The 45,299-nt window shown below is 43.7% G+C and carries 39 protein-coding genes, 4 tRNA genes and 1 rRNA gene (1 of these 44 cut by a window edge); 33 read left to right on the top strand and 11 right to left on the bottom strand.

The features are described from left to right. The 9 genes from JI665_RS16885 to dnaA all read right to left on the bottom strand — a co-directional run. Positions 1-69, bottom strand: a 16S ribosomal RNA gene (locus JI665_RS16885); the annotation flags it as partial. Between the two features lie 340 nt (positions 70-409). After that, positions 410-1,489 (bottom strand): HD-GYP domain-containing protein, encoded by a 1,080-nt coding sequence (locus JI665_RS16880; protein WP_206841051.1) that lies wholly within the window; start codon positions 1,487-1,489, stop codon positions 410-412. A 90-nt stretch (positions 1,490-1,579) separates the two neighbouring features. Next, positions 1,580-4,105, bottom strand: coding sequence for a DNA gyrase subunit A (gene gyrA / locus JI665_RS16875; protein ID WP_206841049.1), 2,526 nt, complete (start codon positions 4,103-4,105; stop codon positions 1,580-1,582). A gap of 231 nt (positions 4,106-4,336) precedes the next feature. Then, positions 4,337-6,259, bottom strand: coding sequence for a DNA topoisomerase (ATP-hydrolyzing) subunit B (gyrB, locus tag JI665_RS16870; RefSeq protein ID WP_206841046.1), 1,923 nt, complete (start codon positions 6,257-6,259; stop codon positions 4,337-4,339). A 137-nt stretch (positions 6,260-6,396) separates the two neighbouring features. Then, positions 6,397-6,645, bottom strand: a complete 249-nt coding sequence (gene remB / locus JI665_RS16865) for an extracellular matrix regulator RemB (protein ID WP_206841044.1) — start codon at positions 6,643-6,645, stop codon at positions 6,397-6,399. A gap of 9 nt (positions 6,646-6,654) precedes the next feature. Continuing rightward, the gene (recF, locus tag JI665_RS16860) at positions 6,655-7,773 is read right to left on the bottom strand and encodes a DNA replication/repair protein RecF (protein ID WP_206841041.1); all 1,119 of its coding nucleotides are present in this window, start codon (positions 7,771-7,773) and stop codon (positions 6,655-6,657) included. A gap of 42 nt (positions 7,774-7,815) precedes the next feature. Next, on the bottom strand, positions 7,816-8,025 hold the full coding sequence (gene yaaA, locus JI665_RS16855; RefSeq protein WP_048010273.1) for a S4 domain-containing protein YaaA: 210 nt from the start codon (positions 8,023-8,025) through the stop codon (positions 7,816-7,818). Between the two features lie 237 nt (positions 8,026-8,262). Continuing rightward, positions 8,263-9,399, bottom strand: a complete 1,137-nt coding sequence (gene dnaN, locus JI665_RS16850) for a DNA polymerase III subunit beta (RefSeq protein ID WP_206841039.1) — start codon at positions 9,397-9,399, stop codon at positions 8,263-8,265. Positions 9,400-9,575: 176 nt separating this feature from the next. Further along, on the bottom strand, positions 9,576-10,922 hold the full coding sequence (gene dnaA / locus JI665_RS16845) for a chromosomal replication initiator protein DnaA (protein WP_206841037.1): 1,347 nt from the start codon (positions 10,920-10,922) through the stop codon (positions 9,576-9,578). 1,077 nt (positions 10,923-11,999) lie between these two features. Between dnaA and rpmH the strand changes: the two genes are divergently transcribed. From rpmH to JI665_RS16790, 11 genes are all read left to right on the top strand, one after another. Further along, positions 12,000-12,134: a 50S ribosomal protein L34 gene (rpmH, locus tag JI665_RS16840; protein WP_019382473.1), complete on the top strand. Its 135-nt coding sequence runs from the start codon at positions 12,000-12,002 to the stop codon at positions 12,132-12,134. An 82-nt stretch (positions 12,135-12,216) separates the two neighbouring features. Beyond that, positions 12,217-12,585, top strand: coding sequence for a ribonuclease P protein component (gene rnpA, locus JI665_RS16835; protein WP_206841035.1), 369 nt, complete (start codon positions 12,217-12,219; stop codon positions 12,583-12,585). 137 nt (positions 12,586-12,722) lie between these two features. Beyond that, positions 12,723-13,508, top strand: coding sequence for a YidC family membrane integrase SpoIIIJ (gene spoIIIJ / locus JI665_RS16830; RefSeq protein WP_206841033.1), 786 nt, complete (start codon positions 12,723-12,725; stop codon positions 13,506-13,508). After that, positions 13,505-14,131 (top strand): RNA-binding cell elongation regulator Jag/EloR, encoded by a 627-nt coding sequence (jag, locus tag JI665_RS16825; RefSeq protein WP_206841032.1) that lies wholly within the window; start codon positions 13,505-13,507, stop codon positions 14,129-14,131. Before spoIIIJ ends, jag begins: the two co-directional genes overlap by 4 nt. Before the next feature lie 555 nt (positions 14,132-14,686). Beyond that, positions 14,687-16,072: a tRNA uridine-5-carboxymethylaminomethyl(34) synthesis GTPase MnmE gene (gene mnmE / locus JI665_RS16820; protein WP_206841030.1), complete on the top strand. Its 1,386-nt coding sequence runs from the start codon at positions 14,687-14,689 to the stop codon at positions 16,070-16,072. A gap of 131 nt (positions 16,073-16,203) precedes the next feature. Next, the gene (gene mnmG / locus JI665_RS16815) at positions 16,204-18,093 is read left to right on the top strand and encodes a tRNA uridine-5-carboxymethylaminomethyl(34) synthesis enzyme MnmG (RefSeq protein ID WP_206841027.1); all 1,890 of its coding nucleotides are present in this window, start codon (positions 16,204-16,206) and stop codon (positions 18,091-18,093) included. A 43-nt stretch (positions 18,094-18,136) separates the two neighbouring features. Then, entirely contained in the window at positions 18,137-18,853 is a 717-nt protein-coding gene (gene rsmG / locus JI665_RS16810) for a 16S rRNA (guanine(527)-N(7))-methyltransferase RsmG (protein ID WP_206841025.1), read from the top strand. Between the two features lie 140 nt (positions 18,854-18,993). Beyond that, positions 18,994-19,875, top strand: coding sequence for a nucleoid occlusion protein (gene noc, locus JI665_RS16805; protein WP_206841023.1), 882 nt, complete (start codon positions 18,994-18,996; stop codon positions 19,873-19,875). Positions 19,876-20,089: 214 nt separating this feature from the next. Beyond that, positions 20,090-20,851, top strand: coding sequence for a ParA family protein (locus JI665_RS16800; RefSeq protein WP_206841021.1), 762 nt, complete (start codon positions 20,090-20,092; stop codon positions 20,849-20,851). Next, on the top strand, positions 20,844-21,689 hold the full coding sequence (locus JI665_RS16795; protein WP_206841020.1) for a ParB/RepB/Spo0J family partition protein: 846 nt from the start codon (positions 20,844-20,846) through the stop codon (positions 21,687-21,689). The genes JI665_RS16800 and JI665_RS16795 overlap by 8 nt, the downstream gene beginning before the upstream one ends. 120 nt (positions 21,690-21,809) lie before the next feature. After that, positions 21,810-22,523, top strand: coding sequence for a DUF554 domain-containing protein (locus JI665_RS16790; protein ID WP_206841018.1), 714 nt, complete (start codon positions 21,810-21,812; stop codon positions 22,521-22,523). 327 nt (positions 22,524-22,850) lie between these two features. Here JI665_RS16790 and yyaC read toward each other — a convergent pair whose 3' ends face one another. Then, entirely contained in the window at positions 22,851-23,480 is a 630-nt protein-coding gene (yyaC, locus tag JI665_RS16785) for a spore protease YyaC (protein ID WP_206841016.1), read from the bottom strand. Positions 23,481-24,049: 569 nt separating this feature from the next. Between yyaC and JI665_RS16780 the strand changes: the two genes are divergently transcribed. The 4 genes from JI665_RS16780 (at position 24,050) to ychF (ending at position 28,432) form a co-directional block, all read left to right on the top strand. Then, entirely contained in the window at positions 24,050-24,940 is an 891-nt protein-coding gene (locus JI665_RS16780) for a mechanosensitive ion channel family protein (RefSeq protein WP_206841014.1), read from the top strand. Positions 24,941-24,942: 2 nt separating this feature from the next. After that, positions 24,943-25,140, top strand: coding sequence for a DUF951 domain-containing protein (locus JI665_RS16775; protein WP_061793278.1), 198 nt, complete (start codon positions 24,943-24,945; stop codon positions 25,138-25,140). 27 nt (positions 25,141-25,167) lie between these two features. After that, positions 25,168-27,171, top strand: coding sequence for a molybdopterin-dependent oxidoreductase (locus JI665_RS16770; RefSeq protein WP_206841012.1), 2,004 nt, complete (start codon positions 25,168-25,170; stop codon positions 27,169-27,171). 160 nt (positions 27,172-27,331) lie between these two features. Continuing rightward, positions 27,332-28,432, top strand: coding sequence for a redox-regulated ATPase YchF (gene ychF, locus JI665_RS16765; protein WP_206841010.1), 1,101 nt, complete (start codon positions 27,332-27,334; stop codon positions 28,430-28,432). Between the two features lie 37 nt (positions 28,433-28,469). On the opposite strand, the gene JI665_RS16760 is transcribed toward ychF, so the two are convergent. After that, the gene (locus tag JI665_RS16760; protein WP_206841009.1) at positions 28,470-28,700 is read right to left on the bottom strand and encodes a hypothetical protein; all 231 of its coding nucleotides are present in this window, start codon (positions 28,698-28,700) and stop codon (positions 28,470-28,472) included. A 125-nt stretch (positions 28,701-28,825) separates the two neighbouring features. Here JI665_RS16760 and rpsF point away from each other — a divergent pair, with 125 nt between their 5' ends. The 18 genes from rpsF to JI665_RS16670 all read left to right on the top strand — a co-directional run. Continuing rightward, positions 28,826-29,113: a 30S ribosomal protein S6 gene (rpsF, locus tag JI665_RS16755; protein WP_009332474.1), complete on the top strand. Its 288-nt coding sequence runs from the start codon at positions 28,826-28,828 to the stop codon at positions 29,111-29,113. Between the two features lie 37 nt (positions 29,114-29,150). Further along, entirely contained in the window at positions 29,151-29,660 is a 510-nt protein-coding gene (ssb, locus tag JI665_RS16750; RefSeq protein ID WP_206841007.1) for a single-stranded DNA-binding protein, read from the top strand. Positions 29,661-29,717: 57 nt separating this feature from the next. Continuing rightward, positions 29,718-29,957 carry a 30S ribosomal protein S18 gene (rpsR, locus tag JI665_RS16745; RefSeq protein ID WP_009332461.1) on the top strand — a complete coding sequence of 80 codons (240 nt, stop codon included), beginning with the start codon at positions 29,718-29,720 and terminating at the stop codon, positions 29,955-29,957. 237 nt (positions 29,958-30,194) lie between these two features. Then, complete coding sequence (locus tag JI665_RS16740; RefSeq protein WP_206841005.1) at positions 30,195-31,130, top strand: YybS family protein; 936 nt, start codon at positions 30,195-30,197, stop codon at positions 31,128-31,130. A 31-nt stretch (positions 31,131-31,161) separates the two neighbouring features. Further along, the gene (locus JI665_RS16735) at positions 31,162-33,135 is read left to right on the top strand and encodes a DHH family phosphoesterase (RefSeq protein WP_206841003.1); all 1,974 of its coding nucleotides are present in this window, start codon (positions 31,162-31,164) and stop codon (positions 33,133-33,135) included. Next, positions 33,132-33,578, top strand: a complete 447-nt coding sequence (gene rplI, locus JI665_RS16730; RefSeq protein WP_206841001.1) for a 50S ribosomal protein L9 — start codon at positions 33,132-33,134, stop codon at positions 33,576-33,578. The genes JI665_RS16735 and rplI overlap by 4 nt, the downstream gene beginning before the upstream one ends. Before the next feature lie 238 nt (positions 33,579-33,816). Then, positions 33,817-35,181, top strand: a complete 1,365-nt coding sequence (gene dnaB, locus JI665_RS16725) for a replicative DNA helicase (RefSeq protein ID WP_206840999.1) — start codon at positions 33,817-33,819, stop codon at positions 35,179-35,181. A gap of 240 nt (positions 35,182-35,421) precedes the next feature. Beyond that, a complete protein-coding gene (locus JI665_RS16720) occupies positions 35,422-36,714 on the top strand; it encodes an adenylosuccinate synthase (protein WP_206840996.1) in 1,293 nt (430 codons plus the stop codon). 759 nt (positions 36,715-37,473) lie between these two features. Continuing rightward, positions 37,474-37,549: transfer RNA gene (locus JI665_RS16715), tRNA-Lys, on the top strand. A 12-nt stretch (positions 37,550-37,561) separates the two neighbouring features. Further along, positions 37,562-37,633, top strand: a tRNA-Glu gene (locus tag JI665_RS16710). A gap of 61 nt (positions 37,634-37,694) precedes the next feature. Next, a tRNA-Asp gene (locus tag JI665_RS16705) sits at positions 37,695-37,771 on the top strand. A 152-nt stretch (positions 37,772-37,923) separates the two neighbouring features. Beyond that, positions 37,924-37,996, top strand: a tRNA-Phe gene (locus JI665_RS16700). 379 nt (positions 37,997-38,375) lie between these two features. Then, positions 38,376-39,854 carry a M23 family metallopeptidase gene (locus JI665_RS16695; protein WP_206840994.1) on the top strand — a complete coding sequence of 493 codons (1,479 nt, stop codon included), beginning with the start codon at positions 38,376-38,378 and terminating at the stop codon, positions 39,852-39,854. Positions 39,855-40,199: 345 nt separating this feature from the next. Beyond that, a complete protein-coding gene (yycF, locus tag JI665_RS16690) occupies positions 40,200-40,910 on the top strand; it encodes a response regulator YycF (RefSeq protein ID WP_206840993.1) in 711 nt (236 codons plus the stop codon). Positions 40,911-40,918: 8 nt separating this feature from the next. After that, positions 40,919-42,742: a cell wall metabolism sensor histidine kinase WalK gene (walK, locus tag JI665_RS16685; RefSeq protein WP_206840991.1), complete on the top strand. Its 1,824-nt coding sequence runs from the start codon at positions 40,919-40,921 to the stop codon at positions 42,740-42,742. After that, complete coding sequence (locus JI665_RS16680) at positions 42,739-44,079, top strand: YycH family regulatory protein (protein WP_206840989.1); 1,341 nt, start codon at positions 42,739-42,741, stop codon at positions 44,077-44,079. The genes walK and JI665_RS16680 overlap by 4 nt, the downstream gene beginning before the upstream one ends. Then, positions 44,066-44,872, top strand: a complete 807-nt coding sequence (locus tag JI665_RS16675) for a two-component system regulatory protein YycI (protein ID WP_206840986.1) — start codon at positions 44,066-44,068, stop codon at positions 44,870-44,872. Before JI665_RS16680 ends, JI665_RS16675 begins: the two co-directional genes overlap by 14 nt. A 7-nt stretch (positions 44,873-44,879) precedes the next feature. Then, positions 44,880-45,299: the 5' portion of an MBL fold metallo-hydrolase gene (locus JI665_RS16670; RefSeq protein ID WP_206840984.1), read on the top strand. The gene runs 375 nt beyond the window's last position; only the first 420 of its 795 coding nucleotides appear in the window; its start codon is at positions 44,880-44,882; the stop codon falls past the right edge of the window.

The raw sequence follows: 45,299 nt of genomic DNA, 5'->3' as shown, positions 1-45,299 counted from the left end.
CCGCTCGACTTGCATGTATTAGGCACGCCGCCAGCGTTCGTCCTGAGCCAGGATCAAACTCTCCATATAAGAGTTGATTAAGCTCATAAGTTGTCTTTTTAAAAAAGACTAAAGAATTAACGTTGACGTTTTTGTTCGTTCAGTTTTCAAAGATCAATCCGCCGCTTGAGGCGACTTAATTAATATATCATTTTTGATAATCAATGTCAACAAGTTTTTTTATCTCGTTAGATGATGATGTGAACCTCTTGCTGACTTGAATAAGTATACCAACCCTTCTCTATTAATTGCAAGCACTTTTTAATAGAAACTAAATCTTTTTTTTATAAAAGGAAGATCTGTTAAATTTGCCTGCTGTAATCAGCAATAAACCTTTAACAGCCTAAATAAAAAAGACCGCAGTATGCAGTCATTTTAACACTTCATCAATATATAACTGGCGGTTTTTCTCTAATGGAATTATTTCTCCGGTTTCTAGAAGTTTCACAAGCGGTCTCGTAGGTGATTTATCTTCTATAAAAAGTATTTCTGCAGTCTGGCCATCAGAGAGCTTTACCAAGCTGCCAATGGAAAAGTTCATGATGCCGGAACCCAGAGCTTGAATGGATGGGATATCATATTTGCCGAAGCTATCCTGAAGCAGCATTTCAAGCACTTTAAATGGAGATTGTTTCCGTCTGTAGAGTCTTTGGGATGTCATGGCATGAAATGCATCCGCTGCCGCAATGATTCTTCCAGCCTGATTGATTTTGCTGCTTTGTTCTCCAAACGGATAGCCGCTGCCGTCCAGCCGCTCATGGTGCTGGATAATTCCGACCTTCGTGCTTTCTCTTAATAAAGATATATTCTGAACCATTTTAAAGCTAAGGGTTGAATGTCTTTTAATTTCTTCAAATTCTTCGGAGTTTAATGAACTGCTTTTATGCAGGATGGATGGGTTTATTTTCGCCATGCCCGCATCTGCCAGGCAGCCTCCAAGGGCAAGCTGCACAATTTCCCCCTTATTCAAACTTAGTTTTTTCCCTATAAAGGCACTGATCATTCCCACAGCTATAGAATGCTGGTATAAATAATCTTCATTCGTAGAAAGATGATGAAGGGAAAAGATTCCTGAAGGGTTTTTCTCCATTTTTTCAATCAGCGGAATCATAATGTTTCTTATTTTTGCAATATCCACGTGAAGGCCTGATTGCCAGGACATAAATTCTTTTTTGAAATTTTGAACGCCTGTTAAGAATGCATTTAAAAAACTTGATTCATTTGATTCTATCAGTTCCTCAGCGTCTTCCAGGCTTCCTTCAGAAGCAAAAGGCTTTCCGTTAACCATGGTGGTTTCAACTTCCGCATCATCAATCAGGAATACTTTCATCATATCCAGCAGTTCCTTCGTCAGCACTGTTTTTTGGCTGATAATAGGGCGATTCGTCAAACTGAAAACATCCTCTGATAAAATACAGCCCTCTCTTAATTCCTGTATAGGTACACGCACCGTTTCCACACTCCAAATGTAATGAGTCTTTTATACCATTTTACATTATTTGGACAAAAAAAAGGAACACAAATCTGTGTTCCTTAAAATTTATTCTTCGCTATTATCTCCATTTACTTCTTCTTCAGGAAGTGAATCGGCATCTTCAAGAGGCTTTGTTAATTCTTCTTCATCTTTTTCCTCTTCTTTTTCAACTTTCGCTACAGTGGATACCGCTTCGTCAGCATCTTCATTTATACGGATGAGTCTGACACCTTGCGTGTTTCTTCCCATAGTGGAAATATCGTTCACTGCCATTCGGATTAGTACTCCGCCTGTTGTAATAAGCATAACGTCTTCTTCTCCCGTGACAGCTTTCATGGAAACGAGGCTTCCGTTCTTGTCTGTGATGTTGCAGGTCTTGATTCCTTTACCGCCTCTGCCTTGAACACGGTATTCTTCGGCAGGAGTGCGTTTTCCATAACCGTTTTTAGTTACGATCAGAATCTGGCTGTCATCCTCAAGGACTTCCATGCCAACAACTTCATCACCGGCACTTAAGTTTATTCCTTTAACACCAGTAGCTGTTCTACCCATAGAACGAACATCTTCTTCCGGGAATCGGATCAGCATGCCATGGTTGGTTCCAATTATGATCTCCTTGCTGCCATCTGTCAGACGCACCGAAATTAATTCATCATCTTCGCGAAGATTCAGGGCAATTAAGCCATTATTGCGGATATTGGCAAATGATGATAATGGTGAACGCTTGGAAATCCCTTGCTTAGTTGTGAAGAACAGGAACCAATCATCGGCAAATTCTTCAACAGGAATAATTGCATTTACCCATTCATCTTTGTCCACTCCAAGAAGGTTAATGATTGGAATCCCTTTCGCAGTACGGCTGAATTCAGGAATTTCATAACCTTTAGCGCGATACACCTTTCCTTTGTTCGTGAAGAAAAGGATGGTATCGTGTGTGGAAGTGGTAATGAGGTGTTCAACAAAGTCATCCTCATTGGTTCCCATTCCCTGAATACCCCGGCCACCGCGTTTTTGGGCACGGTAAGTCGAGACAGGAAGACGCTTGATGTATCCCTTATGAGTTAGCGTAAGAACAATATTTTCGCGCGGGATTAGATCTTCGTCTTCAATTTGTTCGATTCCGCCGGCAACTATTTCTGTACGGCGTTTATCGTTGAATCTCTCTTTTACTTCGGTTAATTCTTCACGGATAATTTCCAATACTTTTTCTTCATCAGCCAAAATAGCTTTTAATTCAGCAATTAATGCTACAAGGCTTGAATATTCGTCTTCAATCTTTTCGCGCTCTAAGCCAGTCAAACGCTGCAGACGCATGTCAAGGATCGCCTGGGCCTGTTTTTCAGAAAGATTGAACTTGGTCATTAAGCCTTCACGTGCGATATCGGTTGTCTGGGAACTGCGGATAAGGTTGATTACTTCATCCAGGTGATCAAGGGCAATCCTTAAACCTTCCAAAATGTGTGCACGGGCTTCTGCCTTTTTCAATTCGAATTCTGTTCTGCGGCGGATTACGACCTTTTGGTGATCCAGATAATGCTGCAGACATTGTTTGAGATTTAGAACTTTAGGCTGGCCATCTACAAGCGCAAGCAGGTTTATGCCAAAACTTGTCTGAAGAGCCGTCTGCTTATAAAGGTTGTTCAGCAGAACATTGGCATTCGCATCTTTACGGACCTCGATCACAATGCGCATACCGTTTCGATCTGATTCATCACGCAGGTCAGTAATGCCATCAATTCGTTTATCCCGAACCAGTTCGGCAATTTTTTCAATCAGCTTTGCTTTATTCACCTGGTAAGGAATTTCATTTACAATGATAACTTCTTTTCCATTGGACTTCTGCTCGATTTCCACTTTGGCCCTTAGTGTAATGGAACCGCGGCCTGTTTCGTAAGCTTTGCGGATGCCGCTTCGTCCAAGAATAAGACCGGCAGTCGGGAAGTCTGGACCTGGAATGATTTCCATGAGCTCCTGAACAGTGAGATCCGGCTCCTGGCTGATGGCAAGCACTCCATCAATTACTTCACCAAGCTGATGGGGCGGAATATTGGTCGCCATACCAACGGCAATTCCGGAAGTTCCGTTTACGAGAAGATTTGGAAAACGCGCAGGCATAACGACAGGTTCTTTCTCAGCACCATCATAGTTATCCTGGTAATCAATCGTGTCTTTATTAATATCGCGCAAAAGCTCCATAGAGATTTTGGACATGCGGGCCTCGGTATAACGCATCGCAGCTGCAGCGTCACCATCGACAGAACCAAAGTTTCCGTGTCCTTCAACAAGCATATAGCGATAGTTGAAATCCTGAGCCATACGAACCATCGTGTCATATACTGCGGAGTCACCGTGCGGGTGGTATTTACCAATTACTTCCCCAACAATACGGGCCGATTTTTTAAATGGTTTATCAGAATGCATCCCTAAATCATGCATTGCATATAAGATTCTTCGGTGAACCGGCTTTAAACCATCCCGTACATCCGGAAGGGCACGTGAAACAATTACACTCATGGCGTAGTCCAGGAATGATGAACGCATTTCCTGGCTAATATTAATTTCTTTTACTTGAGAATTCGGTGTATCGGCCATTTAAAGGAACCTCCTTTAAAGAGACGCAGGATGAACTGTCATCCGTTTGTCACTTCGTTTAGCTGAAACCTGCATGGTCTTTCCATACAGATCCTGCTTTTTTTCATAAATTAGACGCACTTGGGGCATTAAATAAAAAGAATAAACCAATTATGTAAAAGCAGGATAGAGAACCTCTATCCTGAAAGAAAGCGAAGGCCCTTGGCCTGTGCTGTAGGCTTGCTTTTACAATTAAATATCCAGATTCTTTACATAAACCGCATTTTCTTCAATAAAGTTCCGGCGAGGCTCTACCTTGTCACCCATTAGGATTTCAAACGTTTCGTCAGCTTCGATGGCATCCTCAAGATTCACCTGGAGAAGGGTTCTTGAATCCGGATTCATTGTCGTTTCCCAAAGCTGGCCCGGGTTCATTTCCCCAAGTCCTTTATAGCGCTGAATTCCCGGCTTAGGCTGGCTCGGAAGTTCGCCAAGAATTTTATCCAGCTCGCGGTCATTATAGGCATATTCAATCTTTTTGCCCTGCTGGATCTTGTATAGAGGCGGCTGGGCAATATAGATATAGCCAGCCTCAATAATCTGCCTCATATAACGGTAAAAGAACGTTAATAGTAACGTGCGGATATGTGCACCATCGACATCCGCATCCGTCATGATGACAATTTTATGATAGCGGGCCCTGGAGATATCAAAATCTTCGCCTATACCGGTTCCGATTGCGGTAATAATCGCACGGACCTCATTATTGGACAGGATTTTATCCAGGCGGGCTTTTTCTACGTTCAGAATCTTCCCTCTAAGAGGAAGGATCGCCTGGAAATGACGGTCACGCCCCTGCTTGGCAGATCCGCCCGCAGAGTCACCCTCAACCACATAAATTTCGCTTATAGAAGGATCTTTAGAAGAACAGTCAGCGAGTTTACCAGGCAGGCTGGATACTTCAAGAGCACTCTTCCTTCTTGTAAGCTCCCTTGCTTTTTTAGCGGCCAGTCTTGCTCTTGCTGCCATAAGTCCTTTTTCAACAATTTTTCTGGCTACAGCCGGATTTTCGAGCATGAATTTTTCAAGAGCTTCAGAGAAAATCGTATCGGTTGCTGCACGCACCTCAGAGTTTCCAAGCTTCGTTTTGGTCTGCCCTTCAAACTGAGGATCAGGATGTTTAACGGATACAATAGCCGTTAAGCCTTCACGGACATCTTCACCGGAAAGGTTTGCGTCACTCTCTTTAAAGACGCCATTTTTACGTGCATAGTCGTTGATAACCCTTGTTAAGGCTGTCTTAAATCCGGATTCATGCGTACCGCCTTCATAGGTATGAATATTATTGGCAAAAGAATAGATATTGCTTGTAAATCCATCATTATACTGAATGGATACTTCAACAGTAATGCCTTCCCGTTCGCCATCAATATAGATAGGCTCTTCATGAAGAACTTCCTTCGTTCTGTTCAAATGTTCAACGTACGATTTAATTCCACCCTCGTACATATATTCATTTTTCTTGTTTTCTTCACGCTTATCCTCAATCGTGATCTTTAATCCCCTATTCAGGAATGCCAGTTCACGGATGCGGTTTGCAAGTGTTTCATAATCATATTCAAGGGTTTCAGTGAAGATTTCACTGTCCGGCTTAAAGTGGATGGTTGTTCCGGTATGGTCGGATTCGCCGATCACCTCAAGATCTGCACTTGGGACTCCACGCTCAAACTTCTGATAATATTTTTTTCCATCGCGATGGACAAATACTTCCAGCACAGTTGAGAGAGCATTAACCACAGAAGCACCGACTCCATGCAAGCCTCCGGAAACCTTGTATCCTCCGCCTCCGAATTTACCGCCTGCATGCAGAACTGTCATGATGACTTCGACTGCCGGGCGTCCCATTTTTTCGTGGATTCCGACTGGTATACCTCGTCCGTTATCCACTACCGTAATACTATTATCCTTTTCGATAATCACATTGATTTCAGAACAGTAGCCTGCCAGTGCTTCATCAATACTATTATCGACTATTTCCCAAACTAGATGGTGAAGCCCTTTGGCACTTGTTGAACCGATATACATTCCCGGACGCTTCCGAACTGCTTCCAGACCTTCCAGTACCTGTATCTGATTCTCATCATAGGATTGTTCCTGCACTGCCTTTTGCTCCATTGCCACATCGGTCACCTACACTTTCCATTTCACTAATCTATACAAAAGCCTGGCTTCCTGAGTTGAGCCAAACTGTAGTTTTCACTGACTTGCCTTTCGTTCCATCAGGGAAGTTCTTCCGGCAGTCCTGCATTTCTTTAAAATTCGTGAACACTTAATTTATGGGATCGTTTCTTTAACGTACCTGAGGATAGCGGAGAAAAATAGATCTTTTCTGTTGTGACGACTACAGATTTATAGGAACCTTTTGCGAGGTTCACAACTGACTCCTCCAGGTTCTCTTTACGCTCTTCCGCATACTCGGAAGCAAGGGCTGTTTCTTTATCAATTATGGCGACAATATCCCTTGCCCGGACCAATACATCTTCACCTATATGGATGTACATGCGATCACCTCACTGAATCTTCTTGATTCTCCCTGCCTCAACACTGAACGCTGCTGCTTCTTTAAGTGTCTGGTGGTCTATTCCATCAACGCTTGTAGTAGTGACAAACGTCTGTACTTTCCCTTGAATGGTATTCAATAAATGGGATTGACGATAATCATCCAATTCCGAGAGGACGTCATCCAGCAGCAGAATGGGATATTCTCCAATTTCAGAATGGATCAGTTCGATTTCGGCAAGCTTAACTGACAGAGCTGTCGTTCTTTGCTGTCCCTGTGAACCGAATGTTTGCACATCGCGCCCATTCACATGAAAAATCAGGTCATCGCGATGCGGCCCAAACATGGTAACGCCCCGGTCTATTTCCCTGTTTTTCACTTTTGCAAATTTATCCTGGTATACTTTAACCATTTTCGACAAATCTTGTTCTTCTGATACCTCGGCAGAAGGCTTGTACTCAATTTTTAAGGTCTCGAGCCCTCTTGATATCCCTTCATGAATCGGCTGTGCCCAATTCTCAAGGAGTCTGAGAAACTCGTAACGCTTTGAAACAATCTTTGCAGCCATCTCAATGAATTGCTCTGTTAAAATCTCAAGCATGGTATGGTCGGTCTGCTTTTTGATCTGGAGCATTTTCAAGTAGTGGTTGCGCTGCTGGAGGATTTTCTGATACTGGCTGATATCATGCAAATAGACAGGTGAAACCTGCCCAATTTCCATATCAATAAAACGACGCCTTACTTGAGGGCTCCCTTTCACAAGATGGAGATCTTCAGGCGCGAACATCACAACATTCATATTGCCGACATACTGGCTTAATTTCTGCTGCTCTATATGATTGCATTTGGCTTTTTTGCCTTTTTTGCTGATGACTAATTGCATTGGCAGGGATCCTTGCCTTTTTTGGACCCTTCCTTCTATTTTAGCATATTCCTGATCCCAGCGAATAAGATCTTTGTCATTTGATGTCCGATGGGACTTTGCCATTGCCAGCACATAGATCGATTCCATGACATTTGTCTTTCCCTGGGCATTCTCACCCAAAATTACATTTACTTTATTTTCAAAATTTACTTCAAGCTCTTCGTAATTCCGGTAATTTTTTAATAGCAACTGCTCTATATGCATAGACGCTACATCCTTTTAAATTTTAACGCTGAGAACAGCGGGCTAGATGATCGTAAATTCACCCACATCCGGAATTTCGATTTTATCCCCGGTTCTTAGCTTTCTTCCCCGTCTTTGATCCTGTTCCCCATTGACGAAGACTTCGTATTCACTCAGGAACCATTTGGCCATTCCGCCTGTTTGAATCACATCAGCAGCTTTTAAAAATTGGCCCAGCGTAATATATTCTGTATCAATTTGAATTTCCGTCATATTTTCACTCTTTCCCATTGTCCGACTTCAAGTGCTGCAGTGATTTCTGCACTTTGGCAAAACAATTTCAGAATGGTATCTAATATTCTATTTTACTAAATAAATCGCAGATACACAAAGAAAACTCGCCTGCAGCTGTTTATTTTCATTATTCCCCTGCAATTGGCCGATATTCTGGCAGATAAGAGGTCAGTTTATAAAAAAAATTAAGCCGCCGGCAAAACCGGCAGCTTTTTCTTAATAAGTCCTTACTGGCAAAATCAATTGCAGGATGGATTCATCGTTTAAAGGTTTGATGATGAATGGTCTCATGGCTCCGGTGAAGCTGATTGTAATTTCAGAGCCTTCAAGTGCTTTTAGGGCATCCATCATGAATTTCGCGCTAAAGGAGATTTTTAATTCTTCGCCTTCTACGGATTTGCTCTGCACTTCTTCGACAACTTTTCCGATTTCAGGTGTGTTGGATGAAATTTCGATTACACCGCCATCAATTGTTGAGAACTTGACCACATTATTGCGGCCTTCTTTTGCCAATAAAGAGGCACGGTCAATAGCCTGCAGGAATTCCTTTGTATTGACGACAACATCTGTTTTGCTGTCTGAAGGGATCAATCTGGATGTATCCGGGTAATTTCCTTCCAGCAGCCTTGAGAAGAACAGCAGATGTTCAGCCTTAAAGAGAACCTGGTTTTCAGTAATAACGATATCGATTAAATCATTGTTGTCATCAAGAATTTTGCTTAGTTCACTTAAGCTTTTTCCCGGAATGACCACATTGTAGCTTTCGCTGGCATTTGTTTCGATTTGCGCTTTTCTTAATGCCAGCCTATGACTATCTGTTGCAATACAGGTTAATGTCCCGTTTTCCACCTTCCAGTTTACACCTGTCAAGATAGGGCGTGTTTCTGAGGTGGACACTGCGAATACCGTTTGGCGAACCATTGCTTTTAATAAGTCTGTAGGAATCTTAAACACATTCTCTTCCTCGATTTGAGGCAAGTGAGGATATTCCTCAGCATCCAGACCATTAAGATTGAATTCAGACTTACCTGAACGGATGACTGTCTGTAAATGGGTTTCAACGCTGATCTCTACACTGTCAGTCGGAAGCTTCTTAACGATTTCGCTGAAGAACTTCGCTTGGAGCACAATGGCACCAGCCTGTTTGATCTCGACAATTTCATCCCCTGCTTCTTCTTTAGGAATAAAAGATTCGATTGAAATATCAGAGTCGCTTCCCGTTAATGTGACTCCTTCTTCAGAAGCGACAATTTTAATCCCCGTTAGGATGGGAATAGTCGTTCTGCTTGTTACTGCTTTCATAACATCCTGGACGCTTTGGACCAAACGGTCGCGCTGGATTATAAATCTCATTTTTTAAATCCTCCAAGCATATTTTAATGGCGTATTGAATATATATATTTTTTATAAAAAAATAGTAGAAGTACTAGTAGGTCCTGTTAGTATGTGGATAACTGCATTTTTTGAAAGGAAACACAGCCTATCCACATGTGGACAGACTGTGTGTAAGTTTGGTCAAGTTATACACATTATACCTTTAGCATTTCATTGATTTCTTTCAGCTGCTTTTCAAATTGTGAATCTGACTGAAGCATCTTTGAAATTTTTTCATGGGCATGAATGACGGTCGTATGGTCCCTTCCGCCAAATTCCTCCCCTATTTTAGGAAGAGAAAAGTCGGTTAATTCCCTTGATAGATACATGGCAATCTGGCGGGGGAATGCGACAGACTTTGTTCGTTTCTTCGCTTTGAAATCCTCAAGCTTTACATTAAAGTGTTCCCCAACCACCCTTTGAATTTCATGGATGGTAATAACTTTCGGTTTGGAGCTTGGAATAATATCCTTTAATGCTTCTGCTGCAAGATCTGCATTAATATCTTTATTTATTAAAGAGGAGTAAGCTACTACACGAATCAGAGCGCCCTCAAGTTCACGGATGTTGGAGTCAATCTGATTGGCAATATACAGCATAACTTCATTAGGAATATCAAGTCCCTCTGCTTTCGCTTTTTTGCGCAGGATCGCAATACGCGTTTCAAGGTCGGGAGGAGTAATATCAGTAATTAGCCCCCATTCAAACCTGGAGCGAAGACGGTCTTCCAGCGTAGGAATTTCCTTTGGAGGACGGTCGCTTGAGATGATGATCTGCTTGCTTTCTTCATGCAAGGTATTAAAAGTATGGAAAAACTCTTCCTGTGTCTGTTCTTTTCCAGCAAGAAACTGAATATCATCGATAAGAAGAACATCCACATTTCGATATTTATCGCGGAAATCTCCCGCTTTGTTATCTCGGATCGAGTTAATGAATTCATTCGTAAATTTCTCGGAAGATAAGTATACGACTTTAGCCGATGGATTATGATCTAATACATAATGGCCGATTGCATGCATAAGGTGAGTTTTTCCGAGTCCAACTCCCCCGTAAATAAATAAAGGATTGTATGCCTTAGCCGGAGCCTCGGCTACAGCAAGTGAAGCTGCATGGGCGAAGCGGTTTCCGGACCCGATGACAAACGTGTCGAATGTATATTTCGGGTTTAGCATCGTTAATGGCAGTTCCTGCTGTTCTTCCTCCGGCTTTTTCTTTTTTGGAGGAAGAGGAAGATCGACTTCTTCTTCACTTTGATTTTGCGGAATGATGAATTTTACTCCTAATTCTTCACCGGTTATGTCATAAAGAATTCCGGAGATCAGCTGGGAATAGCGCTCTTCAAGCCAGTCACGGGCAAACTCATTCGGGGCCTTAACGACTAAAGTGTCTCCCTGCAGAGAATGCGCTTTTGTCGATTTCAGCCATGTATCAAAACTGGGCTTGCTGATTTTTTTCTCGATATTGGCCAGAGCATTATTCCAAAGATCCGCAATGTTTTCCAATGATATCCCTCCTTTTCCATTTATAATTGGGAATTTAGATTACTGTCCAGCTCCGGTGTCTTTCGAAGGACACCTTCCGCTTTTCTTTGTTTCGAGCCACAAAAACGATAGGTTATACACGCTGTATAACCCTGAAGTTTATAAATATACGAAACTGTTTATGTGGAAAAATATATAATAAGGAAGTAAAGTGGAATTTCGACAGTATCCACTGTCTGTGGACAAACTTTTACAAACCCCTTGGATAACCTGTCCACATGTTATCCACAATCTGTGGATAATGAAGATATACACAATGATTTATTAAGTGTTAAAACACAATTATGATAACAGATAATGCTTTTGTCTGCAATGCTTTTTAAACCTTTATCCACAACATGCCATCCCTGTTCATAAAAATTGTCCACAGCCTCTGGTTGTGTGAAAAACTTGTCAATATGTGATGTGGATAATGAAAATGCTGTCGAAATTTTATCCACAGCCCTGTTTTTTTAGAAAATCCAATTCTGAATATCAGATGGAGAGATGCCATTTTTTCGTGGCCAGGTCATCTGGAGACCGTCAGAATTTGCAGTCTCAAATAGCAGCTTTTACAATGAACTAATGAGAAAAACGTGGAAAAATGAAATTTTAGGATGACATTCAGGCAAAAAGAAGGTAAACTTTCTGAGTGGGTTCTTTCAGATATGCAAAAAGAGAAAGAGCAGCAAAGCGTTTTTAAATGTTATTTCGTAAGTTGTTTATTCATAATAAATTTTAACTGCTGAGTTGATTGGAGCGCAGGGCACTTGATCCTCGAAAATGCATTCGCATTTTCTTCGTGCGGTGTTGATTCAAGGAAGCTTATTCAATGTCCTGCGGGAGGCTCCCGTTCCTCCCCGCGGAAAGCAAGTGCCCGCAGCGGAGATCAACGAACTAACTTTATAAGAAAAAACAAATTATGAAAGAAAGAGCCGAAACTAATTTTTTTGCCATTGAAGGCAGATTGACTTATATGCATAGTTGACAATTTTCTAGTTACATCTATATAATTAGAAAGACTGTCTTTAACAGCAATTCCTCAGGGAGGTGTCATATATGAAAAGAACTTATCAACCAAACAAGCGTAAAAGAAGCAAGGTTCATGGTTTCCGCAGCCGCATGAGCTCTCCGAACGGACGTAACGTTCTAGCTCGCCGCCGCCGCAAAGGAAGAAAAGTATTATCTGCTTAGGCCACTGAAACGTCAGTGGTCTTTTTTTCCATGTAAAGATAAATGTCCAAGGCGCTCTGCGCTTTTTTGAAAAGGTGATGACATGAAAAAAGAGTTCCGTGTAAAAAAGAATAAAGAATTTCAAGAGGCCTTTAAAAAGGGAAAGTCATTCGCCAACCGTCAATTTGTCGTTTACATCTTGAGAAAAGAGGAGCAGAATCATTTCCGCATTGGCCTTTCTGTCAGTAAAAAAATCGGCAATGCCGTTATGAGGAACCAGATCAAAAGGTATATCCGCCAGGCATTCTTAGAACTGGAGGAGGAAATTAAGCCGCAGTATGATCTGATCGTCATTGCGAGGAAACCGGTGGCAGAAATGGATTTTCATGAAGTTAAAAAGAGTCTGATCCATGTATTGAAGGTTTCGCGGGTTTTGAATAAACCGGGACTTGGAAATACTAAAAATCAATAATCTTTATCTATCTTTATTTTGAAGCACTTCATTTTAAAAGATGGTAAAATAAGATACATATGAGCGTGTGCCCTCTGAGGGGGACAAGCAAATGATATCCATACTATTATCAGGAGCAATTAAGGAGGAAAAAACGGTTGAAGAAACGAATATTCCTATTAATCGGTTTAGTGTTTGTGATGGCCCTTTTATCGGGCTGTACAGAAATCAACCAGCCGATTACATCTGAAAGTGAAGGCTTTTGGAACGAGTATATTGTCTACCCGCTTTCGCTGTTTATTATTAAGGTAGCGGAATTTGCAGGCGGCAGCTATGGACTATCGATTATTATTGTGACGATCATTATCCGGCTGGTCATCCTGCCATTAATGATTAAACAAACGAGAAGTTCAAAAGCGATGCAGGCGATACAGCCAGAAATGCAGAAGCTTCGTGAAAAATACAGCTCAAAAGACCAGAAAACCCAGCAAAAGCTGCAGCAGGAAACAATGGCTTTATTCCAAAAGCACGGCGTTAATCCGCTTGCAGGATGTTTTCCACTGGTGATTCAAATGCCGATCCTGATCGGTTTCTATCATGCGATTACACGTACGCGCGAAATCGCAAACCATAATTTCCTTTGGTTTGACCTTGGTTCTCCGGATCCAATTTACTTATTGCCTTTAATTGCAGGTGTGACAACGTTCATTCAGCAGAAAATGATGATGGCCGGCACTCAGCATACGGGGCAAATGGCTGCACAAATGAAAATGATGCTTTACCTAATGCCGATTATGATCGTTATTTTTGCCATTAACTTCCCGGCAGCTCTTTCTTTATACTGGGTAGTGGGGAATATCTTCATGATCGTTCAAACGTATTTCATTAAAGGTCCGGACCTGAAAGCTGCAGCGGCCGGAAATGCAGGAGGAGCCAAAAAGTGAAACAAGTAACTGCTACAGGACAGACCGTCAAGGAAGCAGTAGAGTCAGCTTTAGCTCAATTAAACACAACAGAAGACCGCTTAGAGATTACTATCGTTGATGAGGGTAAAAAAGGCATTTTCGGGATTTTCGGATCCCGGCCGGCCGTGGTGAAAGCTGTGAAGAAACCTGATCCGATTGAGGAAGCCGAAAAGTTCCTCAAAGACGTCAGCGGGAAAATGGGCGTGACCATTGAAATTGAAACATTAAGGGACGGAAAAAATGTTCAATTTATCCTATCCGGTGAAAAGATTGCTCTTTTAATCGGAAAAAGGGGACAAACGCTCAATTCCCTCCAGTATTTGACACAGCTGGTCATTAACCGCTATGCGGAGCAGTACTTAAATGTAGTGCTTGATGCAGAGGATTACCGGAAAAGACGCCAGGATACCCTGATTCAACTGGCTGAAAGGCTTGCTCAAAAAGCTTTGAAGACGGGAAAAGAAATAGCACTGGAACCTATGCCTTCATATGAACGCAAAGTGATCCATACCGCCCTCGTAAATAATAAGCGAATCAATACGTATTCTGATGGCAATGACCCGCATCGTCATATTGTCATCGCACCAGCCAGAACAAGATAGCAGGAAAAGCGGAAGCGCAGCGCTGTAGCTAGACAGTTATCGACGTTCAAAATATAAAAATTTCTTATATTGCAAATCCCAGTCCATTTACGGATTGGGATTTTTTTTGTCGCACTTTGTCATTTCCCGCAAATTATTAAATCTCAATTGGTTTTATTGTTATTCACATGTGGATAAGTTAAAATAGAGCATATTAATTATGAGACGTGTGGATAATTTTTCAGCGGGTGTATTTAAGCTGGCTGTTGATAAGTAACATGTGACTGATGGACAAGCCGGAATCGCGGGCTGATATGCTTTTCTAAAAAAAAACCATGTGATATTCTATTAATTTGGGGAATCGATATTATTATTTCTAAAGATAAGAAAACTTTCCTTTGACTTGGATAACTGTCTAGCTCCAGGCGCCATCGGCTCGAGGTCATAAGCCAATCCGTCCAAAAGGTTAAAGAACAATCTTTCAGCCGGCTTGTCTTATGCTTGTCGCCGACAAGCGGGCGCCTTCCGCTTTTCGTTATATAGATCGATAAAACAGAAAAAAGAGAGGTGAATGAATTGGAATTTGATACAATAGCCGCGATATCTACTCCGATGGGGGAAGGAGCCATTGCTATTGTCCGCCTGAGCGGTGACCAGGCTTTTGAAATTGCGGACCGGCTGTTCAGAGGAGTGGGAGGCAAGCGTCTAAAGGATGTTGCGTCCCATACCATTCATTATGGACATATTATGGATCCCAAAACCGGACAGATTGCTGAGGAAGTAATGGTTTCGGCCATGAAGGGGCCGAAAACCTTTACTAAAGAAGATGTCATTGAAATCAACTGCCATGGCGGACTGGTTTCCGTAAACCGCGTGCTGCAGCTTTTGCTGAATAATGGTGCACGCCTGGCAGAGCCTGGTGAATTTACAAAGCGCGCCTTTTTGAACGGGCGGATTGATTTATCTCAGGCAGAAGCGGTTATGGATTTAATCCGTGCGAAGACTGACCGGGCTATGAACATGGCACTTGGCCAGATGGAAGGAAGGCTGTCAAAGCTTATTCAGAAGCTTAGGCAGGAAATTCTGGAGATTCTTGCGCATGTAGAAGTCAATATCGACTATCCGGAGTACGATGATGTCGAGGAAATGACCCATCATATGCTGATGGAGAAGGCTTCTTATGTAAAGAAGGAAATCGAAAAGCTTCTTCAGACCTCACAGCAGGGGAAAATTCTGCGTGAAGGACTTTCAACTGTAATCGTCGGACGGCCAAACGTTGGAAAATCTTCCTTATTGAATAGCCTTGTTCACGAGAATAAGGCGATTGTAACAGATATCCCGGGCACAACCCGTGATGTCATCGAAGAATACGTGAATGTAAGAGGAGTGCCTCTCCGCCTTGTTGATACAGCCGGCATTCGCGAAACGGAAGATATCGTGGAACGGATTGGTGTTGAAAAATCAAGGCAGGTATTAAAGGAAGCAGATTTGATTTTGCTCGTGCTCAATTACTCGGATGAATTGACGTCTGAGGATGAAAATATTTTCAAAGCGGTCGAAGGCATGGATGTTATTGTAATTGTCAATAAAACCGACCTTGACCAAAAAATCGACATGAAACGCGTGCGTGAGCTTTCCAAGCATCATAAACTGGTTACAACCTCTTTATTGGAGGATCAGGGAGTCGACGATCTTGAGGAAGCCATTGCTTCTTTATTCTTTGCAGGTTCCATCGAAGCCGGAGATATGACATATGTATCCAATACCCGCCATATTGCCCTATTGAACCAGGCTCAAAATGCCATCGATGAAGCGATGCAGGGTGTTGAGATGGGAACGCCGATTGACATTGTTCAGATTGATTTGACGAGAACATGGGAGCTGCTTGGTGAAATTATTGGTGACAGCGTCCATGAAAGCTTGATCGACCAGTTATTCTCGCAGTTCTGTTTAGGAAAATAGATGATTTAAGCAGGCTGTGTCAGCTGACGCAGCGGAAATAGATTTTTAACTTTTGCAATCGGCTGGCTCAGCCCGTGGCTTTTAAAAGCTTGTGCCTGTGCTTTTCTGATTGCAGCAAAGGAGGCCGCATCATGACATATGAAGCTGGAAGTTATGATGTCATAGTAGTCGGAGCCGGACACGCGGGTGTAGAAGCAGGCCTTGCTTCGGCCCGTCTCGGCGCAAAGACATTAATGATTACAATCAACCTGGATATGGTAGCCTTTATGCCCTGCAACCCTTCAGTCGGAGGTCCTGCAAAAGGGATTGTGGTAAGGGAAATCGATGCTCTTGGCGGAGAAATGGGCAAAAATATTGATAAAACCCATATTCAGATGCGCATGCTCAATACAGGAAAAGGCCCTGCAGTCCGTGCGTTAAGAGCTCAGGCCGATAAATTCACGTATCAGCATGAAATGAAAAAAACGCTGGAAAATGAACCAAACCTGACACTTATTCAGGGAATGGTTGAACGGCTGATTGTCGAAGATGGAGAATGCAGGGGCGTCGTCACCCAGACAGGTGCCGTCTATCATTCAAAAGCCGTAGTTATTACGACCGGAACCTTCTTAAGAGGGGAAATCATCCTCGGTGAGCTCAAGTACTCAAGCGGTCCTAACAACCAGCAGCCGTCCATTAAGCTCTCAGAACACCTGCAGGAGCTTGGCTTTGATCTGGTCCGTTTTAAAACAGGAACACCGCCGCGCGTCAACAGCCACTCCATTGATTACAGCAAAACGGAAATCCAGCCTGGCGATGATGTGCCCAGAGCTTTTTCCTATGAAACGACCAAGTATATTACAGACCAGCTCCCTTGCTGGCTGACGTATACCAATGAAGAAACGCATACATTGATCGACAATAATCTTCATCGCTCGCCAATGTACTCCGGCATGATCAAAGGAACTGGTCCGCGCTATTGCCCGTCAATTGAAGATAAGGTTGTCCGCTTTAACGATAAGCCGCGCCATCAGATCTTCCTGGAGCCTGAAGGCCGGAATACTCAGGAAGTATACGTGCAGGGGCTTTCAACAAGCTTGCCTGAGGATGTGCAGCAGCAGATTCTCAGAACTATCCCGGGACTTGAAAATGTACAGATGATGCGTGCCGGCTATGCGATTGAATATGATTCCATCGTACCTACACAATTATGGCCGACACTTGAAACCAAGAAGGTGAAAAATCTCTTTACTGCAGGCCAGATTAACGGGACATCCGGCTATGAAGAGGCTGCCGGCCAGGGGCTAATGGCAGGCATGAATGCCGGATTAAAATCGCTGGATAAAGAAGAAGTCATTTTAAGCCGATCAGATGCTTATATTGGCGTCCTGATTGACGATCTTGTGACTAAAGGCACGAACGAGCCTTACCGTCTATTGACTTCAAGAGCGGAATACCGTCTGCTGCTTCGCCATGATAATGCCGACCTGCGCTTAACAGAGCTCGGCCGCAAAGTAGGGCTGATCAGTGAAGAACGCTATGGGAAATTCCAGCTGAAAAAACAGGCGATTGAAGAAGAAAAATCACGTTTGCAAGGCATCATCATCAAGCCGACTTCTGATGTGCAGGAGCTGATTAAAAGTCAGGGCGGAAGCGAGCTGAAAGACGGCATCCGCGCCTCTGATCTGCTGAAGCGTCCGGAAATGGCTTATGATCATATCCATCAGCTTATTCCGGCTGAGAATCCACTTGATCCGGATGTTTCCGAACAGGTGGAAATCCAGATCAAGTATGAAGGCTATATTGAAAAGTCACTTCAGCAGGTAGAGCGACTGAAGAAGATGGAGAACAAGAAGATCCCTGAAAACATCGATTATGATGATATTAACGGGCTGGCTTCCGAAGCAAGACAAAAGCTGAAGGAAGTAAGGCCGCTATCTCTCGCGCAGGCTTCTCGAATTTCCGGTGTAAACCCTGCCGATATCTCTATTTTGCTTGTTTATTTAGAACAGGGCAGAATTGCAAGAGTTTCAGCGGAGTAAAAGGGGAAATCCGATCATGTCTGAGAACCGAAAGGATTTATAGATGAATACCGAACAATTTACAGAAATGCTGGCGGCGAAGGGAATTGCCCTTTCGCCACAGCAATTGCAGCAATATGACACATACTATTCCACACTTTTGGAATGGAATGAAAAAATGAATTTAACCGCCATCACGGAAAAGGAAGATGTTTATCTCAAGCATTTTTATGACTCGATAAGCGCTGCTTTTTACTTTGATTTCAACCAGCCGTTAAAGGTTTGTGATGTCGGTGCTGGTGCAGGTTTTCCAAGCATACCGATTAAAATTGCTTTTCCGGGTTTACATATTACAATCGTTGACTCGCTGAATAAACGTATAGGGTTTCTGGAGCATTTAGCGAAGAAGCTGGAGCTTGAGAATGTCCGCTTTATCCATGACCGGGCGGAAACCTTTGGCCAGAACAAAGAGTACCGTGAGTCTTTTGATGTTGTGACAGCACGGGCTGTTGCCAGATTGTCCGTTTTAAGTGAACTTTGTCTGCCTCTGGCAAAAACAGGCGGCACATTTGTTGCTATGAAGGGTGCCAGTGCAAAAGAGGAACTGGATGCCGGCAAAAAGGCCATCTCTGTACTGGGAGGAAAACTTGTGGATTCCCACACGTTTACCTTGCCTGAGGAAGAAAGTGAGCGCAATATTTTAATCATAAAAAAAGAAAAGAGCACTCCTAAAAAGTACCCGCGTAAGCCGGGGACACCCAATAAAACACCAATTGAATAGGGTGCGCAATTTGCCATTGTATGACATAATGGTGTAAACTAATCGATTTTTCCAGATATTTATATTGCTCCTGTCCGGCAGGATTTGTCATGATGATAGAGAATATGTTATAGGGAGTTTCGTAAAGGTGGTGCAGGGTGATGAAGCATTCTTTCTCACGCTTTTTTGGCCTAGGCGAAAAGGGAGAACAAGTTACAGCGGAAAAACCAGCAGAAGAACAATTGGATATTGAAGACTTAAGCGAAAGAGAAGAAGTTAAGAAGATACCTATTGATCGAATCGTCCCCAACCGTTTTCAGCCAAGAACGGTGTTTGATGATGAGAAGATAGAAGAGCTTTCTCGGACCATCCATACGCATGGAATCATCCAGCCGATTGTCGTAAGGGAATTTGAGGATGGCCAGTTTGAAATCATAGCAGGTGAACGCAGATACCGGGCCATGAAAAAACTGGGCTGGGAAGAAGCTCCGGCTATCGTAAAAAATCTAAGTGATACGGAAACGGCTTCAGTGGCTTTAATTGAAAACCTTCAAAGGGAAGAACTGTCTCCGATTGAAGAAGCTGTTGCCTACGGAAAGCTTTTAGAACTGCATAATCTGACACAGGAAGCATTGGCACAGCGCCTTGGAAAAGGCCAGTCAACCGTTGCAAATAAGCTTCGGCTGCTGAAATTGCCGCAGCCTGTCCAGGATGCATTATTAAACAAATCGATCACAGAGCGGCATGCCCGTTCGCTAATCCCGCTGAAAGACCCTGAAAAGCAGGTCGCCCTGCTGCAGGAGATTGTGGAAAAGAATCTGAATGTGAAGCAGACAGAAGACAGGGTTGTCAAAATTCTCGAACAGAAAAATCCAAAGCCGAAGCCGAAGCGCAAAGCATTCAGCAAGGATATGAGAATTGCGGTTAATACGATCCGCCAATCTTTATCCATGGTTTCTGACAGCGGAATTAATCTTGATTCGGAAGAAGAAGAATTTGATGAATTTTATCAAATCACGATTAAGATTCCTAAAAAGAAATAATTTTTTACGCGAAAGATAAAGCGGGGGCATTCCCTGTTTTGTTTTTCGCGTTTTTTTGAAGGAACGATAAAAAGACTATTAGAATCTTCTTATTTTTTACAAAAAAATTATTCTGCCCTGTTTTTCATGATAAAATAGACTACGTGATTTAACGATTCTAATAAATTTGCAGATAAATAGATTGTAATACTGATAGATGAAAGCAGGTGACACCGTGGGCAAGATTTTAGCCGTTGCGAACCAGAAAGGCGGAGTCGGAAAAACGACCACTTCTGTCAATCTTGGCGCATGCCTGGCATACATAGGGAAGAAAGTGCTGCTGGTCGACATTGATCCGCAGGGTAACGCAACAAGCGGAATCGGCATCGAAAAAGCAGATGTCGATCATTGCATCTATGACGTTCTCGTTGATGATGTGGAAGCATCAAAGGTTATAAAGCCAACTTCTGTAGAGAATTTATACGCTATCCCGGCAACCATTCAGCTGGCAGGCGCAGAAATTGAACTGGTGCCGACCATCTCACGGGAAGTAAGATTAAAGAGGGCTCTGGAAGAAGTGAAGGCAAATTTTGATTATGTTATTATTGACTGTCCTCCTTCCCTTGGATTACTGACCATTAACTCGCTGACTGCTTCAGATGCCGTCATCATACCAGTGCAATGTGAGTACTATGCGCTTGAGGGTCTGAGTCAGCTTCTGAATACGGTCCGCCTTGTGCAGAAGCATCTGAATCATGATTTGAAAATTGAAGGCGTTCTGCTGACGATGCTTGATGCCCGTACAAATCTTGGCATTCAGGTCATTGAAGAAGTGAAAAAATATTTTCAGGATAAAGTATATAAAACAATCATTCCCCGCAATGTACGGCTGGGAGAAGCTCCGAGCCATGGAGAACCTATCATTACTTATGATCCGAAGTCACGCGGAGCTGAAGTATATTTAGAACTGGCAAAGGAAGTGGTTTCAAATGGCTAAAGGTTTAGGAAAAGGTCTGAATGCTTTTTTCAATAATATTGAAACCGAAAAAGAAGAAACTGTGCAGGAAGTCAAAATAAAGGACATCCGTCCCAACCCTTATCAGCCGCGCAAAGTGTTTGAAAAGGAAGCCATCGAGGAATTGAAGCAGTCCATCCTTGAACACGGAATTCTGCAGCCGATAATCGTCCGCAAAAGCATCAAGGGCTATGAGATTGTAGTTGGGGAGCGCCGCTACCGGGCAGCAAAAGAAGCGAATCTTGAGAGAGTTCCTGTAGTCGTTCGGGAATTAACCGAACAGCAGATGATGGAGCTCGCTGTTCTTGAAAATCTGCAGCGTGAAGACTTAACTCCCATTGAAGAAGCGGCTGCATACCAGCTGTTAATGGAGAAGCTTAAGGTGACACAAGAGGAGCTGGCCAAGCGCCTTGGAAAAAGCAGGCCGCATATTGCGAACCATATCAGGCTCCTGTCCCTTCCTCCAAAAATCCAAGGGCTGATCTCGGAAGGCAAAATCTCCATGGGCCATGGCAGAGCACTATTGGGTCTGCGAAAAAAAGAGAAGCTGCAGGCGCTCGTTGAAAAAACAGTTAAAGACGGCTTAAATGTCCGTCAGCTTGAACAGCTGATTCAGCAGCTGAATGATGTTTCACGTGAAACGAAAAAGCAAAATGCACCAAAAGATATTTTTATTAAGGAACGCGAATCCTCTCTCAGAGAAAGATTCGGAACCACCGTCCATATTAAACAGTCCAAAAACAAGGGGAAAATAGAGATTGAATTTTTCTCAAAAGAAGATTTGGAACGCATTATGGAACTTTTAGAAACCAATTCGTAAGCCATCTTAATGATGGTTTATTTTTTTACAGGATTCAATAAAAAAAGATTGTAGGTCAGTACCTTTCGTGGTAATTTTAATAGAAAATAATTCGCATTGCGAAATAATAAGGTGAAGAATATGTTTTTGCTAGGTACGCTTGTGAATGGATTATTGATTATTATTGGAACACTGCTTGGGAAATTGCTCCATCGCATTCCTGAAAGCATGAAGGGCACGGTGATGCATGCGATCGGCCTGGCTGTAATGGTGCTCGGCCTGCAAATGGGCTTGAAGAGCGAGAATTTCCTGGTTGTGATTTTAAGCCTTGTTTTCGGGGCGGTTATTGGGGAATCCTTAGCTCTCGAAGATAAGCTGAACCAACTTGGCGATTGGCTCGAAAGAAAAATCGGCTCAAAAGGCCAGGGAAGCATTTCCCAGGGCTTCGTAACGGCTACGCTTATCTTTGTCATTGGCGCTATGGCCATTATCGGCGCGCTCGACAGCGGCATCCGCGGCGATCACTCGGTTCTTTATACCAAATCGATTATTGACGGCTTCACCTCCCTCATCTTGACGACTACATTAGGGATTGGTGTACTCTTTTCAGCTTTTCCAGTCATGCTTTATGAAGGGCTTATTGCCCTTTTTGCCACCCAGATCGACCGGTTTGTCCCCCAGCTTCTTATGGACAGCTTTATTAAGGAAATGACCGCGACAGGCGGAATCATGATCTTTGCGATTGGTCTGAATCTGACAGGAATTACAAAGATCAGAGTTGCGAACCTGCTTCCTGGAATTGTGGTTACGGGGATTATTGTGTCGGTTGTTTATTTTTATGGGATTTATTTTTAGGGATGGGGATTTAATTGTTAGTGCGGTGGTGTGAAGCATGTGCACCGGAATTTATTGTGCTTTCGGCGCCTGTCAAAACCTCTGGGTGCAGCGCATAAACTAATGGAATTGACGCAAAAGCCGGCTGCAGCAGCGCATAAAATAGGAATAACAGCGCGAAAAGATGTGAGAACGGCGCATAAATCGGGTGAGCGCGCAAAAGTATAATCAGATAGCGCATAAACTAACCAAATCAGCGCAAAAAGATGTGCCAACAGAGCAATCCCCTCCCCTCCCCCAGCTAACCAAAAAAGCCGCAGGCCGATTTCCCCTGCGGCTTCCTATTCATTAAGGTGTTTGTTCACGGTTCAGTTCCCACTTGAATGCAGGCCATGCTGGCGCTGTCTGGTGGGTCAGGCTTGCTTCATAGATGCCCCCTGCGATGGTTTTGGCCATTTTCAGGACGAGGTTGAGCCTTGTGTTCTGGAGGACGAAGAATTCCATAAATCCGCTGACGTTGACGATGCCGGTTATGTGCATGTCTCCTACTTCCGGCAGGTCTTTATTAACTCCGGCGCCAGGCTTGACAGGGCCTTCTCCGATTTGAATGACTCCGACGCTTTTTAAGCGCCCCAGGCAGGCGTCGATCCCGATGATAAAGGGATTAAAATGTTTCTTTTTAATTTCATTCAGTTTTTCTTCCAGGTTTACGGCATGGATTGGGTCCTCCAGTGTTCCGTATACATGGAAAGATGAAATGGATTTTTCCTCGAGGAGTGTGCCTACCAGCGGACCTAATGAATCGCCTGTAGAGCGGTCTGTGCCAATGCAGACAAAAACGATGGGACGGCAGCTGATGCCCGCAGGCAGAATATTCTTCAGTTCAGCAGCCAATTTTTCAGCAGAGTTTGTTTCTTCATGCGAGATTCTGGCAGAAGCCCCGCCTTTTTTGTCAAACAAGTTCGGTTTGAAGTTCATATAGGTCCACTCCCTCTTTATTCCTTGCCATGCCCGAAAAACAAGTATTTATACGTTTTTAACAGTATACGGAATTTTTGTGTAATCTATACATACCTGTATTATTTAATCGTTAAACAATCGGGTTTTTAACTGTTAAGCCATGAGAAAAATTGATAAAATAATTTTGTTTTACAGAGGGGTTCGCACTGAGGGGCAAGATGCAGTATAATTTCATACAAGTTAAAGGCTTGAAATTTTGAACGTGATTACTGTCTAACTCCAGGCGCCATCGGCTCTCGGGTCTAAACTTGTCTAGTTTCGGCTCCTGGGGACTCGAGGTCATAAGCCGTTCCTGGGCAGTCACCTCAACATTTCTTTCAATCCGTCCAAAAGGTTAAAGAACAACCTTTCAGCCGGCTCGCCTTATGCTTGAGGCCCACAGGACAAGTAAGGCTTCGTCAGCCTAAACATCGCACGACCGAAAATGACAGCTTTTGGGAGGACGTGGCGTTTTTAGTCTGCGTGCCTTCATTTAGCGGGCGCTTTCCGCTTTTCTATATTTTCACTAATTTAAAGCAGGTGAAACCATGAGTCCTATTGAAAAAATGACAAACGGTATGATAGATAAGATTTCGAATGAAGAAACGTGGATAACCATTGGGGAAGGCATCTTTAAAGTTATAGCGATTCTGATCGTGACGAGCATTCTGATCAGGATCGGCAAGCTGGCCATCCGTAATATTTTTAAAGTTAGGACGCCGTCAAGGCTCCGAATCTCAGAGCGCAGGGAAGCCACCCTTCTGAAGCTGCTGGAGAATATGCTCACATACGTGGCGTTTTTCGTTGCGGCGATCATGATATTATCGGTGCTGACAATTGATGTAAAAGCTCTTTTGGCCGGTGCCGGAATCGTAGGATTGGCTGTTGGGTTTGGGGCACAAAGTCTTGTAAAGGACATTATCACCGGATTTTTTATCATTTTTGAAGATCAGTTTTCGGTTGGGGATTATATCCGGATTGATCAATTTGAAGGAACGGTAGAAGAAATCGGATTGAGGACGACAAAGATAAAAAACTGGACAGGTGAAGTTCATATCCTTCCGAACGGAAGCATTATGCAGGTGACCAATTTTTCATTAAATAATAGTGTGGCTTTTGTGGATGTCAGCATTGCGTATGAAGGCGATATTGTAAAGGTTGAACAGGTCCTTCAGGAATTATTCGAAAAGCTCCCGGAAAAATATGAGGATATGGTTAAGCCGCCGGAAATTCTGGGCATCCAAAATATGGCGGCAGCTGATGTGATGCTGCGTGTAGTTTCAGAAACACTGCCAATGAGGCACTTTTATATTGCGCGCCAGCTGCGGAAGGAAATTAAGCTTTGTTTAGATGCGCATGGCATTGAAATTCCGTTCCCGCGACTTGTAATGTACACACGGAATGAACAGGATAACCCAAAACTGAATGCGGAGGGATAAACATGGAGCAAAAAGAATTTGATTTACATGATGTGGTGGAAATGAAAAAGCCACACCCATGCGGGGTTAACAAGTGGAAAATCATCCGGATGGGAGCAGATATCCGCATTAAGTGCGAAGGCTGCGGACACAGCGTAATGATCCCAAGAAGGGAATTCGCCCGCAAAATGAAGAAAATTCTTGTTAAGCATGAGGAATAAGAGACAAACTGCAGGGAGATGAGGTTCGTGGCACAAACGTTCAAGTCAGCCTGTCCCCTAAACTGCTGGGACAGCTGCGGCTTTCATGTAACAGTTGAAGACGGTAAGGTGACCAAGGTAGATGGCGATCAGAACCATCCAATAACAAAGGGGAAAATTTGCGGCCGCGGCAGAATGCTTGAAAGCAGGACCAATTCTCCGGAACGCCTCCTTCATCCGCTGAAGAAAGTGGATGGAGAATTTGTGCAAATTTCATGGGAGCAGGCTTTGCACGATATTTCCCTGAAAATGAAAGAGATAAAAGAAACGGCTGGCACCACTTCGGTCCTGCACAGCCATGACTATGCCAATGGAGGCTTGCTGACGAACCTGGATCAGCGCTTTTTTAACTGCTATGGCGGAGTGACTGAGCTGACGGGATCCATCTGCTGGGGAGCCGGCATTGAGGCCCAGAGCTGGGATTTCGGAGATGCGTATAGCCACGGGCCTGAAGATATTTTAAACAGCAGACATATTGTTGTCTGGGGTAGAAATGTCGCGCGCACCAATATGCACCTGTATCAAAAGCTGCAGGAGGCAAAGAAACAAGGTGCCAAGCTGTATGTAATTGATCCGATTTTTAATGCGACGGCCAAAATGGCGGACCGCTATTTTTCCATTAAGCCGGGGATGGATGGCTGGCTTGCGGCCGGCATCATGAAGGAAATGCTCCGTCTGGGCTTAGAAGATAGAAGTTTCATAGATAAATATTCTATTGGTTTTGAAGATCTGAATGAACTGCTGAGCAGTGTGACACTCGAGGAAGTGGCAGAGAAAACGGAAGTGCCTCAAGAGGTGATGACTGAGCTTGCGATGGTGTATGGGGACCGCCCTGTTTCCACTTTCTTTGGACTTGGCATGCAGCGCTATGAAAACGGCGGGAACACGATCCGGCTGATGGATGCTTTAATTGCCGTGAGCGGAAATATCGGCATTCCGGGCGGAGGCGCAAACTATGCCAACAGGCAGGTTGGGCAAAGCTTTGATGGGGCAGCCCTCACCCTCCCTGAACGGAAAACGGCTTTCAGGCAATTTACGATGATGCGTCAGGCAGAGGGGATTTTAACAGCAAAAGACCCTGAGATTAACATGATCTTCGTCACGTGTGGAAACCCTTTAACTCAGGTACCTGACTCATCTAGGGTACGCGAGGCTTTTGCATCTGTTGAGACTGTCGTTGTGTTAGAGCAGTTTATGACAGATACCGCCAAAATGGCTGATTTTGTGCTTCCGGTTGCCACAGTCTTTGAACAGGAAGATGTCTATTACTCTTCCATGTACCATCACTTTGTCAATCATGGTCCGAAACTGGTTGAACCGCCAGGTGAAGCAAAGACTGATTTATGGGTTTGGACTGAGCTTTCTAAGCGTCTCGGATTCGGAGCCGATTTTGATTTTACACGAGAAGAGTTTATCAGCATGGGCCTCGGTTCGCTTAAAGAGAATGGGATCACATTGGATAGCTTAAGGAATTCCCACCATAAAGAGCTCCCGGTTGATACGGTGCCCTGGGCAGACCGGCAGTTCAAAACGCCAAGCGGCAAGTATGAATTCACCTCTGCTGCGGCGTTCCGAAAGGGTTCCGAAAGCAGGCTGACACTCGCTCTTCCCCGGGAAACAAAATGGACGGACAAAGAGCGTGCCAAGCAGTTTCCTTTTACATTGCTGACGATTCATCCGCTTCGCTCCAATCATTCGCAGCATTATCACCTTTTGAAGCCAGAGCCAAAGGCAAAGGTGGAAATTGCCGACAATATTGCTGATAAGCTTGGCCTGCAGGAAAACGATTATGTCAAAGTGTGGAATGACCGCGGGGAAATGAAAGGCTTTGTCCATATTATGAAAAAAGCCCATCCGGATACCATCAATATTGATGAAGGCATCTGGGCAAAATTCGGCGGTTCCGTTAATAATCTTACTTCCAGCCTCGAATCGGACAATGGCCTTGGAAGCACATTGTATGACTGCCTTGTGAATATAGCGAAGGTTTAATAGCGGTGACAGGCACCTATACCAGTCAGGCAAAGTGGTATGGGTGCCTGTCACCTTTTCTTTACATTTCTCCGGCAACTATCTATAATTGTTAGAGGCTTGTTTAAATGAGAAACAATCGTATTTTTAATAGATGAAATAATGTTGAGGAGTGACTTGGATGGCTTTAACAGCTGGTATTGTAGGTTTGCCGAATGTCGGAAAGTCTACGTTGTTTAATGCAATTACCCAGGCAGGAGCGGAGTCTGCGAACTATCCGTTCTGTACAATTGATCCGAATGTGGGAATTGTTGAAGTGCCTGACCACCGTCTGAATAAATTAACTGAATTGGTTCAGCCGAAAAAGACTGTGCCAACGGCTTTCGAATTTACGGATATTGCCGGCATCGTAAAGGGTGCGAGCAAAGGGGAAGGTCTTGGGAATAAATTCCTGTCCTATATTCGTGAAGTAGATGCTATCTGCCAGGTTGTCCGCTGTTTTGCGGATGACAATATTACACACGTTGCAGGGAAAGTGGATCCAATCGATGATATAGAAGTCATCAATTTGGAATTGATTTTGGCTGATCTTGAATCAGTTGAAAAGCGAATTGGCCGCGTGAGCAAGCTGGCAAAGCAGAAAGATAAAGATTCTGTGTTTGAGCTGGAAATTCTGGAAAAATTAAAAGAAGCGTTTGAAGCAGACAAACCGGCGCGTACGGTTGAGTTTACTGAGGAACAGATGAAGCTTGTAAAAGGTCTACATCTGCTGACAATTAAACCTGTTCTTTACGTTGCGAACGTAAGCGAAGATGATGTAGCAGATCCTTCATCAAACGAATATGTACAGCAGGTTAAAGAATTTGCTGCAAAGGATAATGCGGAAGTCATTGTAATCTGTGCAAAAATTGAATCTGAAATTGCTGAGCTTGATGGGGAAGAAAAAGAAATGTTTCTTCAGGAGCTTGGCATCGAAGAATCCGGTCTTGATCAGCTGATTAGAGCAGCCTACAACCTGCTTGGATTGGCAACATACTTCACTGCCGGCGTACAGGAAGTCCGCGCCTGGACATTCCGCAAAGGCATGAAGGCTCCACAGTGTGCGGGAGTTATTCACTCAGACTTTGAAAAAGGCTTCATCCGTGCAGAAACGGTTTCCTATGACGACCTTGTTGCTGCAGGCAACATGACAGCTGCCAAAGAAGCAGGAAAAGTCCGCCTCGAAGGAAAAGAATATATTGTTAAAGACGGAGATGTCATGCACTTCCGCTTTAACGTTTAATTTGCTGAGAACCTCTATATTAGGGGTTCTTATTTTTCTATGCCCACAGTATGATGTTGATTTCAAGCGAAGTGACCGATATATGGAAAAAGTGACCGATAACCCAGGGGATTTGACCGATATCATGCGGAAAGTGTCCGATAAACATGAAATCTGACCGATAAACAGGTGAAAGTGACCGATAAAGCAGTCGGTCATCTCTGCTGCAGCGAAATCGATTTTCAAAATTAAAGTTCGAAAAGAAATCCTCTCTCAAATAAACTTCCATCTAGCAATTAACTCCAGTGTTATTGCTTTTGCATAATTAATGTGCTATAATTTCAACTTGTGAGTAATGAATATATTGCTCCTTGCCCTTTTGAAGGGCCGTTAGACCAAAAGGAGGTGAAAGTGATGAGAAAGTACGAAGTTATGTACATCATCCGCCCAAACATTGAAGATGAGGCTAAAAAAGCCCTAGTTGAGCGTTTCAACACAATCTTAACTGACAATGGTGCGGAGGTTTCTGAATCAAAGGATTGGGGTAAGCGTCGCCTTGCATACGAAATCAATGATTTCCGCGACGGCTACTACCAGCTAATGAACGTTAATGCTGAAGCAAAAGCAGTTGACGAGTTCACTCGTTTAGCTAAAATCAGCGAAGACATCATCCGTTACATCGTTGTTAAAGACGAAAAATAATAGATAAAGCCATTTTTACCGAGAGGAGTTGATTCTGATGATGAACCGTGTTGTTCTTGTCGGACGTTTGACAAAGGATCCTGATTTGCGGTATACCCCGAACGGAGTTCCTGTCGCTTCATTCACTCTTGCCGTGAATCGTACTTTTACGAATCAGCAAGGTGAGCGGGAGGCAGACTTTATCAACTGTGTGGTATGGAGAAAGCCAGCTGAAAACGTAGCGAACTTCCTTAAAAAAGGAAGTCTTGCAGGTGTAGATGGCCGGATTCAGTCCCGCAGCTATGAAGGCCAGGATGGAAAGCGTGTTTACGTGACAGAAGTCCAGGCTGAGAGTGTGCAATTCCTTGAGCCGAAGAATAATTCTGGCGGCCAGGGCGGCAACCCGAACTACGGCGGTCCAAGAGATCAGGATTTCCCATTTGGAAATAACAGCAATCAGAATCAACGCCAGGATAATCGTAATCAGGGCGGCTATACTCGCGTGGATCAGGACCCATTCGCAAATGACGGCCAAATCGACATTTCCGATGACGACCTGCCATTCTAATAGTGCCTGATTATGAACGGAAATATATAATCATAAAGCTAAAGGAGGTAACTGACCATGGCTGGAGGACGCAGAGGAGGACGTGCTAAACGTCGTAAGGTTTGCTTTTTCACTGCAAACGGAATCACTCACATCGACTACAAAGATGTGGATCTTCTTAAAAAATTCATCTCTGAGCGCGGTAAGATTTTACCACGTCGTGTAACTGGCACTAACGCTAAATACCAACGTAAATTAACGATTGCTATTAAGCGTGCGCGCCAAATGGCATTACTGCCATACGTTTCAGGTGAATAATTAATATGAAAAGACGCTGGTATCCGGCGTCTTTTTTATTATGCCTTCTTCTTTAATACGGGATTGTGTTAAAAGCTTGATGAAAAAGCCGGCATTCCCTCTTCCAAAATCGCGAAGGTTGAACCTGCATTTAATACTAGCTACAATAGACCTTATGAGTTGTCTTATTTGGATTGGTTCAAAAAGCAGGGAAAATGCTTTCCCCCTTTTTGGATACACAGTTTGAGGGGTGTATCAATGAATAATGTACATAAATTAACAGAGGGTGCAGTGCTTCTGGCTGTTTTTGCCGTGCTTCTTCTGATTTCGCTCTACGTGCCGTTTCTCGGTACCGTTTCGGTTTTCTTCCTGGCTCTTCCGTTTATTATGTTTGCGGCAAAAAATAACCGGATGTATGCGATCGTATTTCTGACTGGAGGCATCCTGCTTTCTCTGATTATCGGTTCGTTTATGGCGCTGCCGCTTGTGCTGACATTTGGACTGACCGGGACAGTAATCGGCATTTTTATAAGTGAAAACAAAGGACGGCTGTCTTCCTTTATTGCGGGCACCCTGGTATTCCTTGCAGCGCTGCTAATCCTGTATGCGGCGGCAGTTGCTCTTTTTAATGTGAATATTATTCAAGAAGGCATCAATATGATGGAGGAGTCCATCCAAATTTCAGAAGGAGTGCTTGAAGGCTTTGGCCAGAATGCGGATAAAGCAGTCGAGCAATTTACTGAAGGCCTGAAAATGATTGAGACGCTGACGCCAAGTTTATTTGTCATGACATCGGTCATTTCCGTTTTTGTCATCCAGCTTGTCTCCTTTCCGATTGTCAAAAGATTCGGTATTAAAGTTGAAGGCTGGAAGCCATTCAGGGAAATGAGCCTGCCGAAAAGCATATTATGGTACTATCTCATTACCATTATAGCTTCTTTTCTTTTTAATCCGTCAGAAGGCAGCTACTGGTTTATGGCGCTTGTAAATATTGCTTTCATTCTGCAGATTTTCATGGTCATTCAAGGACTGTCCCTGATTTTCTTTTTCAGTCATTTAAAGGGGTGGCCGAAAGCTGTGCCGGTCCTTGCAGCCGTATTTACATTTCTTATGCCATTTCTCCTTTATATTGTGAGGATATTAGGTATAATTGACTTAGGATTCGATTTAAGGCAAAGATTAGGAAAAAAGTGATAAACAACACTACTGTTTAGGAGCTGAAAACATGCCTTCGTATTTAGAAAAGCGGTCCATACGCTATCCGATTTTTGGATTGATGGGCATAACAGTGGTGCTTCTTGGTATATTGGCGTACTACAATTGGCTATTTGCTCTTATTGGGCTGCTTCTGGCCGTCCTTCCTTTCTACTATCTTTTTCAGCTGATTCAGAAGCATCGAAAGGAGACGGAAGAATATATCTCGACCCTTTCCTACAGGGTGAAAAAGGTCGGCGAAGAAGCTCTGATGGAAATGCCGATCGGGATCATGCTCATTAATGATGATTATTACATTGAATGGACCAATCCCTTTTTAGCATCCTGCTTCGATGAAGATACGCTAGTCGGAAGATCGCTTTATGATGTCGCGGATTCGCTTGTTCCACTGATCAAACAGGAAGTGGAAACTGAAATCATTACCCTTCACGACCGCAAATTCCGGGTGATTCATAAACCGGAAGAGCGCCTATTATACTTTTTTGATGTCACGGAACAGACAGAAATTGAAAAAATGTATCAGGAAGAACGGACGGTTATCGCTATTATTTTCCTTGATAATTATGATGAACTGACTCAGGGGATGGATGACCAGACAAAAAGCAGCCTCAATAGCCTGGTGACCCAGATATTGAATAAATGGGCACAGGACAATGGGGTATTCTTGAAGCGGGTATCCTCTGAGCGGTTTATCGCTGTATTTAATGAACATATACTGCAGCTTCTGGAAAAAGGCAAGTTCACGATTCTCGATGATGTCCGGGAAACCACCTCAAAGCAAAACGTTCCATTAACATTAAGCGTGGGCGTCGGAACAGGGGTTTCTTCTCTTCCTGAGCTCGGTTCACTGGCTCAGTCCAGCTTAGATCTGGCATTAGGCCGCGGCGGAGACCAGGTGGCCATCAAACAGACGAACGGAAAGGTTAAATTCTTCGGGGGAAAAACCAATCCTGTTGAAAAAAGAACACGGGTCCGTGCACGTGTGATTTCCCATGCACTGAAGGAATTGATATCCGAAAGCGATAAAGTGATTATCATGGGCCATAAAAGCCCGGATATGGATGCGATTGGAGCTGCGATCGGCATTCAGAAAGTGGCGCGCCTGAATCAGCGTGAAGGCTATGTAGTTGTAAATTTCAATGAACTGGATACAGGCGTCAGAAGAATGATGAAGGAAATTGAAAGGAACGAAGAGCTCTTTTCTAAATTCATCACTCCTGAACAGGCGATGGAAATTGCAACAGACGATACCCTGCTTGTGGTCGTTGACACCCACAAGCCATCCATGGTGATTGAGGAAAAGCTGCTTCATAAAATTGAACATGTTGTCGTCATCGACCATCACCGCCGCGCTGAAGAATTCATCCATAATCCTCTTCTGGTTTATATGGAGCCATACGCCTCTTCCACAGCAGAACTGGTAACAGAGCTTCTGGAGTATCAGCCGAAAAACGGCCGAATCGAAATGCTGGAAGCAACAGCCCTGCTTGCCGGGATTATTGTAGATACGAAGAGTTTTTCACTGCGGACAGGGTCCAGGACGTTTGATGCGGCTTCCTATCTGCGCGGACAGGGTGCAGATACCGTGCTCGTCCAAAAGTTCTTAAAAGAGGATGTAGATACCTACATCAAGCGGGCTAAGCTGATTGAAACCGTTCAATTCTACAGAGAAGGTATTGCGATTGCAAAGGGACAGCCAGATCAAATATTTGACCAGGTGCTGATTGCCCAGACAGCGGATACCCTGCTGACGATGGATGGTGTGGTTGCTTCATTTGTCATTTCAAACCGCTCTGAAAACATGATAGGGGTCAGCGCACGTTCCCTCGGGGATATCAATGTCCAGGTGATCATGGAAAACCTTGAAGGCGGCGGACACTTAACTAACGCTGCCACACAGCTTCACGATGCAACACTTGATGATGTTGAGGTCCGTTTAAAAGAGGCTATAGATGAATACTTTGAAGGGAGAAAAAAAGAATGAAAGTAATCTTTTTAAAAGACGTTAAAGGCAAAGGCAAAAAAGGTGAAGTGAAAAATGTAGCAGATGGCTATGCACATAACTTTTTAATCAAGCAAGGGCTTGCTGTCGAAGCAAACCAATCGAGTATCAGCAGCCTGAATGCTCAAAAGAAGAAAGAAGAAAAGCTTGCTGCTGAAGAGCTTGCTGATGCAAAAAAACTGAAAGAAACACTTGAAAAGCTGACAGTTGAATTTAATGCGAAATCAGGTGAAGGCGGCCGCCTTTTCGGCTCCATTACCAGCAAGCAAATTGCAGAAGAGCTTCAAAAGAAGCACAGCATTAAAATCGACAAGCGTAAAATCGAAATGGAAGACGCGATCCGCACGCTCGGGTACACTAAGGTTCCAGTCAAGCTTCATACTGAAGTAACGGCAACATTAAACGTACATGTAAAAGAAGCATAAAATGAAACTTCAATGAATGCGATAAACTAATATTGGAAGTGGCTTTTGCCGATAAACATGTTAAAATAAAAGGGTTGATTAAAAATGTGATCAGTTTCGGCTGGTCACATTTTTTAAAGGGAAATTTAGAGATTTTTATATAGATATAGTGTTACTTTATGCTTTTTAAGCGCATGAACAAACGATTTGGCTTGTTCTGACAGGCGCTTGCGCATTTCTTATTAGGAGGTTTGAACAGATGAGTGATTTATTTGCGGATCGGCTCCCGCCTCAAAATATTGAAGCGGAACAGGCAGTGCTTGGGGCAATCTTTCTTGAACCCTCCTCTCTTACACAAGCATCAGAGATCTTGATACCAGAAGACTTCTACCGTGCGGCACACCAGAAGATTTTCAATGTGATGCTGAAGCTGAGCGACCAGGGAAAAGCGGTCGACTTAGTGACCGTTACAGAAGAGCTCAGTGCGTCAAAACTGCTGGAGGATACCGGAGGGGTTAGCTATTTAAGTGAACTGGCCGGTTCTGTTCCAACAGCAGCGAATATCGAGTACTATGCAAAGATCGTTGAAGAAAAGTCATTGCTTCGCAGGCTGATCCGGACGGCGACGGGCATTGCCCAGGATGGCTATACACGTGAGGATGAAGTAGAAGTTCTGCTGGGAGAGGCTGAGAAAAATATCATGGAGGTCGCACAGCGCAAAAACGCCGGTGCCTTTCATAATATTAAGGATGTTCTGGTCCGGACCTACGATAATATCGAGGAAATGCATAACCGTAAAGGAGATATTACTGGGATTGCGACTGGTTTTGCCGAGCTGGACCGCATGACTGCCGGCTTCCAGCGAAATGACCTCATCATTGTCGGTGCCCGCCCTTCCGTAGGTAAAACAGCCTTCGCCCTGAATATCGCGCAAAATGTGGCAACAAAAACCGGGGAAAACGTTGCGATCTTCAGTCTTGAGATGGGTGCCGAACAGCTTGTCATGCGTATTCTTTGTGCAGAAGGAAATATAGATGCTCAAAGGCTTCGTACCGGCTCCCTGACAGATGAGGACTGGGGAAAGCTGACCATGGCAATGGGAAGCCTATCAAATGCAGGGATTTTTATTGATGATACTCCTGGTGTCAGAATAACAGATATTCGCTCTAAGTGCCGCCGGTTAAAGCAGGAGCATGGGCTTGGCATGATTCTGATCGACTACCTGCAATTAATCCTGGGAAGCGGCCGTTCGGGCGAAAACCGCCAGCAGGAGGTTTCTGAAATCTCACGTTCCCTTAAGCAATTGGCCCGTGAACTTCAGGTCCCTGTTATCGCACTGTCCCAGCTTTCACGTGGTGTGGAACAGCGGCAGGATAAGCGCCCGATGATGTCTGATATCCGTGAATCGGGAAGTATCGAGCAGGATGCCGATATCGTGGCATTCCTATACCGTGATGACTACTATGACAAAGAATCCGAAGATAAAAACATCATCGAAATCATTATCGCCAAGCAGCGTAACGGCCCGGTTGGAACCGTTCAGCTGGCTTTTGTAAAAGAGTATAATAAATTCGTAAACTTAGAGAAACGATTTGATGATTCATTTGCGCCGCCTGGTGCATAAAGAGGGCCTGCATTTTGCATGTCCTCTTTTTTATTGTCTGGCTTCAGGCGCTTCTGCTTTTCTTATTTTCATATTTTCATGGTTTTACGAACATATTTTTATATTTTTATTAAAAATGTTCGTGTTTGATTGACTATCACACATCACATTGATAAACTAAAGTGGTTGAAATAAGTTACTTAATTAAAAATGATTTTATAGAAAATACTAAACCATGGGATTCCCGGAGGTGCTTTTTTTATGTCATCAGTAGTAGTAGTTGGAACACAGTGGGGAGATGAAGGGAAAGGAAAAATTACAGACTTCCTTTCTGAAAATGCAGAGGTTATTGCACGCTACCAAGGCGGAAACAATGCAGGTCATACCATCAAATTCAACGGTGAAACATATAAGCTTCATTTAATTCCATCTGGAATATTCTATAGCGATAAAATTTGTACGATCGGAAACGGAATGGTTGTCGATCCAAAAGCGCTTGTAAAGGAATTGGCTTATCTTCATGATAAGGGAGTTACAACAGACAACCTGCGCATCTCAAACCGCGCACATGTCATCCTTCCATATCACCTGAAGCTTGATGAAGTGGAAGAGGAGCGCAAAGGCGCAAACAAGATCGGTACAACGAAAAAAGGCATCGGCCCTGCTTACATGGATAAAGCAGCCCGCAACGGAATCCGCATCGCGGACCTTCTTGACCGTGAAGTGTTTGAGGAAAAGCTTGCGCGCAACCTTGAAGAAAAGAACCGCCTGCTTGAGCGCTTCTATGAAACAGAAGGATTTACAATCGAAGAAATCCTGGATGAATACTACGAATACGGCCAGCAGATCAAGCATTATGTCTGCGATACTTCTGTTGTGCTTAACGACGCATTGGATGAAGGCCGCCGTGTGCTTTTTGAAGGTGCACAAGGAGTTATGCTTGATATCGACCAGGGTACCTACCCATTCGTTACATCCTCTAACCCTGTGGCTGGCGGCGTAACAATCGGTTCTGGTGTCGGCCCTACAAAAATCAAGCATGTTGTGGGTGTATCCAAGGCCTATACGACTCGTGTAGGTGACGGTCCATTCCCAACTGAGCTTGATAATGAAATCGGAAATCAGATCCGTGAAGTAGGCCGTGAGTACGGAACAACCACTGGCCGTGCCCGCCGTGTCGGCTGGTTCGACAGCGTGGTTGTCCGCCATGCCCGCCGTGTCAGCGGTATTACAGACCTTTCTCTTAACTCCATCGATGTACTGACTGGAATTGAGACATTAAAAATCTGTGTAGCATACCGTTATAATGGAGAAGTAATCGAAGAATTCCCTGCAAGCTTAAAAGTACTGGCTGATTGTGAGCCGGTATACGAAGAGCTTCCAGGCTGGACAGAAGACATCACAGGCTGCAAATCACTGGATGAGCTTCCTGCGAATGCCCGCCACTATCTGGAGCGTGTTTCACAGCTGACAGGAATTCCATTATCAATCTTCTCAGTCGGTCCGGACCGCACACAGACAAACGTAGTCCGCAGCCCATGGAGACAGAACTAATACTTGATTGTAGAAAGCCCTAATGCGAATTAGGGCTTTTTTTTGTGTGGGCTTGTGTATGCGAACAGGAGAAGCTGAAATTGAAGGTGCCGGGTCCGAAACAGGCGCCCATTCGGACAGGAAGAGGAGAAAATCAGAGAAATGAGTCCGAATCAGGCGTTCATTCGGACAGAAAGGGGAGAAAATCAGAGAAATGAGTCCGAATCAGGTGTTCATTCGGACAGGAAGAGGAGAAAATCAGGGGAATGAGTCCGAATCAGGCGTTCATTCGGACAGGAAGAGGAGAAAATCAGGGGAATGAGTCCGAATCAGGTGTTCATTCGGACAGGAAAAGGAGAAAATCAGGGGAATGAGTCCGAATCAGTTATAGTTTGTTCAAATTGGGGAAAAGAACTGCAAAATTGAGGAATAAAGCATCAAAAATGGGGAATAGAATCCATAAATCAAGGGGCAAGCAATCCCTAAAACGGGGACTCCAGTCTAAAGATCAGGCACTACCTTGCCGCAGAATTCCGCTAAAATAATATTTTTATAAAAAGTTATTGCGCTTTTATAAAACTCTATGATATTATAAAAAGCGTCGCCAAGGTGGCAACCTTGGAAACACACACAGTACTAGTATGAGCCATTAGCTCAGTCGGTAGAGCAGATTGCAGCATCAGTGAATTTCTTCACCCGAATAGCAATCTGTGACAAAACACGCAGGGCTTTGGAACATCTGACTTAGCAGTATCAGGCTTTAGGAAACATTCAAAGTATGAGCCATTAGCTCAGTCGGTAGAGCATCTGACTTTTAATCAGAGGGTCGAAGGTTCGAGTCCTTCATGGCTCACCATTTATATTTTTTGGCCCCTTGGTCAAGCGGTTAAGACACCGCCCTTTCACGGCGGTAACACGGGTTCGAATCCCGTAGGGGTCATGGCGAATAACCGTCAGCAAACGGCTGGCAAGCCCAGCTTACTTGCTGGCGGTTATTATTTGGTCCGGTAGTTCAGTTGGTTAGAATGCCTGCCTGTCACGCAGGAGGTCGCGGGTTCGAGTCCCGTCCGGACCGCCATTTACATATTCAGTCTCAAAATGAATTAAGGATCAGTAGCTCAGTCGATAGAGCACGACCGAATAAGCTACCTTGAAACACTTCAGCGTACCGATTGATAAATCGGGACGAAGGACGAAGCCAAACATTTTTTAGGCAAAATAACTTAATAAGGCTCAGTAGCTCAGTCGGTAGAGCAAAGGACTGAAAATCCTTGTGTCGGCGGTTCGATTCCGTCCTGAGCCATCCCAAAAAGGAGTATGTAACCAATCATGCTCTTTTTTGTTATATTCATGTAATAAAGGCAGGTTCCGGCTACATGGCCGGTGTAATGTAGCACTCCCCTAACTCATCTTCTTTCGTACCTCTAATAAACCCCTATAAATAGGGATAATTTCCTACCTTTTCTTCGATAAAAAACCTCTTTATTCCTTTAGAAAATTTACCATTAATAGTCATAAAATGTCAGCTATTATACATTTTTGTTACATTCCCGAGTCTGGTAATCTATTTGCTTTGCTGTATGGTAAAGTAAATATTGTGAAAAAAACAGGTTGACAAATTCGTAGTTACATAGCACTAAATGAAAGTGTCTTTTGTTACCGTAGTCTAGGGGGATGTAACCATGTTCAAATGGGTGAAGAAAGTAACCTCAGCATCAGAATCAACAGTGAAGAGCTTTAATAAAACCATAAATAGAACGATTGCGGCTGGTTTTGCAGCAGCTGCTTTAACATTTGCAGGCGGCGTTTCCGCTTCCGCTAATGATGATAAGCTTGTAACGGTTTATTATGTCTATATGGGTGATGAATATATCGGAACGGTGTCAGATAAGAAAGTCATTGAGGATATTGCGGATAAAAAGATCAGTGAGGCAGAAGGTTCCCACAAGGGAATGAAGCTGGCGCTGGCAACTGAGCTATCATTCATTCCTGAACAGGTTTTTGAGTCCAGTTCAGAAGTGAATGAATTAGAAGCAGTCAATGGCTTAAAAGAAAAGATGGAAGTTCATGCCGAAGCGGCTGCATTAGTGATTGGCGGCAAAGAGGTGGCATATGTTGAAAATGACGAGCAGGCCAAAGCGGCGCTTCAGAAAATCAAGAGTTCTTATGTATCAGATAAAGATATAAAGACTCTCGAGGAAAGAAAGGCGTCTGCTAATACGCCTTTACCTCAGCTGAAGGAAAATGAAACACGTCTTTTAGATGTCCGTTTTACGGAAGATGTATCCATCTCTGAAACATCCGTGAAACCGGATCAGATTATCAGTGCAGATGAGGCCGTGAAGCTTTTGCAAAAGGGAACCCTTGAGGAAAAGAAATATGAGGTTAAAGAAGGTGACGCACTAAGCAATATCGCCAGTGCCCATAACCTCGATATGAAGCAGCTGATTGAGCTGAACAGCGGACTCAAGGAAGATTCCCTTATCAAAGCTGGGCAGGAATTAAATGTGACTGTCTACAAACCGTATGTAAAAGTGATAGCAGATAAGGAAGTTTTCAAGAAGGAAAAAATTGACTACGAACAAGAAGTCATCGAAGACAGCAGCATGCCTAAAGGCGAAACGAAAATAAAGCAAGAAGGCCAGGAAGGCGTTCGAGCTGCAACCTATCTGATTTCTGAAGAAAACGGCCAAACGGTCAAAAAAGAAGTAAAAGAAGAAAAGGTTCTTGAAGAGCCTGTGAAACAAATTGTGATCAAGGGAACCAAGGTCATTCCATCCCGCGGTGAAGGCACCTTTGCTTATCCTGCAGTCGGCGGCTATATCTCAAGTAAAATGGGCTACCGCTGGGGGAAAATGCATAAGGGAATTGACATTGCAAGGCCTAGCGACCGGACGATCAAAGCAGCTGACAATGGAACAGTTGTCTCTGCAGGCAGGGATGGCGGCTATGGCAACAAAATCGTCATCGACCATAATAATGGCTATCGCACAGTTTATGCCCATCTCGACTCCATCAGTGTCAGCGTTGGCCAAACCGTCTCAAAAGGCTCAAAGATCGGTGTAATGGGATCTACTGGAGATTCAACCGGTGTCCACCTGCATTTTGAAGTATACAAAAACGGAAAAATGCAAGATCCGCTTAAATATATAAATAAATAAATAAATAAATAAATAATTTCTGCTAAAAAGTCTCTAGCTTTCATGCTAGAGGCTTTTGTAGTTAAGAATAAGATAAAATACACACAAAAGTTTTACAGGCCTTTGCTAACTGTCTAGCTCCAGCGCCTACCCCCTCGAGGTCACAAGCCCATCCTCCCCAAAAGGCAAAGAACGCCTTTCCGGGAGGCTCTTCTTGTGCTTGTCGGGGGTGGGCAAGGCGCTTCCGCTTTTCTTAATAGGTGAATTCCCATTGTTAAAATGGTAAAGTAAAGTAGATAACATATGTATGAAACTGACTTCTACTGCTCCAAAAATAAATAAATGAGCAAGAAAAAGGAGATAGGTATGGATAAAAAAATTCTGGTTGTAGACGATGAGAAACCAATTGCAGATATACTGCAGTTTAATTTGAAAAAAGAAGGCTATGAAGTGGTGTGTGCCTATGATGGCAATGACGCACTCGATAAAGTAGAAGAAATCAAGCCGGACCTGATTCTGCTTGATATCATGCTTCCGCAGAGGGACGGCATTGAGGTATGCCGCGAAGTGCGCAAGAAATACGATATGCCAATCATTATGCTGACAGCAAAGGATTCTGAAATTGATAAAGTTTTGGGACTTGAGCTGGGTGCAGATGACTACGTTACAAAGCCGTTCAGCACGAGAGAATTGATTGCCCGTGTGAAGGCTAATATGAGGCGCCATCAGCAAATTGCTTCCAAGACGGAAGAAGAGGATGAATCCAACGAAATTGAAGTTGGTTCCCTGACTATTCACCCGGATGCCTATGTGGTTTCCAAGCGCGGTGAGACGATTGAATTAACTCACCGTGAATTTGAGCTTCTTCACTATTTAGCCAAACATATTGGACAAGTCATGACGAGGGAGCATCTCCTACAGACCGTATGGGGCTATGATTATTATGGTGATGTCCGAACAGTTGACGTAACCGTAAGGAGACTGCGGGAGAAAATTGAGGATAATCCAAGCCACCCGACATGGATCGTGACAAGAAGAGGAGTCGGTTATTACTTGCGGAATCCTGAACAGGAGTAAAAGGGTACATGGAAAAGGTTGGTTTTTTTCGGTCCATTCATTTGAAGTTTGTGATCATATATGTTCTTCTCATCCTGGTAGCCATGCAGATTATCGGGGTCTACTTTGTCAGGCAGCTGGAGACGACCTTAAAGGACAATTTCAAGGATGCCATTCAGGAGAGGGTTAACCTTCTCACCTATTATGTAGAGGAACAAATGACCAAGGTGAGGATTCCTGATGAGGAAGCAACATCCCAGGAGGAAGATATAAGAAGGCTATTAAGTGATTACAACTCGGCGGATATATCCGAAGTCCGTGTGGTTGATGAATCACTGAAAATACTTGGCACCTCCGATCCCGATAATCAGGGGGTTGTCGGGGGGAGGTCTACTGATAATCTGATCAAAATGGCCATAGCCACCAGGCAGCCGGTAACGGAGGATCTGGTTGACCAAGGGCAACGGATATGGGTTCTCGTCACGCCTATTAAAAATAACGGGGATGTCAATGGAGCCATCTATCTGGTTGCTAAAATCGAGAACATCTATGAACAGATGAGGCAGATTAATAATATTTTCACTACCGGTATAGCCATTGCGTTAGCAATCACAGCGATTCTGGGCATACTCCTTGCCCAGACGGTGACACGTCCGATTTCAGATATGCGGAAACAGGCGCTTGCCATGGCAAAAGGGAACTTCTCCCGCAAGGTTAAGGTGTATGGGTATGACGAAATTGGTCAGCTGGCCATTACCTTTAACAGTTTAACAAAGAAACTTCAGGAAGCTCATGCTACAACAGAAGGCGAACGGCGCAAATTGTCCTCCGTTCTTTCTTATATGACCGATGGAGTCATCGCAACCGACCGCAAAGGGCGTGTGATTTTAATTAATGAGCCTGCAGCAAAAATGCTGAATGTTTCACGTGAAACGGTCCTGTCTTCTCCGATTGTTTCTTTGCTCGGCCTTGAAGAAGATTATACCTTTGAAGAGCTATTGAACGAGCGCGATTCGGTTATCCTGGATTACAGCAGCAAATCGAAAACACTGATCCTTCGCGCTAATTTTTCGGTTATCCAAAAAGAAACCGGCTTTGTAAACGGCTTAATTACCGTTTTGCATGATATTACTGAGCAGGAGAAAATTGACATGGAACGCCGCGAATTTGTGGCGAATGTATCTCATGAACTCAGGACGCCGCTGACAACGATGAGAAGCTATCTGGAGGCTCTTGCGGAAGGTGCCTGGAGAGATGAGGAGATTGCCCCAAACTTCCTGGATGTCACCCAAAATGAAACAGAGCGGATGATCCGCCTGGTCAATGATTTGCTGCAGCTGTCTAAAATGGACAGCAAGGATTATCGCTTGACCAAGGATTGGACTGATTTTATTTTCTTCTATAATAGAATTATAGACCGTTTTGAAATGACGAAGCAGCAGAATGTTACATTTGAAAGGAAACTTCCGGACCATTCAGCTTTTGTGGAAATAGATGAAGACAAGCTCACCCAGGTGCTGGACAATATCATCTCGAATGCACTTAAATACTCTCCGGAAGGCGGAAAAGTGACCTTCAGCATTGAGGAAAAGGATGAATTTATTATTGTCAGCGTTTCAGACCAGGGTGTGGGGATACCAAAAGAAAATATTGATCAGATTTTTGAGCGTTTTTACCGGGTGGATAAAGCCAGGACGAGAAAGCTTGGCGGAACAGGCCTCGGATTGGCCATTGCGAAAGAAATGGTGGAAGCGCATGGCGGAAAAATTTGGGCAGCGAGTACAGAAGGGAAAGGGACAACGATTTCATTTAGCCTTCCATATGTTCGCTCGGAAGAGGATGATTGGGAATGAGTTATGAAAATATAAAAACCATCATACTGACCATTCTAGTAGTGACAAGCGCCCTCCTGACCTGGAACCTTTGGACCTACCAGCCGAACTTTGAACGGATTGAAAAAGAAGCAAATACCGTTCAGGAAGTAACAATAGCGGAAAAAAAAGAAGTGAATCAGATTGTCAGACCGGACACCCTCTTATTCCATCTCGGGGAGAAAAAGACCTTTGGAACAGTCAGTCCAGGTGAAATTGATAAAATCATGAAAGAAATCAGCGAGTGGAATTTTGCTGACTTTGAAAATATCACAGAGGAAGCGGGCATTCTTCCTTCGTTTGTCCATGATGAAGGAAAAGCCGTTCTTGCGTTTCCGGATTCTGTTCCGATTGAATTGTACAAATCAGTAATTAAAATTGCTGATAAAAATCTGACTAATTTTCAGTTTGACTATATTGTCATTGATACTAGGCAATTGGAGAAAAAGGATGGAATTGTCGATTTTGTATCTATGGATAACCGGCAGGTCTTTAGAAGCCGTGTGCCTGTTTCCTTTATTCAGAATTTCAAAAGTCAATTCTTCAATCTATCGGAGTACAACCCTGAATATAAAGCCTATTTTGCATATAAACCATCTGATGAAAGGACCATTTTCCTGCCTTCACAGGATACAAAAATGGTGAGATATCAGTATTTGGAGAAAAAATTGGACTCTGAACAATATAAAAATGCTCTATTCAGTGATCCAAGTGTCGTACAGAAAAGCTTTCAGCAATCAGAGGATGAGTATAATGATACCTTAAGCCTGTTGAGGGTAAATTCCGACAAAAATACCCTTCGATATGTAAAGCCGGCTGCCGGGGATAACCCGACTTTTCCGTCAGGCGACCTGCTGAAAAGGAGCATTGATTACATTAACGGACATTCTGGGTGGACAGACAATTACCAATTTGCCGAAATAGACGAGCTGAATCATAGAGTGGTATTCAGGATGTATGATTCGGCAGGTTATCCAATTTTCAGCGATGATCCGAAAATTTCTGAAATCCGCCAGATTTGGGGGCAAAATGAAATTTACGAATATTTTCGGAGCAATTTCCAGCTTGGACTGAGTGCTGAACAGCCATCAGAAGTATCTCTAAGTTCGGGGACCCGGGTATTGGAATACTTGTTAGGTCTGGAAGGGCTTGATCCGGAATTGCTGGAGAATGTAAAGCTGGGATATAAGATGATGCTGGTCAAGGAAGCTCAGACTACCTTCATCCGTCTGGAGCCTTCCTGGTACTACCGGTATGAAGGAACTTGGAAAAGCATTTCGCTTGATGAGACAGGGGGCATGAATAATGGATTGGAGTAAGATCAAAACAATCTTTATTCTAACCTTCCTGGTGCTGGATATTTATTTGATGTATGAGTTTTTCAAATTGAAGGAAGCCAGTGAATTTGAACCGATTGCACAAGCATCCCTTGAAAAACAGCTTAAGAGTGCGGATATCACATTTGAGGAGCCCCTTCCTAAAAGTAACCCGAAAGACCGGTATTTGAGGGCTAAACCGGTGGAATTTGATATTGAAGACCTTGAAGGAGATACAAGGCTGGAGGGCCAGGAAATTACGATTACAGAAGGGACAACTCTGAATTCTGTCCTGGACGAGTCGATCAAGATCAGTGATAAATTCAGTCCTTCCGAATTATCCGCTTTTATCAAAAACAGGGTGTTATACGGCGAACAATACCGCTTCTGGGAGAAACCTGAAAACAGTAATAAAATTACCTATTATCAGGAATTTGAAGGCAAGATGTTTTATATGAATTTAAATGGCGAGCTCACATTTTATTTAAATGATGAAAATGAAATTGTCTCTTATAAGCAGACGCTCCTGACAAAGATTGAGTCGAAGGAAGAAAGTGAAAAAGTCATTCAGCCGATAAAGGCAGTTGAAACACTTTACAAGAACGGCTCACTGCAGCCGAAGTCAAAAATTACAAATGTAGAGCTTGGTTATTTTACCTTTGTGCATTTGAGCTCTTCGCAATTGTTAACGCCTGCCTGGCGATTTGTCATTAATGACGAGGAGAATTTATTTGTTGATGCCTTTGAGGGCAAAATCATTAAGCTGAACAACGAGGAGAAAAAAATAGTGGAGTGAGGAGAACATGTCTTTACAATTCAGCGTTCTCGCGAGCGGCAGTACTGGGAATGCGATCTTTGTCGAGACGGAGGAACATTCCTTTCTGGTTGATGCCGGATTAAGCGGGAAGCAAATGGAAGGATTATTTCAGCATATTGGCCGGGACATCGGCAAGCTTTCAGGGATACTGGTGACCCATGAGCATAGCGATCATATTAAGGGTGTCGGGATTCTAGCCCGGAAGTATAACCTGCCGATCTATGCGAATGAAAAAACATGGCTGGCCATGGACGGACTGATTGGACAGGTCCCGGTTGACCAGAAGTTTCATTTTGATATGGAAACGGTGAAAACATTCGGAGCCCTTGATATTGAATCCTTTGGGGTTTCCCATGATGCGGCCGATCCCATGTTTTATGTATTCCATCATAATGGGAAAAAGCTT

It is taken from the genome of Bacillus sp. NTK034, assembly GCF_017303275.1.
GTDB lineage: Bacteria > Bacillota > Bacilli > Bacillales > Cytobacillaceae > Cytobacillus.
The sequence above is the reverse complement of the archived record's forward strand: the minus strand, read 5'-3'. Positions and strand labels throughout refer to the sequence as shown.

What these genes read in the sequence shown, in the direction of transcription:
- gyrA (WP_206841049.1), bottom strand. Translation starts at nt 4,105, where the DNA reads ATGGCCGATACACCGAATTCTCAAGTAAAAGAAATTAATATTAGCCAG.
- gyrB (WP_206841046.1), bottom strand. Translation starts at nt 6,259, where the DNA reads ATGGAGCAAAAGGCAGTGCAGGAACAATCCTATGATGAGAATCAGATA.
- remB (WP_206841044.1), bottom strand. Translation starts at nt 6,645, where the DNA reads ATGTACATCCATATAGGTGAAGATGTATTGGTCCGGGCAAGGGATATT.
- recF (WP_206841041.1), bottom strand. Translation starts at nt 7,773, where the DNA reads ATGCATATAGAGCAGTTGCTATTAAAAAATTACCGGAATTACGAAGAG.
- yaaA (WP_048010273.1), bottom strand. Translation starts at nt 8,025, where the DNA reads ATGACGGAAATTCAAATTGATACAGAATATATTACGCTGGGCCAATTT.
- dnaN (WP_206841039.1), bottom strand. Translation starts at nt 9,399, where the DNA reads ATGAGATTTATAATCCAGCGCGACCGTTTGGTCCAAAGCGTCCAGGAT.
- rpmH (WP_019382473.1), top strand. Translation starts at nt 12,000, where the DNA reads ATGAAAAGAACTTATCAACCAAACAAGCGTAAAAGAAGCAAGGTTCAT.
- rnpA (WP_206841035.1), top strand. Translation starts at nt 12,217, where the DNA reads ATGAAAAAAGAGTTCCGTGTAAAAAAGAATAAAGAATTTCAAGAGGCC.
- mnmG (WP_206841027.1), top strand. Translation starts at nt 16,204, where the DNA reads ATGACATATGAAGCTGGAAGTTATGATGTCATAGTAGTCGGAGCCGGA.
- rsmG (WP_206841025.1), top strand. Translation starts at nt 18,137, where the DNA reads ATGAATACCGAACAATTTACAGAAATGCTGGCGGCGAAGGGAATTGCC.
- noc (WP_206841023.1), top strand. Translation starts at nt 18,994, where the DNA reads ATGAAGCATTCTTTCTCACGCTTTTTTGGCCTAGGCGAAAAGGGAGAA.
- JI665_RS16795 (WP_206841020.1), top strand. Translation starts at nt 20,844, where the DNA reads ATGGCTAAAGGTTTAGGAAAAGGTCTGAATGCTTTTTTCAATAATATT.
- JI665_RS16790 (WP_206841018.1), top strand. Translation starts at nt 21,810, where the DNA reads ATGTTTTTGCTAGGTACGCTTGTGAATGGATTATTGATTATTATTGGA.
- yyaC (WP_206841016.1), bottom strand. Translation starts at nt 23,480, where the DNA reads ATGAACTTCAAACCGAACTTGTTTGACAAAAAAGGCGGGGCTTCTGCC.
- JI665_RS16780 (WP_206841014.1), top strand. Translation starts at nt 24,050, where the DNA reads ATGAGTCCTATTGAAAAAATGACAAACGGTATGATAGATAAGATTTCG.
- JI665_RS16775 (WP_061793278.1), top strand. Translation starts at nt 24,943, where the DNA reads ATGGAGCAAAAAGAATTTGATTTACATGATGTGGTGGAAATGAAAAAG.
- ychF (WP_206841010.1), top strand. Translation starts at nt 27,332, where the DNA reads ATGGCTTTAACAGCTGGTATTGTAGGTTTGCCGAATGTCGGAAAGTCT.
- JI665_RS16760 (WP_206841009.1), bottom strand. Translation starts at nt 28,700, where the DNA reads ATGGAAGTTTATTTGAGAGAGGATTTCTTTTCGAACTTTAATTTTGAA.
- rpsF (WP_009332474.1), top strand. Translation starts at nt 28,826, where the DNA reads ATGAGAAAGTACGAAGTTATGTACATCATCCGCCCAAACATTGAAGAT.
- ssb (WP_206841007.1), top strand. Translation starts at nt 29,151, where the DNA reads ATGATGAACCGTGTTGTTCTTGTCGGACGTTTGACAAAGGATCCTGAT.
- rpsR (WP_009332461.1), top strand. Translation starts at nt 29,718, where the DNA reads ATGGCTGGAGGACGCAGAGGAGGACGTGCTAAACGTCGTAAGGTTTGC.
- JI665_RS16740 (WP_206841005.1), top strand. Translation starts at nt 30,195, where the DNA reads ATGAATAATGTACATAAATTAACAGAGGGTGCAGTGCTTCTGGCTGTT.
- JI665_RS16735 (WP_206841003.1), top strand. Translation starts at nt 31,162, where the DNA reads ATGCCTTCGTATTTAGAAAAGCGGTCCATACGCTATCCGATTTTTGGA.
- rplI (WP_206841001.1), top strand. Translation starts at nt 33,132, where the DNA reads ATGAAAGTAATCTTTTTAAAAGACGTTAAAGGCAAAGGCAAAAAAGGT.
- dnaB (WP_206840999.1), top strand. Translation starts at nt 33,817, where the DNA reads ATGAGTGATTTATTTGCGGATCGGCTCCCGCCTCAAAATATTGAAGCG.
- JI665_RS16720 (WP_206840996.1), top strand. Translation starts at nt 35,422, where the DNA reads ATGTCATCAGTAGTAGTAGTTGGAACACAGTGGGGAGATGAAGGGAAA.
- JI665_RS16695 (WP_206840994.1), top strand. Translation starts at nt 38,376, where the DNA reads ATGTTCAAATGGGTGAAGAAAGTAACCTCAGCATCAGAATCAACAGTG.
- yycF (WP_206840993.1), top strand. Translation starts at nt 40,200, where the DNA reads ATGGATAAAAAAATTCTGGTTGTAGACGATGAGAAACCAATTGCAGAT.
- walK (WP_206840991.1), top strand. Translation starts at nt 40,919, where the DNA reads ATGGAAAAGGTTGGTTTTTTTCGGTCCATTCATTTGAAGTTTGTGATC.
- JI665_RS16680 (WP_206840989.1), top strand. Translation starts at nt 42,739, where the DNA reads ATGAGTTATGAAAATATAAAAACCATCATACTGACCATTCTAGTAGTG.
- JI665_RS16675 (WP_206840986.1), top strand. Translation starts at nt 44,066, where the DNA reads ATGGATTGGAGTAAGATCAAAACAATCTTTATTCTAACCTTCCTGGTG.